At 57.3% G+C, this 57,132-nt stretch carries 56 protein-coding genes, 1 other RNA gene and 1 pseudogene (1 of these 58 only partly in view); 31 read left to right on the top strand and 27 right to left on the bottom strand.

Annotated features, from left to right (window positions below; translation table 11 throughout):
• The 5 genes in view from HBH1_RS22330 to HBH1_RS22310 are tightly spaced (at most 47 nt apart) and all read left to right on the top strand, a layout consistent with a single transcriptional unit that may run on beyond the window.
• Positions 1–1,117: the 3' portion of an O-antigen ligase family protein gene (locus HBH1_RS22330; protein WP_102664422.1), read on the top strand. The gene continues 110 nt to the left of window position 1, outside the view; only the last 1,117 of its 1,227 coding nucleotides appear in the window; the start codon falls outside the window, past its left edge; its stop codon occupies positions 1,115–1,117.
• Between the two features lie 47 nt (positions 1,118–1,164).
• A complete protein-coding gene (msbA, locus tag HBH1_RS22325; protein ID WP_102664421.1) occupies positions 1,165–2,907 on the top strand; it encodes a lipid A export permease/ATP-binding protein MsbA in 1,743 nt (580 codons plus the stop codon).
• Positions 2,908–2,915: 8 nt separating this feature from the next.
• Entirely contained in the window at positions 2,916–4,013 is a 1,098-nt protein-coding gene (locus HBH1_RS22320; protein ID WP_166758308.1) for a glycosyltransferase family 9 protein, read from the top strand.
• Positions 4,013–4,999 (top strand): glycosyltransferase family 8 protein, encoded by a 987-nt coding sequence (locus HBH1_RS22315; RefSeq protein ID WP_102664419.1) that lies wholly within the window; start codon positions 4,013–4,015, stop codon positions 4,997–4,999. The genes HBH1_RS22320 and HBH1_RS22315 overlap by 1 nt, the downstream gene beginning before the upstream one ends.
• A gap of 40 nt (positions 5,000–5,039) precedes the next feature.
• Entirely contained in the window at positions 5,040–6,080 is a 1,041-nt protein-coding gene (locus tag HBH1_RS22310) for a glycosyltransferase family 9 protein (protein WP_102664418.1), read from the top strand.
• A 16-nt stretch (positions 6,081–6,096) separates the two neighbouring features.
• Here HBH1_RS22310 and HBH1_RS22305 read toward each other — a convergent pair whose 3' ends face one another.
• Together HBH1_RS22305 and dnaE are read right to left on the bottom strand one after the other, a co-directional pair.
• A complete protein-coding gene (locus tag HBH1_RS22305) occupies positions 6,097–7,281 on the bottom strand; it encodes an O-antigen ligase family protein (protein WP_158243318.1) in 1,185 nt (394 codons plus the stop codon).
• 107 nt (positions 7,282–7,388) lie between these two features.
• Positions 7,389–10,847, bottom strand: a complete 3,459-nt coding sequence (dnaE, locus tag HBH1_RS22300) for a DNA polymerase III subunit alpha (protein WP_102664416.1) — start codon at positions 10,845–10,847, stop codon at positions 7,389–7,391.
• Positions 10,848–11,086: 239 nt separating this feature from the next.
• Here dnaE and HBH1_RS22295 point away from each other — a divergent pair, with 239 nt between their 5' ends.
• Complete coding sequence (locus HBH1_RS22295) at positions 11,087–11,977, top strand: sulfurtransferase (RefSeq protein ID WP_102664415.1); 891 nt, start codon at positions 11,087–11,089, stop codon at positions 11,975–11,977.
• 95 nt (positions 11,978–12,072) lie between these two features.
• Here the strand turns inward: HBH1_RS22295 and HBH1_RS22290 are convergent, their stop codons facing one another.
• Entirely contained in the window at positions 12,073–12,648 is a 576-nt protein-coding gene (locus HBH1_RS22290; RefSeq protein WP_102664414.1) for a flavodoxin family protein, read from the bottom strand.
• 128 nt (positions 12,649–12,776) lie between these two features.
• Positions 12,777–13,478, bottom strand: a complete 702-nt coding sequence (locus tag HBH1_RS22285; RefSeq protein WP_102664413.1) for a pirin family protein — start codon at positions 13,476–13,478, stop codon at positions 12,777–12,779.
• Positions 13,479–13,627: 149 nt separating this feature from the next.
• Between HBH1_RS22285 and HBH1_RS22280 the strand changes: the two genes are divergently transcribed.
• A complete protein-coding gene (locus HBH1_RS22280; protein ID WP_102664412.1) occupies positions 13,628–14,566 on the top strand; it encodes a LysR family transcriptional regulator in 939 nt (312 codons plus the stop codon).
• A complete protein-coding gene (gluQRS, locus tag HBH1_RS22275; protein WP_102664411.1) occupies positions 14,563–15,453 on the top strand; it encodes a tRNA glutamyl-Q(34) synthetase GluQRS in 891 nt (296 codons plus the stop codon). Before HBH1_RS22280 ends, gluQRS begins: the two co-directional genes overlap by 4 nt.
• 9 nt (positions 15,454–15,462) lie before the next feature.
• Here gluQRS and HBH1_RS22270 read toward each other — a convergent pair whose 3' ends face one another.
• Both HBH1_RS22270 and HBH1_RS22265 read right to left on the bottom strand, forming a co-directional pair.
• A complete protein-coding gene (locus HBH1_RS22270; protein WP_102664410.1) occupies positions 15,463–16,908 on the bottom strand; it encodes a DEAD/DEAH box helicase in 1,446 nt (481 codons plus the stop codon).
• A gap of 324 nt (positions 16,909–17,232) precedes the next feature.
• Positions 17,233–17,916: a fumarylacetoacetate hydrolase family protein gene (locus HBH1_RS22265; protein WP_102664409.1), complete on the bottom strand. Its 684-nt coding sequence runs from the start codon at positions 17,914–17,916 to the stop codon at positions 17,233–17,235.
• 294 nt (positions 17,917–18,210) lie between these two features.
• Here HBH1_RS22265 and HBH1_RS22260 point away from each other — a divergent pair, with 294 nt between their 5' ends.
• Both HBH1_RS22260 and HBH1_RS22255 read left to right on the top strand, forming a co-directional pair.
• Positions 18,211–20,028, top strand: a complete 1,818-nt coding sequence (locus HBH1_RS22260; protein WP_102664408.1) for a tetratricopeptide repeat protein — start codon at positions 18,211–18,213, stop codon at positions 20,026–20,028.
• 162 nt (positions 20,029–20,190) lie between these two features.
• Positions 20,191–21,198: a glucokinase gene (locus tag HBH1_RS22255; RefSeq protein WP_102664407.1), complete on the top strand. Its 1,008-nt coding sequence runs from the start codon at positions 20,191–20,193 to the stop codon at positions 21,196–21,198.
• A gap of 109 nt (positions 21,199–21,307) precedes the next feature.
• Here HBH1_RS22255 and ffs read toward each other — a convergent pair.
• An RNA gene (gene ffs / locus HBH1_RS22250) (signal recognition particle sRNA small type) lies at positions 21,308–21,406 on the bottom strand.
• A 140-nt stretch (positions 21,407–21,546) separates the two neighbouring features.
• Positions 21,547–23,031, bottom strand: coding sequence for a 4-hydroxy-3-polyprenylbenzoate decarboxylase (gene ubiD / locus HBH1_RS22245; protein ID WP_102664406.1), 1,485 nt, complete (start codon positions 23,029–23,031; stop codon positions 21,547–21,549).
• A 463-nt stretch (positions 23,032–23,494) separates the two neighbouring features.
• Here ubiD and HBH1_RS22240 point away from each other — a divergent pair, with 463 nt between their 5' ends.
• Positions 23,495–24,496, top strand: coding sequence for a lytic transglycosylase domain-containing protein (locus HBH1_RS22240; protein ID WP_102664405.1), 1,002 nt, complete (start codon positions 23,495–23,497; stop codon positions 24,494–24,496).
• Positions 24,497–24,592: 96 nt separating this feature from the next.
• Here HBH1_RS22240 and HBH1_RS22235 read toward each other — a convergent pair whose 3' ends face one another.
• From HBH1_RS22235 to dusA, 5 genes are all read right to left on the bottom strand, one after another.
• Positions 24,593–25,780 (bottom strand): pyridoxal phosphate-dependent aminotransferase, encoded by a 1,188-nt coding sequence (locus HBH1_RS22235; protein WP_102664404.1) that lies wholly within the window; start codon positions 25,778–25,780, stop codon positions 24,593–24,595.
• 116 nt (positions 25,781–25,896) lie between these two features.
• Entirely contained in the window at positions 25,897–26,367 is a 471-nt protein-coding gene (gene nusB / locus HBH1_RS22230) for a transcription antitermination factor NusB (RefSeq protein WP_039877107.1), read from the bottom strand.
• 114 nt (positions 26,368–26,481) lie between these two features.
• Entirely contained in the window at positions 26,482–26,967 is a 486-nt protein-coding gene (ribH, locus tag HBH1_RS22225; RefSeq protein ID WP_006465461.1) for a 6,7-dimethyl-8-ribityllumazine synthase, read from the bottom strand.
• 57 nt (positions 26,968–27,024) lie between these two features.
• Positions 27,025–28,146: a bifunctional 3,4-dihydroxy-2-butanone-4-phosphate synthase/GTP cyclohydrolase II gene (gene ribBA / locus HBH1_RS22220; RefSeq protein ID WP_102664403.1), complete on the bottom strand. Its 1,122-nt coding sequence runs from the start codon at positions 28,144–28,146 to the stop codon at positions 27,025–27,027.
• Positions 28,147–28,212: 66 nt separating this feature from the next.
• Positions 28,213–29,217, bottom strand: a complete 1,005-nt coding sequence (gene dusA / locus HBH1_RS22215) for a tRNA dihydrouridine(20/20a) synthase DusA (protein ID WP_369878641.1) — start codon at positions 29,215–29,217, stop codon at positions 28,213–28,215.
• A gap of 107 nt (positions 29,218–29,324) precedes the next feature.
• Between dusA and HBH1_RS22210 the strand changes: the two genes are divergently transcribed.
• The 3 genes from HBH1_RS22210 (at position 29,325) to HBH1_RS22205 (ending at position 31,814) form a co-directional block, all read left to right on the top strand.
• Entirely contained in the window at positions 29,325–30,371 is a 1,047-nt protein-coding gene (locus tag HBH1_RS22210) for a site-specific integrase (RefSeq protein ID WP_233207681.1), read from the top strand.
• A 305-nt stretch (positions 30,372–30,676) separates the two neighbouring features.
• Positions 30,677–31,180: a hypothetical protein gene (locus HBH1_RS25010; protein ID WP_233207680.1), complete on the top strand. Its 504-nt coding sequence runs from the start codon at positions 30,677–30,679 to the stop codon at positions 31,178–31,180.
• 106 nt (positions 31,181–31,286) lie between these two features.
• Positions 31,287–31,814: a hypothetical protein gene (locus HBH1_RS22205; RefSeq protein WP_146012888.1), complete on the top strand. Its 528-nt coding sequence runs from the start codon at positions 31,287–31,289 to the stop codon at positions 31,812–31,814.
• A 326-nt stretch (positions 31,815–32,140) separates the two neighbouring features.
• On the opposite strand, the gene HBH1_RS25005 is transcribed toward HBH1_RS22205, so the two are convergent.
• Together HBH1_RS25005 and HBH1_RS22200 are read right to left on the bottom strand one after the other, a co-directional pair.
• Positions 32,141–32,863 (bottom strand): hypothetical protein, encoded by a 723-nt coding sequence (locus HBH1_RS25005; RefSeq protein ID WP_146012887.1) that lies wholly within the window; start codon positions 32,861–32,863, stop codon positions 32,141–32,143.
• Positions 32,864–32,880: 17 nt separating this feature from the next.
• Entirely contained in the window at positions 32,881–33,423 is a 543-nt protein-coding gene (locus HBH1_RS22200) for a hypothetical protein (protein WP_146012886.1), read from the bottom strand.
• Between the two features lie 752 nt (positions 33,424–34,175).
• Here HBH1_RS22200 and HBH1_RS22195 point away from each other — a divergent pair.
• Positions 34,176–34,466, top strand: a complete 291-nt coding sequence (locus tag HBH1_RS22195) for a hypothetical protein (RefSeq protein WP_102664400.1) — start codon at positions 34,176–34,178, stop codon at positions 34,464–34,466.
• A 366-nt stretch (positions 34,467–34,832) separates the two neighbouring features.
• Here HBH1_RS22195 and HBH1_RS22190 read toward each other — a convergent pair whose 3' ends face one another.
• A complete protein-coding gene (locus HBH1_RS22190; RefSeq protein ID WP_146012885.1) occupies positions 34,833–35,597 on the bottom strand; it encodes a DUF2971 domain-containing protein in 765 nt (254 codons plus the stop codon).
• A 328-nt stretch (positions 35,598–35,925) separates the two neighbouring features.
• Between HBH1_RS22190 and HBH1_RS22185 the strand changes: the two genes are divergently transcribed.
• Entirely contained in the window at positions 35,926–36,114 is a 189-nt protein-coding gene (locus tag HBH1_RS22185) for a hypothetical protein (RefSeq protein ID WP_102664398.1), read from the top strand.
• Between the two features lie 115 nt (positions 36,115–36,229).
• Here the strand turns inward: HBH1_RS22185 and HBH1_RS22180 are convergent, their stop codons facing one another.
• From HBH1_RS22180 to HBH1_RS22170, 3 genes are all read right to left on the bottom strand, one after another.
• Positions 36,230–36,937 carry a lysozyme inhibitor LprI family protein gene (locus HBH1_RS22180; RefSeq protein WP_158243317.1) on the bottom strand — a complete coding sequence of 236 codons (708 nt, stop codon included), beginning with the start codon at positions 36,935–36,937 and terminating at the stop codon, positions 36,230–36,232.
• Between the two features lie 938 nt (positions 36,938–37,875).
• Complete coding sequence (locus HBH1_RS22175) at positions 37,876–38,316, bottom strand: hypothetical protein (RefSeq protein ID WP_102664396.1); 441 nt, start codon at positions 38,314–38,316, stop codon at positions 37,876–37,878.
• 77 nt (positions 38,317–38,393) lie between these two features.
• Entirely contained in the window at positions 38,394–39,116 is a 723-nt protein-coding gene (locus HBH1_RS22170) for a Crp/Fnr family transcriptional regulator (RefSeq protein ID WP_102664395.1), read from the bottom strand.
• An 841-nt stretch (positions 39,117–39,957) separates the two neighbouring features.
• Between HBH1_RS22170 and HBH1_RS25000 the strand changes: the two genes are divergently transcribed.
• A complete protein-coding gene (locus tag HBH1_RS25000; RefSeq protein WP_146012884.1) occupies positions 39,958–40,320 on the top strand; it encodes a hypothetical protein in 363 nt (120 codons plus the stop codon).
• A gap of 714 nt (positions 40,321–41,034) precedes the next feature.
• On the opposite strand, the gene HBH1_RS22165 is transcribed toward HBH1_RS25000, so the two are convergent.
• On the bottom strand, positions 41,035–41,685 hold the full coding sequence (locus HBH1_RS22165; RefSeq protein WP_006465453.1) for a BON domain-containing protein: 651 nt from the start codon (positions 41,683–41,685) through the stop codon (positions 41,035–41,037).
• A gap of 467 nt (positions 41,686–42,152) precedes the next feature.
• A pseudogene (locus tag HBH1_RS25630) lies at positions 42,153–42,444 on the bottom strand (catalase); the annotation flags it as partial.
• A 311-nt stretch (positions 42,445–42,755) separates the two neighbouring features.
• Between HBH1_RS25630 and HBH1_RS22150 the strand changes: the two are divergent.
• Complete coding sequence (locus tag HBH1_RS22150) at positions 42,756–43,364, top strand: Crp/Fnr family transcriptional regulator (RefSeq protein ID WP_006465449.1); 609 nt, start codon at positions 42,756–42,758, stop codon at positions 43,362–43,364.
• Positions 43,365–44,295: 931 nt separating this feature from the next.
• Here the strand turns inward: HBH1_RS22150 and HBH1_RS22140 are convergent.
• A complete protein-coding gene (locus HBH1_RS22140; RefSeq protein ID WP_102664394.1) occupies positions 44,296–45,018 on the bottom strand; it encodes a Crp/Fnr family transcriptional regulator in 723 nt (240 codons plus the stop codon).
• Positions 45,019–45,171: 153 nt separating this feature from the next.
• Positions 45,172–45,696 carry an FxDxF family PEP-CTERM protein gene (locus HBH1_RS22135; protein ID WP_306302680.1) on the bottom strand — a complete coding sequence of 175 codons (525 nt, stop codon included), beginning with the start codon at positions 45,694–45,696 and terminating at the stop codon, positions 45,172–45,174.
• Between the two features lie 683 nt (positions 45,697–46,379).
• Here HBH1_RS22135 and HBH1_RS22130 point away from each other — a divergent pair.
• Positions 46,380–46,574, top strand: a complete 195-nt coding sequence (locus tag HBH1_RS22130; protein ID WP_006465445.1) for a hypothetical protein — start codon at positions 46,380–46,382, stop codon at positions 46,572–46,574.
• 934 nt (positions 46,575–47,508) lie between these two features.
• Here HBH1_RS22130 and HBH1_RS24995 read toward each other — a convergent pair.
• Both HBH1_RS24995 and HBH1_RS22125 read right to left on the bottom strand, forming a co-directional pair.
• The gene (locus tag HBH1_RS24995; protein ID WP_146012883.1) at positions 47,509–48,030 is read right to left on the bottom strand and encodes a hypothetical protein; all 522 of its coding nucleotides are present in this window, start codon (positions 48,028–48,030) and stop codon (positions 47,509–47,511) included.
• A 69-nt stretch (positions 48,031–48,099) separates the two neighbouring features.
• A complete protein-coding gene (locus tag HBH1_RS22125; protein ID WP_233207679.1) occupies positions 48,100–48,576 on the bottom strand; it encodes a helix-turn-helix domain-containing protein in 477 nt (158 codons plus the stop codon).
• Positions 48,577–48,678: 102 nt separating this feature from the next.
• Between HBH1_RS22125 and HBH1_RS22120 the strand changes: the two genes are divergently transcribed.
• The 11 genes from HBH1_RS22120 to HBH1_RS25665 all read left to right on the top strand — a co-directional run bounded on the left by HBH1_RS22120 (position 48,679) and on the right by HBH1_RS25665 (position 53,468).
• Positions 48,679–48,831: a hypothetical protein gene (locus HBH1_RS22120; RefSeq protein WP_233207678.1), complete on the top strand. Its 153-nt coding sequence runs from the start codon at positions 48,679–48,681 to the stop codon at positions 48,829–48,831.
• Positions 48,832–48,846: 15 nt separating this feature from the next.
• The gene (locus HBH1_RS22115; RefSeq protein ID WP_006461600.1) at positions 48,847–49,089 is read left to right on the top strand and encodes a hypothetical protein; all 243 of its coding nucleotides are present in this window, start codon (positions 48,847–48,849) and stop codon (positions 49,087–49,089) included.
• Positions 49,082–49,282 (top strand): hypothetical protein, encoded by a 201-nt coding sequence (locus HBH1_RS22110; protein ID WP_102664392.1) that lies wholly within the window; start codon positions 49,082–49,084, stop codon positions 49,280–49,282. Before HBH1_RS22115 ends, HBH1_RS22110 begins: the two co-directional genes overlap by 8 nt.
• Positions 49,273–49,518, top strand: a complete 246-nt coding sequence (locus HBH1_RS22105) for an ogr/Delta-like zinc finger family protein (RefSeq protein WP_083859657.1) — start codon at positions 49,273–49,275, stop codon at positions 49,516–49,518. The genes HBH1_RS22110 and HBH1_RS22105 overlap by 10 nt, the downstream gene beginning before the upstream one ends.
• Positions 49,519–49,621: 103 nt before the next feature.
• Positions 49,622–49,843 carry a hypothetical protein gene (locus HBH1_RS22100; protein ID WP_102664391.1) on the top strand — a complete coding sequence of 74 codons (222 nt, stop codon included), beginning with the start codon at positions 49,622–49,624 and terminating at the stop codon, positions 49,841–49,843.
• Between the two features lie 85 nt (positions 49,844–49,928).
• The gene (locus HBH1_RS25275) at positions 49,929–50,285 is read left to right on the top strand and encodes a hypothetical protein (RefSeq protein WP_233207677.1); all 357 of its coding nucleotides are present in this window, start codon (positions 49,929–49,931) and stop codon (positions 50,283–50,285) included.
• On the top strand, positions 50,275–52,326 hold the full coding sequence (locus tag HBH1_RS22090) for a replication endonuclease (RefSeq protein WP_102664390.1): 2,052 nt from the start codon (positions 50,275–50,277) through the stop codon (positions 52,324–52,326). Before HBH1_RS25275 ends, HBH1_RS22090 begins: the two co-directional genes overlap by 11 nt.
• A complete protein-coding gene (locus tag HBH1_RS25270) occupies positions 52,323–52,469 on the top strand; it encodes a hypothetical protein (protein ID WP_008331387.1) in 147 nt (48 codons plus the stop codon). Before HBH1_RS22090 ends, HBH1_RS25270 begins: the two co-directional genes overlap by 4 nt.
• Positions 52,466–52,885, top strand: coding sequence for a hypothetical protein (locus HBH1_RS22085; RefSeq protein WP_233207676.1), 420 nt, complete (start codon positions 52,466–52,468; stop codon positions 52,883–52,885). Before HBH1_RS25270 ends, HBH1_RS22085 begins: the two co-directional genes overlap by 4 nt.
• Positions 52,886–53,162: 277 nt before the next feature.
• A complete protein-coding gene (locus HBH1_RS22080; protein ID WP_102664389.1) occupies positions 53,163–53,399 on the top strand; it encodes a hypothetical protein in 237 nt (78 codons plus the stop codon).
• A 6-nt stretch (positions 53,400–53,405) separates the two neighbouring features.
• The gene (locus HBH1_RS25665) at positions 53,406–53,468 is read left to right on the top strand and encodes an integrase core domain-containing protein (protein WP_369878640.1); all 63 of its coding nucleotides are present in this window, start codon (positions 53,406–53,408) and stop codon (positions 53,466–53,468) included.
• Positions 53,469–53,545: 77 nt separating this feature from the next.
• On the opposite strand, the gene HBH1_RS22075 is transcribed toward HBH1_RS25665, so the two are convergent.
• Both HBH1_RS22075 and HBH1_RS22070 read right to left on the bottom strand, forming a co-directional pair.
• Positions 53,546–53,992, bottom strand: coding sequence for a type II 3-dehydroquinate dehydratase (locus HBH1_RS22075; RefSeq protein ID WP_102664388.1), 447 nt, complete (start codon positions 53,990–53,992; stop codon positions 53,546–53,548).
• 28 nt (positions 53,993–54,020) lie between these two features.
• Positions 54,021–55,400 (bottom strand): MFS transporter, encoded by a 1,380-nt coding sequence (locus tag HBH1_RS22070; RefSeq protein WP_102664387.1) that lies wholly within the window; start codon positions 55,398–55,400, stop codon positions 54,021–54,023.
• 255 nt (positions 55,401–55,655) lie between these two features.
• Here HBH1_RS22070 and HBH1_RS22065 point away from each other — a divergent pair, with 255 nt between their 5' ends.
• The gene (locus HBH1_RS22065) at positions 55,656–56,441 is read left to right on the top strand and encodes an IclR family transcriptional regulator (RefSeq protein WP_102664386.1); all 786 of its coding nucleotides are present in this window, start codon (positions 55,656–55,658) and stop codon (positions 56,439–56,441) included.
• Positions 56,442–57,132 lie beyond the last annotated feature (691 nt).

Here is a 57,132-nt window from a genome sequence, read left to right as displayed (position 1 = left end):
GTTGCGGCCCGCATCTCCCCGTCCCCGCCTGGCGGCGCCGGATTACCTGTTCATCGCCGCCCTGGGCTTCTATTTCCTGTTGCATGTGGCCCTGAACCTGATACATCTCGCGCCGGGGCGGGAATACGATGCGCCCTTGCGCTTCCTGCTGGCGATCCCGGCACTGCTGCTGCTGTGCACTTTCCCGCCCCGGCCGGGCGCGCTGTGGTCGGGTGCGGCGGTCGGCGCCATCGGCGCCGGGCTGTTGAGTCTGTGGCAATGGCTGGCCTGGGGCATGGACCGTCCGGGCGGCAGTACCAATCCGATCCAGTACGGCAACATCAGCGCACTGCTGGCGGTACTCTCGACCTACGGGCTGGCGCGTGCGCTGGCGCTGGGCCACGGGCTGCGCTGGAAGCTGCTGCATGCCACCGGCGTTCTGATGGCCCTGGTCGCCACGCTGCTCAGCGGCAGCCGCGGCAGCTGGCTGGCGCTGCCCCTCTGCGCGATCCTGGCGGCATACCTGCTGATACGCGCCGGCCAGGCCCGGCGCCTGCTCAAGCCAGCCGTGCTCGCTCTGGCCGCACTGGCGGTACTGGCGCTGCTACCCCATTCGCCGCTGACCGCACGCTACCGGCAGGCCGTGAGCGAGGCCGGCGGTTACCTGCACGACGCCGATGCCCAGTCCTCGGTGGGCGCGCGTCTGGAGATGCTGCGAGTGGGCCTGTACCTGGCGCCCCGCCACCTGCTGCTGGGCTTCGGCAAGGAAGGCATGATGCAGGCCAAGCAGCACATGGTCGAAGAGGGCCTGGCATCGGACTCGGTGGCAGAGCATACCCATCTCCACAATGAATACCTGGATGCCCTGGTCAAGCATGGCATCCCCGGCCTGCTGGCCGTGTTGGTGCTGTACCTGCTGCCATTGCGCCTGTTTGCCGGGCGGGCCGTCCCTGGCATGAGCATCGAGGCTCGTATGGCCGCCGGCGCCGGCATGATGCTCATGCTGAGTTACCTGGCCTTCGGGCTGACCCAGGCTTTCCTGACGCACAACAATGGCGTGATGATGTTCGCCTTCCTGGGGGTCATCCTGTGGTCATTGGCACGGCAACAGCCTGCTGGACCGGCGAACACGGCATAATCTCACCTTTTCGTTACCCGCATTACCTGCACGCAAGGATTCTCCCGATGCTGTCCTACAACATGAAACGCCTGGCGGCCCTGCACTTGCCCTACAAGAAGCGGCTGGCCGTGGCATTCATTGCCATGATCGTCACCGCCGCCACCGAACCGGTGGTGCCCTACATCTTCCAGGTGCTGCTGGACAAGGGCTTCGTGGGCAAGCCGACTTTCTCGCTCTGGCTGGTGCCGGCGGCGGTGATCGGCATCTTCTTCATCCGCGGCATCGCCACCTTTACCAGTTCTTACATGATGACCTGGGTGTCCACCCGCATCCTCAACGAATTGCGCCGCCAGATGTTCGCCCGCATGCTGGACCTGCCGGTGCAGTTCTATGCCACCAATACGGTGGGCAAGGTGATCAATTCGATGATGTTCGAAGTGCAGCAGATCATCGACATGGTGACCAAGGTCTTCACCTCCATCCTGCGTTCGGCACTGACCGTGCTCGGCCTGCTGGCCTGGCTGCTGTACCTGAACTGGGTGCTGACCATCGTCACCCTGGTCCTGCTGCCGCTGGTGACCATCGTGGTGCGCACCACCGGCAAGCGGCTCAAGAAACTGAACCGTGATTCGCTCAACGTCAACGCCGAGATGACCCAGGTCATCGAGGAAACCACCCGCGCCCAGCAGGTCATCAAGATCTTCGGCGGCCAGGACTACGAGAAGGAGCGCTTCCATCGTCGTGCCGAGAACCTGCGCAGCTACACCATGCGCATGACGGCCGCCTTTGCCTCCACCGTTCCCATCACCCAGCTCATGACCGCGACCGCGGTGGCGATCGTCATCGTGATGGCCCTGATCCAGTCCGGCAACGGCCAGATCACGGTGGGCGGCTTCGTCTCCTTCATCACTGCCATGCTGATGCTGCTGGCACCGCTGAAGCAACTGGCCGAAATCAACGGCCCCCTGCAACGCGGCATGGCCGCCGCCGAAGAAGTCTATAACCTGATCGACAAGACGACCGAACGCACCACCGGCCAGCCCTTGACCGCGCGCGCGACCGGCAAGCTGGACTTCGTCGATGTCAGCTTCGCCTATCCGGGCCACGAACAACTGGCCCTGAAGAACCTCAACCTGCAGGTCGAAGCGGGCGAGACCATCGCCTTCGTGGGCATGTCCGGCGGTGGCAAGTCCACCCTGGTGAGCCTGATCCCCGGCTTCTATTCCAGCACCTCGGGTGAAATCCTGCTCGACGGCCGCCCCATCGAAACCATCTCCCTGCCCAGCCTGCGCCAGCAGATCGCGATGGTGAACCAGAACACGGTGCTCTTCGATGACACCCTGGCCGCCAACATCGCCTATGGCGACCCCAGGCCCGATGCAGCGCGCGTGGCCGCAGCGGTCGAGGCCGCGCACCTCAACGATGTGGTGGCGGGCTTGCCGGAAGGCCTGCAGACGCGCATCGGTGACAACGGCTCGCGCCTGTCCGGCGGTCAACGCCAGCGCGTGGCCATTGCCCGCGCCATCTACAAGGATGCGCCCATCCTGATCCTGGACGAAGCCACCTCGGCACTGGATACCGAATCCGAACGTGCCGTGCAGGCGGCGCTGGATCGCCTGATGCAGGGTCGCACCACCTTCGTCATTGCCCACCGCCTGTCCACCATCGAACGCGCCGACCGCATCGTGGTGCTGTCGCACGGACAGATCGTCGAGGTGGGCAACCACCAGGCACTGCTGCAGAAGGAGGGGGTCTATGCCAACCTGTATCGCCTGCAGTTCTCCCAGCAACAGGAAGCCTCCGTCTGAGCATGCCCATGCAAAACTGCCTGATCCCCGCCGACCTGCTGAAGAAATCCGACAAGATCCTCTTCATCGCCCATCTGGCCCTGGGCGACTTCACCTACCTGCAGAATTTCTTCAAGGCCTTCGCCGCGCAGAACCCGCATCTGAAGGTCCACCTGTGGGTCGATGAAGTGCGCCGCACGGCTGACGCCAGCCAGTGGCCGCACCTGAAGAAGTATTCGCTCTACGACTGGACGGCCGCCTGCCCCTTCTTCGACAAGGTCTACACCCGCACCTACAGTCCGGAGCTGTATCGCGCCTCCATCGCCGAGGCGCGTGGCGAGCACTATCCCATCGTGGTATCTCTGGCGACCCTGCGCCCGCACCTCTACGCCGGTCTGGCGCGCGAGATCAGCCCGGAAGGCTGGGTGGTCGGCATGCGCAAGAAGGTCTCGCTGTTCCAGCCGCATCATCTGCTGGCCTACCGGCAGCTGGATGCCGAGATGCCGAGCTACCGCAGCAGTGATCCTGAGCATCACATCAGCGATGTGTATGCCTTCTGGTTCCGTCAGTTGAGTGGACTGGAGGTCAAGGACGAGGCGCGGTTCCCGTTCGTGGACATCCCCTTGCAATGGCACCAGTATGCGCAGGAGCAACTGGTGCGCTGGGAATTCGCCGCACGCGACGGCAAGCTGGTGTTCATCAATCCCTACGCCAAGACCAGGAAGCGCTGCTGGACGCTGGAACAGGTGGCCGCGCTGATCCAGGCCATGCAGGCGCGCGAGGGCTGGCAGGATGCCTGCTTCATCGTCAACGCGGTACCGCAGGAACTGGCCAATGCGCGCGAGGTGATCGGCCGCTACCAGCTGCAGCGCACGCAACTCTTCAGCGCCGAAGAGAACTTCTTCCAGCTGCCGGCCATGCTGGCTGAATGCGACCTGATCATCTCGGTGGAGACGGCGGTGATGCACCTGGCCAACGCCGTGCGCGTGCCGGTGATCGCCCTGATGCGCCAGAAGAATCCGGAATGGGTACCGGTCGATCGCGCCAACAGCGTCGTCATCACCGCCCCGGGCCGCCGCGACTGGGTCAAGGCGGTCAGCGTCGAACAAGTCATGAAAGCCATCTGATGAACGTCCCAAGCCAAGCAGACATCCAGGCGCAGCCCGGTAACGGCAAGCCCTCCTTCCACATTGCGTTTTGCGTGGACAACAATTATTTCCGCGCCATGGGTGGCACCATTGCTTCCATCGTGGCCAATAATCCGGGGCAGCATTTCACCTTCCACGTGCTGGCCTTCGAAGTATCGGAAGACCATCAGCGGCGCCTCAAGCAGCTTGAGTCGATGTATCAGGTCAAGACCGAACTGCACCTGCTGGACCTGAACGATTTCACCCACTTCTCGCACTTCCTGGGCCATTCGCATTATTCGCTGTCGATCTTCACGCGCCTGGTGATCCCTACCGTGCTGGCCGAGGTGACCGATCGCGTGCTGTATCTGGACGCCGACATCCTGTGCTTCAACCGCGTCGACGAACTGGTGGACATGGATATTTCCAACGACATCGCAGTGGTGGTACCGGACGCGCCGGTGACGCTGCAACGTCGGGTGGCGGCACTGGGACTGGCACACAATGAATATTTCAACGGTGGGGTGATCTTCATCAACATCCGCAAATGGCTGGCGGAAGACATCACGCCCAAGACGCTGGAAGCGCTGCTGGACAGCAAGACCGACATGCGCTTCAACGACCAGGACGCGCTCAACATCGTCCTCAACGGCCGGGCGCGTTATCTGTCGCCGAAATGGAATTACCTGTACGACCTGATCCACGACCTCAACGTCAACAAGTTCGCGCTCAAGCCGGTGGGCAAGGCCATCTTCGTGCACTTCGCCGGTGCCGTGAAACCATGGGCGGCATGGAGCCGGCATGAGGCCTGCGACCTGTTCCGCCGCTACCTGGACATCTCGCCCTGGGCCGACATGGCACTGGACCAGGAGCCCCGCAACACCAAGGAACTGCGCATGCATTCGCGCTTCATGTACCGCCAGGGACGCCCGCTGGAGAGCCTGAAGTGGTATGTGCGCTATCTGCGCAAGCGCCGCGCCCGCTAAGCTCGTCCCCAAGAAGAACAGACTCACTTTCCTTCCTGCCATGCCGATCACCAGCAAGCACATCCTCATCAGTCGTACCGACAACATCGGTGATATCGTCCTGACCCTGCCGATGGCAGCGCGTCTCAAAGAACTCAACCCCGGGGTCAGGATCAGCATGCTGTGCCGTCGCTATGCGGCTGACGTGGTGCGCTATTGCGACGATATCGATGACGTGGTGGAAGAAGAGGATGTGGGTGAGAATCTCTATGGATTCCTGCGTGCCAGCGACATCGACACCGTGATCCTGGCCCAGCCCAACCGCGACCTGGCCAAGGCCGCCTTCTTCGCACGGGTGAAGCACCGGATCGGCAATGCGCGGCAGAAGGTGTACCAGCTGATCTACTGCAATGACAGGGTGCGCTTCAGCAAGGGCTTGTCCGAGAACCACGAGTCACAGATCAACTTCGAGTTCCTGCGCCCCTATGGCGACAGCCATATTCCGACTCGCCAAGAGATTGCCGACAGCTATCATTTTTCGATTCCGGTTGACGCCGGGATTGCGGCAGAGTTTGCGCCCCACGCGTTCAACCTGATCCTGCACACCAAGTCCAACGGCCACGGCCGCGAGTGGCCGGTGGAGCGCTATACGGCGCTGGCACAGACCCTGCAGCAGCAACCCGGGCTGCGTATCTGGCTCACCGGCAGCGCCGACGAAGGAAAGTGGCTGGAGCAGCATGCCGGCGCCCTGCTGGCCCTGCCGCACGTGATCAATACCTGCGGCACGATGAGCCTGGCGCGGTTGACGCAGTTCATCGCCCAGGCCGATGGCCTGATTGCCAGCGGTACCGGTCCGCTGCACCTGTCGGCGGCGATCGGTCAGCGTACCCTTGGCCTGTTCCCGCCGACGCGCCCCATGCACCCCGGTCGCTGGGCGGCACTGGGCAAGCGCGCCAGCAATCTGTGCACCGATCAACCTTCCTGCCAGGGCTGCGAAAAACTGCGCATCATGACCTGCGATTGCATGCTCGCCATCAGCGTGCAGAGCGTGCTGGACGTTGTGCAGGGCTGGATCGCCGACAGACAGGCATCGCCGCAATAGCGGCTGGCCAGCGCGGCTAGGCGTTCGCGGGCAGGCCGGCCGAAGCCCGCTTGCACCGCCCTATCGCGCAGAAGAAGATCGCCAGGTTGATCGTGTAGAAGCCATTGAGGATCACCCAGAAGAACATCACATCGGTGAAGTCGAACACCCAGTAGCCCAGACACAAAGCCACGCCCATGGCGGCGTAGGTCCTTACCTTCACGTCGGCGTGTCCCAGTTCCCGCCAGAACATCACCAGCGGGACCAGGTAGGTCAGCACCCAGGCCACCAGGCCGCCAGTCCCCCACAGCGCCATCTGGAAGAGCATGCCATTGTGCGAGTGCGGAAGTTCGGCCACCGCGTTGGAGATCTCCCCCTTGTCGGCCAGGCGATGCAGTTCCGGCTTGAATCCTTCCCGCCCCACACCGAATCCAGGGTGCTCGCGATAGAGCTGCCAGGAGCCGAGCCAGATCTGCAGGCGCTGGCCCACGGAAGTTTCGCGGTCACTGCGATCGGAATACGCGTGGATGTCATCACCGATGTCGTAGATGCGATGCTTCACCATGTCGCTGGAGAGCATGGCGACGCCCACCAGTACCAGCGGCAGCAGCAGGATCAGCATCTTGCGCATCATGCTCAGTTGCTTCAGATACAGGATGAGGAAGACCGCATAGAACGGCAGCACCAGCCAGGTGCCGCGGGTCTTGACCATGAAGGTCACGCCCAGGGCCAGGACGATGGCCACGATACGCAGGCAGCGCTGCAAGGTCGACATCGGCAGTTGCAGCGACAGTAACAGCCAGGTCCCGATGAGCATGGCCGCATTCGAAAACGCAATCCCTGCCATGAAACCCAGGCTGCCGGAATTGGGCAGGCTGCCGCCATCGGTGATCATCCAGGCCTTGGCAAAACACAGGATGCAGGCCAGCATCCAGGCCCATGGCAGCCAGTCCAGTGCCGTATCGGTCACGCGCCAGACCGCCAGGAACACCATCACGAAGAAGGCCAGCCGCAAGGGGCGGTCATAGTCACGGAAGGTGAAGTGCCCCACACCCACCTGATGGATCAGCACTGCCAGGGCCGGCAGGGCCATGACGACGAAGAGCACTTTCATCGACGGCAGTTGGGCGTGCCACTCTGGCGTCTGGTGGCGATAGACGAACAGGGTCACGATGCCCAGGAGGACCAGCAAAAACAGACTGGCATTGGACAGGTTGGGCAATACCAGGCCTAGCGAAGAAAAGGCCAGAAGGACGGCGAGCGACGGCAGCCGACACGAGGAAATCTGCATGGTAGTGATGTTGTTTTATGTGACTGGGACCCGACAGACTAGTATTCGACCACCACCGCCTCCTTGCCGAACGACGCCACCAGCGTCGATTGCAGGCTGTCACTGGGATTGACGCGCCAGGCGTCACCCAGCACCACTTCGCAGGCCGCGTCGGATTGCTGGTAGCGCATCACGAAGGGCAGGCCCTGCTCCTGGCGGTGTGCCGAGAGCGTGTCGCGCAGCTGGTTGGGATCAACCGCCTTGTTCAGCGACACCACCATGCGCACGCCATACTGGATGCGCGCCGCGCCCAGATCCATGACCTTGTCGGCGGCCACCCGCAGGCCGCCGTTGAAGCGGTCTTCCGAGACCTTGCCCGAGACCACCAGTAACTCATCTTCCTTGATGAGATGCTTGAAGGGTTCGAAGAGTTCGTTGTAGATGGTGGCCTCGATCACCCCGGTGCCATCGTCGAGCGTGCAGATCACCAGCTTGCCGCGCTGGGTCATCTGCACCCGCACGCCGGTGATGATGCCGGCCAGGCTGCGCGGCTCCCAGGAGGGTTCCAGGCTGGAAATCTTGGTGCGTACGAAGCGGCGCACTTCCTTTTCGTAGGCCGAGAACAGGTGGCCGGACAGGTAGAAGCCCAGCGCGCCCTTTTCCTCGGTCAGGCGTTGCTTGTCGCTCCAGGGCGGTACTTGCACGTATTCCAGCGGGGCTTCCAGGTCGCTGTCGTCGCCGCCGAAGAGGCTGACCTGGTTGGCCGATTTCTCGGCCTGCTCGGCGCTTTCCCAGGCCAGGTTGACCGAGGCTTGCAGGATGGCGCGATCGACCTTGAAGCAATCGAAGGCACCGGCACGGATCAGCGAATCGATGGTGCGACGGTTGATCTGTTTCTTGTCCACCCGCTTGGCGAAATCGAACAGGTCCTTGAAGGGGCCGCTCTTGCGTGCTTCCAGGATGGCTTCGATGGCATTCTGCCCGGCGCCCTTGACCGCGCCCAGGCCGTAGCGGATCTGGGTGGCCTTCTTGCCGGGCTCGCCCACCGGCATGAAGCGGTAGTCGGACTTGTTGATGTCCGGCGGCAGGATGGCCAGCTTGCAGATATCGATCGCGTCTTCGATCAGGATCTTGACCTTGTCCGTGTCTTCCATGGCCAGCGACAAGTTGGCGGCCATGAACGCGGCGGGGTGGTGCGCCTTGAGGTAGGCGGTGTAGTAGGACAGCAGCGCATAGGCGGCCGCGTGCGACTTGTTGAAACCGTAGCCGGCGAACTTTTCCATCAAGTCGAAGATCTCGTCGGCCTTGGCCTGGTCCAGCCCGTTCTTGGCCGCGCCTTCGCGGAACAGCTCACGGTGCTTGGCCATTTCCTCGGCCTTCTTCTTGCCCATCGCCCGGCGCAGCAGGTCGGCGCCGCCCAGCGAGTAGCCGCCGATCACCTGTGCCATCTGCATCACCTGCTCCTGATAGACCATGATGCCGTAGGTCTCGGAGAGAATGTCCTTGGTACGCGGATCGGGATAGTCGAAGGCTTCGCCGTGCTTGCGCTTGCAGAAGTCGGGGATCAGGTCCATCGGGCCGGGACGATACAGCGCCACCAGGGCGATGATGTCCTCGAAACGGTCGGGGCGCGCGTCCTTCAACATGCCTTGCATGCCGCGGCTTTCCAGCTGGAACACGGCGACCGTCTTGGCCTTGGTCAGCAGTTCGTAGGAGGGCCGGTCGTCCAGCGGCAGCTTGGCCAGGTCGAACTCGGCCATGGCCGGGTCCAGCATGCGGATGTAGCGCACCGCGCGATCCAGGATGGTCAGCGTGGTCAGGCCCAGGAAGTCGAACTTGACCAGGCCGACGGCTTCGACGTCATCCTTGTCGTACTGCGATACCACGCCGGAGTCGCCACCCTGTGTATAGAGCGGGCAGAAATCGGTGAGCTTGCCGGGGGCAATCAGCACGCCACCGGCGTGCATGCCGATGTTGCGGGCGATGCCTTCGACCTGCTGGGCCAGGCCCATCAGCTGCTTGACCTCTTCTTCGTTCTCCAGCCGCTCCTTCAGCAGCGGCTCTTCCTCGATGGCATCGGCCAGCGTGACCAGCTTGCCCGGCTTGAAGGGAATCAGCTTGGAAATGCCGTCGCAGAAGTTGTAGCCCAGGTCCAGCACGCGACCCACGTCGCGTACCGCGCCCTTGGCCGCCATGGTACCGAAGGTGGCGATCTGCGAGACCGCCTCCTTGCCGTAACGATCCTTCACATATTGAATCACCCGGTCGCGGCCTTCCTGGCAGAAGTCGATGTCGAAGTCGGGCATGGAGACGCGTTCCGGGTTCAGGAAGCGTTCGAACAGCAGGTTGTAGCGCAGCGGGTCGAGGTCGGTGATCAGCAGGCAGTAGGCCACCAGCGAGCCGGCGCCGGAACCCCGGCCGGGGCCGACCGGCACGCCGTTGTTCTTGGCCCACTGGATGAAGTCGGCCACGATCAGGAAGTAGCCCGGGAACTTCATCTTGATGATGGTGTTGTTCTCGAACTCCAGGCGCGCTTCATAGCGGGCACGCTCTTTTTCGCGCTCGGCTTCGTTGGGGAACAGTTCCTTCAGGCGCACTTCCAGCCCGGCCTTGGTCTGGGCCACCAGGAAATCGTCGATGGTCATGCCGTCCGGCGTGGGGAAGTCCGGCAGTTGCGGCTTGCCCAGCTGCAGCACCAGGTTGCAGCGCTTGGCGATTTCCACGGTATTGGCAATCGCCCCCGGCAGATCGGCGAAGAGCTCGGCCATCTCGGCCTGCGACTTGAAATACTGCTGTTCATTGAAGCGCTTCACCCGGCGCGCATTGGCCATGATCTCGCCTTCGGCGATGCAGGTGCGGGCTTCGTGGGCGATGAATTCTTCCGGGTTCTGGAACTGGACCGGATGGGTAGCCACGCAGGGCAGGCCCAGCCTGGCGCCCAGGGCCACGCTCTGGCGCACCTGTACATCCATGTTGGGTTGGCCAGCGCGCTGCAGCTCCAGGTAGAAGGCACCCGGGAAGATATCGGCCCAGCGGCGGGCGCAGGCCTCGGCCTGGGCCAGGTTGCCGTTGTCGATGGCCTGGCCGATGTCGCCCAGACCAGCGCCGGACAGGGCGATCAGGCCATTGCCACCTTCCTGGTGGCGCAGCGCCTCCAGCCACTCCATGCGCACTTCGGCGCGGCCCTTGTACTGGTTGTTCAACCAGGCCTGGGACAGGACTTCACATAGCTGCAGGTAGCCATGACGGTTCTTGATCAGCACCAGCAGCCGGAACGGCTTGTCGCGATCGGCATCGTTGGTGATCCACAGGTCGCAGCCGGCAATGGGCTTGACGCCCTTGCCACGCGCTTCCTTGTAGAAACGCACCATGCAGAACAGGTTGGAGAGATCAGTGACCGCCAGGGCGGCCTGGCCATCCTTGACAGCGGCCTTGACGATGTCGTCAATGCGCACCAGGCCGTCGACGATGGAGTACTCCGAGTGCATTCGGAGATGTACAAATTGCGGGGTAGTCATAGGACGACATTTTACCGGAGCTTGGGATGCACTTCGGCTTTGCGAGGCAAGCTTTTCACAGGAATTCAACTGCCTGTGAACAATTTACACAAACCTGCTCGAAATATTGCTAGAAGTCGCCTTGATCTGCATCAGAGAAGCGACATCCAGCCGGGCAGGCGCCGGCAAATTGCTGCGAACGCCTGGGCCGCGCGTATATAATGCTGACAATTCAAAGACTTAGAGCTGAGTAACGAACCATGCAGTCCCCCGATACACCCTACGTCAACATCGCCGCCTACAAATTCGTCAGCTTCGACGATACCGCTGAAAAGCGTCCCGAATTCCTCGCGTTTTGCCAACAACACAACTTGCGTGGCACGGTGATCCTGAGCCCGGAAGGCATCAACCTGTTCCTGGCCGGCCTGCGGCCGGACATCGACGCCTTCCTTGCCTGGCTGCGCGCCGACCCGCGTTTCGCCGACCTGATCGTCAAGGAAAGCTATTCCGAGAAGCAACCGTTCACGCGCATGCTGGTGAAACTGAAGGCTGAAATCATCACCATGAAGCATCCGCTGATCAAGCCCGAGCTGGGCCGCGCGCCCTTTGTGGAACCCAGGGAGCTCAAGCGCTGGCTGGATCAGGGCCATGATGACGAGGGCCGTCCGGTGGTGATGGTCGATACCCGCAACGGCTTCGAGGTCGATGTCGGCACCTTCGAGAACACGGTCGACTACCGCATCAGCAAGTTCACCGAATTCCCCCAGGTCATCGAGGACCACAGGGCCGACTTCGAAGGCAAGACCGTGGTCACCTTCTGCACCGGCGGTATCCGCTGCGAAAAGGCCGCCATCCACATGCAAAACATCGGCTATGACCATGTCTACCAGCTGGAAGGCGGCATCCTGAAGTACTTCGAGGATGTCGGCGGCGCCCACTACAACGGCGACTGCTTCGTCTTCGACTACCGTACCGCCCTGAGCCCGGAACTGAAGGAAACCCAGACCGCCCAGTGCTTCGCCTGCCGCGCCGTGGTCACACCACGCGAGCAGTTGTCGCCCGATTACGTGCCGGGCAAGTCCTGCCCGCATTGCGCTTCGGCGCAGCGCAAGGGGGAAGAAACGCAGGAAACCGCGTCCGCCCAGGCCTGATCGCCCCCTCCTGCAGCAATGAAAAAGCCGGCCCCAGTGAACTGAGGCCGGCTTTTTTGCGTCCGCCTTGGCGGTTGCTGGATGCTTCCTGCTGCTTACTTCTTGAACTTGGCTGCGGTTTCCACCACGCGTGCACCGAAGAGCTTGGCGGTTTCCAGATCGCCCGGCAGCGGGCCTTCTTCCGGCGAGGAATCCGACGGGCTTTGCGCCATCAGGCCCGAGAAGGAACCGACGAAGTTGATGTCGTTGCGCTGGGCAGCCTTGCTGTTGGAGGGCATCAGACCGGTGCCGACCCAGATCATGCTGTGCTGCATGCCCAGGGTGAACAGGTAGTGCAGGGTCGAGAGCTTGTCGCCGTTCATGGTCGCCGAGTTGGTGAAGGCGGCACCGACCTTGTCCTTCCACTTCTGGCTGAACCAGGGCTTGGAGGATGCGTCGGCAAACTTCTTGAACTGCCAGGACACGGTACCCATGTAGGTCGGCGAGCCGAAGATGATGGCGTCGGCCGCATCCAGGCTGGCCCACTGGGCATCGGTGATGCTGCCTTCGGCGCTGATGGCGATGAGTTCGACATCGGCGCCGGCAACGCCAGCAGCGCCGGCCTGCACGGCTTCAGCCTGCTTCTTGGTGTGGCCGTAGCCGGAATGGTAGACGATGGCAACTTTGGTCATGACGGGTATTCCTTCTCTAGAGAGTGAAGTGACACGGTGGAAAATCCGCCGGTGTGATCGGTACCGGCGGGCAATGCGACTACGGGACTACAGAATCATGGGGCTGCCGCAGCAGACACCCGAATCCATCAGCGCGGCAGGTCGAACAACAGGACTTCGGCCTTGTCGCCGTCGCTGATCTCGATGCGGTCGACCGCACTGAGCTTGACGGCATCGCCGGCTTCCAGGGCCTGGCCGTTGACGCTGACCTTGCCACGGGCCACGTGAATATATCCGAGGCGGCCTTGCGGCAAGGCATAGTCGGCGCGCTGGGCGCCGTCGAACAGGCCAGCATACAGCTGGGCGTCCTGGTTCAGGCTGACCGAACCATCGCGACCGTCGCCGGAAGCCACCAGGCGCAGCTTGCCATCCTTGTCGGCGGCCGAGAAATGCGCCTCCTGGTAGCCAGGGTCGGCACCGGCGCGGTCCGGCATGATCCAGATCTGCAGAAAGTGGGTGGTCCCGTCCTGGGAGTGGTTGTACTCCGAGTGCCGTACCCCGGTGCCTGCGCTCATGCGTTGTACGTCACCCGGACGGATCACGCTGCCGTTACCCATGCTGTCCTTGTGGGCCAGCTCACCTTCGAGCACGTAGGAAATGATCTCCATATCGCGGTGGCCGTGCGTACCAAAGCCCTGGCCAGCGGCCACGCGGTCCTCGTTGATCACGCGCAGCGGGCCGAAACCCATGTGCTTGGGATCATAGTAATCCGCGAAGGAAAAGCTGTGATACGAATCCAGCCAACCGTGGTTGGCGTGGCCACGATCGTTCGCTTTGCGAAGTTCCATCATGTCAACACCTCTTTCTCAAGTGACGTACAGACCGGAAGTGGTTTGTACAAAATGTTTGTCGATGGCGTCACTATAGTGGCTAACTTTTCCCGAGATAAGGTCTAAAATCCGTAGTCTTCATTCAAAAATTTTAAACAAGGGAAAGCGACGTGAACCTGACCCTGGAATCCCTGCTGATCCTGGACATGATCGACCGCAAGGGCAGCTTTGCCGCCGCCGCCGTGGCACTGGACCGCGTGCCCTCGGCGCTGACCTACAGCGTGCGCAAGCTGGAAGACGATCTCGACGTGCTGCTGTTCGACCGCCGTGGCCATCGAGCCCAGTTGACACCGGCCGGGCTGCAATTGTTGCAGGAGGGCCGGCACCTGCTGCTGGCCGCCAGCGACCTGGAACAACGTGTCAAACGCACCGCCACCGGCCGCGAGACCGAGCTGCACATCGTGCTCAACAGTCTGATTCCCTTCGACAAGATGCTGCCCATCATCGAAGCCTTCGACCGCGAACAATCCGGCACCCGCCTGCGCTTCACGCCGGGGGTATTGACCGGCGCCTGGGAAAAGCTGATCGAAGGCCGCGCCAACCTGGTCATCGGGGTGACCCTGGATGGACCGGAGGTCGTGCGCACCAGCGGCCGCTTCCAGATGCAGGAGCTGGGCGCCGTGGACTGGGTATTCGCCGTAGCCCCGCAGCACCCGCTGGCCGCCGCCGACGAGCCCTTGTCGGCCGAGCTGGTACGCAGCCACCGCGCCATCGCCGTGGGTGACAACAGCCAGTCGCTGCCGACCCTGACCATGGGCCTGCTGTCAGGCCAGGAAACCCTGACAGTGGCCACCGTGGCCGACAAGCTGCAGGCGCAGCTGGCGGGCCTGGGCTGCGGCCACCTGCCCCGCATCTGGGCGGCGCCCTACCTGGCCTCGGGGGCGCTGGTCGAAAAACAGACCCTGGCCGCCAAACCCAACGACAATTTCATGGTGGCCTGGCCCAAGGCTGAACAGGGCAAATCGCTCAAATGGTTCATCCAGCACCTGGCCCAACCGCAGGTACGTGCATCGCTGATCGGGCCGGTCGCCGCGCCGGAGCCAATGTGAACGCCTGCGCCTACGTCGGCCGCTTCGCACCCTCCCCGTCCGGACCACTGCATGCGGGGTCGTTGGTGGCTGCACTGGCCAGCTACCTGGATGCACGCGTCCATGACGGACGCTGGCTGCTGCGCATCGAGGATATCGACGAAACCCGCACCGTGCCGGGCGCTGCCGATGACATCGTGGCGACCCTGGCGGCGCTGGACATGCATGCCGACGGCCCGGTACTGGTCCAGAGCCAGCGCAAGGCGCGCTACCAGCTGGCCCGGGAGAAACTGGGCGCGATGGTGTATCCCTGTGGTTGCAGCCGCAAGGAAATCGCCGATTCACGGGTGGGAACAGCCAGCGACGGCGCCGCCATCTATCCCGGCACCTGCCGCCACGGCCTGGCACCGGGCAAGCAGGCCCGCACGCTGCGGCTACGCGTGCCGGATGCTGGGCAGCCTGGAGAACGGGTGCAGTTCGAAGATCGCTGGCTGGGGCCGCAGGCGCAGCACCTGGCCTCGGAGGTGGGGGATTTCGTCTTGCAGCGGGCTGATGGCTTCTGGGCCTATCAGCTGGCGGTGGTGGTGGACGATGCCGAACAGCGCGTGACTGACGTCGTGCGCGGGGCCGACCTGCTGGACTCGACGGCACGGCAGATCTACCTGCAAGGCTTGCTGGGCTATCCGACCCCGCGCTACCTGCATGTACCGCTGCTGATGAATGAGACGGGGGAAAAGTTTTCCAAGCAGAACGGCGCGCAGGCACTGGACCTGGGGCAGCCGCTGCAGCAGTTGCAACAGGCCGCCGCTTTCCTCGGGCTGGCCAGGGAGACGGGCCAGACCCGCGACCGGGAAGGTTTCTGGAATGGCGCGCTCACCGGCTGGCAAGCGCGTTTCGGCTCGCGCTGAAAGACGCGCTCAGCGCTTGGGCATGCCGCCCAGCAGGGCCGCCACCTTGGGCTTGGGACGGTTGTTCTTGGGCAGTTCCGGCTTGGTGGACACGGTCTCGACGGCGCTGGGCTCGTAGGGCTTGAGGAACCAGGGATCGACCTTCTCGCGACGCGGCGCGGCGGAATAGCCATCGCGGCTGCTGCGGCTGCGTTCGCCGCGCTCGCTTCGTTCGCCACGTTCACTCCGGTCGCCACGATCGTTGCGTTCACCACGCTCATGACGCGCGCGGGGAGCAAAACCGGCCAGCTCGGCACGTTCGAATTTCTTCTTGATCAGCTTCTCGATGTCGGTCAGCAGACGGTCATCCTTGTCGCAGAACAGCGAGATGGCGTCGCCCGAGGCGCCGGCACGACCGGTGCGACCGATGCGGTGCACGTAGTCTTCGGCGTTGTAGGGCAGATCGTAGTTGATCACACAGGGCAGCTCAGCGATATCCAGGCCGCGTGCAGCCACGTCGGTGGCCACCAGCACTTCAATCTGGCCCTGCTTGAAGGCTTCCAGCGCGGCCATGCGCTCGCCCTGGGTCTTGTCGCCATGGATGGCGGAGGCCTTGACGCCTTCGGCCAGCAGGGTGCGCGCCAGGCGCGATGCGCCGATCTTGGTATTGGAGAAGACGATCACCTGCTTCAGTTCGCGCTGGCGAATGATGAAGCTCACTGCATCGGCCTTGGCCGATTCATCCACCTTGTAGATGGTCTGGGTGACGTTTTCGGCGGTGGCATTGCTGCGGGCCACTTCGATGGTGACCGGGTTGTTCTGGAAGCTGGCGGCCAGCTTCTTGATTTCCGGCGAGAAGGTGGCCGAGAACAGCAGGTTCTGGCGCTGCTTGGGCAACAGGTTGATGATGCGCTGCAGGTCCGGCAGGAAGCCCATGTCCAGCATGCGGTCAGCCTCGTCCATCACCAGGATCTGGGTCTGCGACAGGTTCACCGTCTTCTGCTGCACGTGGTCCAGCAGGCGGCCCGGAGTGGCGATGACGATTTCCACGCCGGCGCGCAGGATGGCGGTCTGCGGCGACATATCCACGCCACCGAAGACCACGGTGGAACGCAGCGGAGTGAAGCGGCAATAGGCGGCCACATTGTCGGCCACCTGGTCAGCCAGCTCGCGGGTGGGCGTCAGGATCAGGGCGCGCACCGGGTGGCGGGCCGGCGAGGCGCTGTGGCTGGCGTGTTGGAGCAGGCGCTGGATGATGGGCAGCGAGAAGCCGGCGGTCTTGCCGGTACCGGTCTGGGCGGCGCCCATGACGTCCCGGCCTTGCAGCACCACAGGAATGGCCTGGGCCTGGATCGGGGTGGGATGGACATAGCCTTGCTCGGCCAGGGCTTTCAGGATATCGGGCGAGAGGCCGAAATCTTCGAAGCGGACGGCGGGTGCAGCCGGTGCTGCGGACGCGGACGTGGTGTCGGACATGGTTTATTGCGAACGGTGCGACAGCGCCGCGGCAGCCGCCAGGCGGCTCCGGTGCATGGGGTGCATGCGCACGGGTTCTGATTGCTTTCTGTGTTGATGTGTTACGGGCGAACCGGCCAAACCTGAGCGGCCGGGCGCTTCGGATGATGCAAAAGATGCTGACCGGGACGACGACCTGCCACGCCCGGAACTCCCTATTATACGCCGCATCGCCAATCGCTTCATGACAGTTTGGTTTCCGCCCCCGGCCAGCCGGGGCCGGCAGGCCGGAACCCAGGTCAAACAGCCGCCCCCAAGAACCGGCTGGCGCGGCTGTGCGAAGGCTTAGCCGATGGTGATGTTGATATCGGGCAAGCCGTCGACATGCCCCTGCAGGCGATCGCCCTTGACCACCGCCCCCACCCCTTCCGGCGTGCCGGAGAAGATGATGTCTCCCGGGAACAGCTCGACCAGGCCAGACAGGTAGGAAATGGTCTCGGCCACGCTCCAGATCAGGTCCGACAGGTCGCCTTGCTGGCGCACTTCGCCGTTGACCTTGAGCCACACCGCGCCGCGCTCTGGATGGCCGGACTGGGCCACCGGCACGATCGGTGCGCAGGGTGCGGACTGGTCAAATCCCTTGGCCATGTCCCAGGGGCGGCCCAGCTTCTTGGCCTGCGCCTGGATGTCCCGGCGGGTCATGTCCAGGCCGACGGCATAGCCGTAGACCAGATCCAGCGCCTGTTCCACCGGGATATCGCGACCACCCTTGGCCAGCGCCACCACCATCTCGATCTCGTGGTGGTAATCGGCGGTAGCGGCCGGATAGGGCAGCACGGAGTCGGTCGGCACGATCGCATCAGCCGGCTTCATGAAGAAAAAGGGTGGCTCGCGGTCCGGGTCATGGCCCATTTCGCGGGCGTGGGCGGCATAGTTGCGACCGACGCAATAGATGCGACGGACCGGGAACGGGGCCCCACCCACCACGGGGATCGTGGCCTGGGCGGGTGCGGGAATGGCGAAACTCATCGGGAAGACTCCGTAGTGGCGTGATCGTTGTGGCGCAATACCTGCATGAGCACGAATGAAGATAACCGGTCGATGCCGGCTTGCGTCGACCGTCAGTTGTCTGACGTCGTCCTAGTGTAAAAGAAAAGCCACATTGCCGCTTGCGCTGGCCCAAGCAGGCGCAAGGAAGATATAGGCGGCAATTCCACCTGTAATCCGCTGGATAAATCGGAATGAATTTGGGACACTTGCTGCACGCTCAGGCCGGCCACGCCGCCTGCCCCTTTGTCTCCCGAATCCCTGCCGAATCACACCATGCGTCAGCAAGCCAATCCTTCCCTCATCCTGCTGCAAAAAGCCCTCGCGCTGCATCAAAAAGGCGATCTGGCGCCGGCCGAGGAGCTGTACAAGAAAGTCCTGCTCAAGCTGCCCCGGCATTTCGAAGCCAATTACCTGTATGGCATGCTCAAGCTGCATCAGGAAGACTGGGCCGCTGCCGAGGCGCAACTGGCCAAGGCCATCGACCTCAATCCCGGCCACCTGGATACCTACTTCGACCACGCAGGGGCGCTCGAACAACTGGGCCGAGACGAGGAAGCCGTCGCCCGCTACGACCACCTGATCGCCACCAAACCTGATTTTCCCGACGCCCTGCTGCGGCGTGGTACAGCCTTGCGGCGTCTCGGACGTCCCGCCGAAGCCCTGGAAGACTTCGCGCGGACGCTGAAGATGAACCCGGACAATCCCGATGCCTGGTTCCAGCAAGGCAATGCGCAGCACGACCTGTTTGCCTACGCCGACGCACGCCAGTCGTATAGCTCGGCCCTGACCCTGCGCCCGGATTTCATCGAAGCCTGGTTCAACCTCGGCAATACCTGCAAGGACAGCTACCTGCTGGAAGAAGCCCTGGCCGCCTACGACCGCGCACTCACGGTAAAACCTGATTTCTACCAGGCGCTGTCCAACCGGGGCTATGTCCTGGTACAGCTGCAACGCCCGCTGGAAGCGCTGCAAGCCTATGACCAAGCCCTGGCACTGGACGATAGCTCGGCCGACCTGTGGTTCAATCGGGGTTCGACCCTGGAAACCCTGCGTCGCTTCGACGAGGCCACCGCCTCCTATGATCGCGCCCGCCAACTGAATCCAGACGCCTCCTCGGCGCCATGGAACGACGCCCTCATGCAATTGCTGCAAGGGGACTACCAGAATGGCTGGCGCGCCTACGAGGCGCGCTGGTACACCGAACAGATGCAAGGTCAGTTGCGCCACTTCACCGAACCGCTCTGGCTGGGCGATTTTTCGCTGGAGGGCAAGACCATCCTTCTGCACGCCGAACAGGGCTTTGGCGACACCCTGCAATTCGTACGGTACGTGCCGCTGGTGGCAGCCATGGGCGCACGCGTGATCCTGGAAGTGCAGCCCGCCCTGGTCAAGCTGCTGGGCAATGTCCCCGGGGCGGCCGAGGTCATCAGCAGCCAGCGCTTCATGCGCCCGGCCTTCGATGTGCACTGCCCATTGATGAGCTTGCCGCTGGCGTGCCAGTCATTCAGCGAAGCAGACATTCCGCGCGCGCCCTATCTGTTGCCCGAGGCCAGTGCCTGGAGCGACTGGGCGCAACGCCTGCCGCACAACCGCGCCCTGCGCGTGGGACTGGTCTGGGCCGGCAGTTCGGCGCAAACCCATCCGGACGCCGTGCGCATCGACGGCCAACGATCGCTCCCCTTCGATGCGCTGGCACCGGTGGTGGAACTGGCACGCGAGCACGCTCAGCTGGAATTCTATTCGGTGCAGGTCGGCGACACGGCGCTGGCCCAGTTGCACAGCCATCCGCTGGCCAGCCACGTCAAGGATTGCTCTGGAGCACTGCGTGACTTCGCCGACACCTCGGGGCTGCTCGCCCATCTGGACCTGCTGATCAGTGTCGACACCTCGGTATGCCACCTGGCCGGCGCCCTGGGCAAGCCGGTGTGGCTGCTCAACCGCGTCAATACCTGCTGGCGCTGGCAGCTGGACCGTAGCGACACCCCTTGGTATCCCTCCTTCACGATCTTCCGCCAGACCCAGACGGACGACTGGAACGAGGTCATTGCCCAGGTTCGCTCAGCACTCCAACAACGCCTGACCCAACACTGATACCATGCGCGCCGTCGCGGATGGACGACCATCCGTCGGAACCTGGCGCGCCGGTCTGCCTCATACCCTTCAGGCAGGCCTCAATGACCCGATGCATTCCGACCGGCGGCGACGCCCTGCGTGCTGCCGCCCCTACGGAACGAAGACCACAAGGACAACCCTATGCAAACCGGAGCCCCCTCTCCTTCTACTTCCAAGGCGCAGGCCGACGGGCCGCGCCTGCTGGCCGATATCGGTGGCACCAATGCCCGCTTCGCGCTGGAAACGGCACCCGGCCGCATCGAACAGGTGCAGGTGCTGCGCGGTGCCGACTATCCGGAATTCACCGATGCCGTACAGGCCTATCTCCAGCTGGCAGGCCAGCCACCAGTCCGGCACGCCGTGGTGGCCATCGCCAATCCGGTGCAAGGCGACCAGATCAAGATGACCAACCACGACTGGGCCTTTTCCATCGAGGCTGCACGGCAATTGCTGGGGCTGGACCTGCTGCTGGTGGTCAATGACTTCACCGCGCTTTCAATGGCGGTCCCGCAATTGCGCGCCGACGAGCGGCAGCAGATCGGTGGCGGTGCGCCCAAGAGTGGTCAGCCGATCGGCCTGGTCGGCGCTGGCACCGGACTGGGTGTGGGCGGTCTGGTCCGCGGTGACGACCACTGGTTGCCGCTGGCCAGCGAAGGCGGGCATGTGGCCTTCGCCCCGGCCAATCCGCGTGAAGCGGCGGTGCTGGCCTATGCCTGGCAATTCCATGAGCACGTATCGGCGGAGCGCCTGGTGTCCGGCCCGGGTCTGGAGTTCATCCATCGCGCCCTGCTGGCCATCGACGGCCATCCCGCTGCGGAGTTGAAGGCGGCTGACATCGTGGAAGGCGCGCTCCAGGAAGGCGATGCCATCTGCCGCGAAACGGTGGACCTGTTCTGCAGCATGCTGGGTACGGTGGCAGCCGATCTGGCGCTGACGCTGGGTGCGCTCGGCGGCATCTATATCGGTGGCGGCGTGGTCCCACACCTGGGGGATTATTTCGCCCGCTCACCCTTCCGGGCGCGCTTCGAGAACAAGGGGCGTATGTCGGTCCTGACCCAGGCCATTCCGACCTATGTGATCACGGCGGAGTATCCGGCTTTCACGGGCGTGTCGGCCATCCTGGCAGATCGCCTGGACGCCCGCCGATAGCGCGTATCCAACATGCAGGCCGCCGCACATGGAGCGGCGGTGTAGTCTCTTTGGAAGGGGGGACTTGCAGAAAGCCGTCATGACGAACATAACGGCCGAGGTGAAATCAAGAGGCGAGCCTTGTCTGCGGCACTTGTGGGAAATAGCTGTGGCTGCTTCGTTCCCGACCTGACCAGGTTGACCATGCCACAATGCGCAGGGGCCCGCCGGGGTGCATTGTATCCCAATTCACATCACCCCGGCCAGCTAATTCATTGCACCGCATCAGAAAGGGCAAGGCCGCGCAAGTGCGTCAACAATGTGCGCGGCCTCCGGATGCTGATCCACTGCTTCAGTGGCGCCGGCACATCAGATGCCGAGATCCTTCCAGATGGTATCGACGCGTTTCTTCACCTCATCGCTCATCACGATCGGCGTTCCCCATTCGCGATTGGTTTCGCCGGGCCACTTGTTGGTCGCGTCGATGCCCATCTTGCTGCCCAGCCCGCTGATGGGCGAGGCGAAGTCCAGGTAATCGATCGGCGTGTTATCGACAAGGACGGTATCGCGTACCGGGTCCACACGCGTGGTGATGGCCCAGATCACTTCCTTCCAGTCGCGGATGTCCACATCCTCATCCACCACCACGATGAACTTGGTGTACATGAACTGGCGCAGGAAACTCCACACCCCGAACATCACCCGCTTGGCGTGGCCGGCATAGGACTTCTTCATCTGCACCACCGCCATGCGGTAGCTGCAACCTTCGGGTGGCAGGTAGAAATCGGTGATCTCGGCGAACTGCTTCTGCAGCAGCGGCACGAACACTTCATTCAAGGCCACGCCGAGCACGGCTGGCTCGTCCGGCGGCTTGCCGGTATAGGTGGAGTGATAGATGGCATCGCGTCGCATGGTGATACGGTCGATGGTGAAGACCGGGAACCAGTCCTGCTCATTGTAGTAACCGGTGTGATCGCCATACGGTCCTTCCAGCGCGTGCTCGAATCCGGATGCGTGTTTTTCATCCGGATAGATATGCCCTTCCAGCACGATCTCGGCCGAGGCCGGCACGCGCAACTCGCTGCCCATGGCCTTGACCAGCTCGGTGCGACTGCCGCGCAGGAGACCGGCGAACTGGTACTCCGAGAGGTTATCCGGCACCGGTGTGACTGCGCCTAATATAGTAGCCGGGTCGGCCCCCAGGGCAACGGCCACCGGATAGGGTTTTCCGGGGTGCGCGATGCAGTGTTCGCGGAAATCCAGCGCACCACCGCGATGGGCCAGCCAGCGCATGATGACCTTGTTCGGACCCAGCACCTGCTGGCGATAGATGCCCAGATTCTGACGCTTCTTGTGCGGCCCCTTGGTAATGACCAGCCCCCAGGTGATGAGCGGTGCAATATCGCCAGGCCAGCAGTGCTGGATCGGCAGGCGCGACAGGTCCACGTCCTTGCCTTCCCACACCACATCCTGGCACGGTGCCGAGCCGCGCTCCTTGGGCGCCATGTCCCACAACGACTTCACCAGCGTGCCCAGATCCAGCACATCCTTGATGCCCTTGGGTGGCTCCGGCTCCTTCAGACGCGCCAGCAGATGGCCGATGCGGCGCAATTCACTGATGCTTTCGGCCCCCATGCCGAGTGCGACGCGATGAGGAGTACCGAAAAGATTCGCTAAAACGGGGATATTTTTCTGATCAACCTGCTCAAAAAGGAGCGCCGGACCTTCGGCTCGCAGGGTGCGATCGGCGATTTCGGTCATCTCCAGATGCGAGGAAACCGGGTGCGCGACCCGTTTGAGCTCCCCTTTTCGTTGCAACTGGGAAATAAAGTCACGTAAATCAGTGTATTTCATACTTTTTAACAAATTTCTTTTTGCATCACAGCCGGCTCAACTATCCCCGGCAAACGCTTGATTCTATTGATTTTTGAAGGAAGGCCACGTTGAATATGATACACAAAAGTTATAAAGAACTAATTTCATAGTATTGACTCGATATAAAGTGGCTTCTACAATTCGCCCACTCTAAACCGAAGAGGTGAGCCGTGGGCTCGTAGAGGCTTGAAACAAAACAGTCAAGCCAAGCAAGGTATCCAGGGATCCGGGGTCCCAGCAACTCAAGAAGTGTGTCCAGGGCGTCAGCCCTACCCCCCGAAACATGCCATCCGACGGCAGGGCCAGCAGGCCTCGCGGATGGCCTTGCCGTAACGCCTTGCGACGGTAACGTAATAGATTGCAGCGACGACAGTTCAGCCGTTTGGTCTTCACTTCTTGGCCAGGCGCGCCCTGTTTTTGCCGCAATAATGCAGGAGGTTCAATGTCCAACCAAGCTTCCGAGGCGCCTTTATCAGGCGTCCCGCAGGTGCTTCGCCGCGTGAATTTCCGGAATCTCTCCGGCAACTCGCGCATTGCTCAATTTTTCGGCATCGCCCATCGTGTTCTGACGATACTCGGCATTGCCGCGCTGTTCGTGCTGGGCCTGATGTTCTTCAATCCGGACCTGGCCGACAAGCTGATCAGCATGTCCCCCTTCTCCGATGCCACGGAAGAAGTCCAGCAAGCCGACGCCCCGGCCACCCCGGGTCTGGCCGAACTGATGTCGCCCACGGCACCCGTGGCTCCCACCACCGCCCTGGCAGGCGTGATGGCGGCCGATACGGTGCAGCCTGCGCCGATCACCCCGCTGGCAGCGCAGAACCTGTCGGCCGAAGATCGCCAGTTGCTGGGCAACCCGCGTCAGCAGAAGCTGGTCACCAACTGGCTGGCCAAGCGCTATCGCGTGGCCAGTGACGCTGCCGACATGCTGGTGTCGGCCGCCTACCTGACGGCCCGTGACATCAAGCTCGATCCGCTGCTGATCCTGTCGGTGATCGCCATCGAATCGCGCTTCAACCCCTTCGCCGAGAGCCCGATGGGTGCGCAAGGACTGATGCAGGTGATGGCCAAGGTGCACCACGACAAGTTCCAGGAGCTGGGCGGCATCAAGGCCGCCCTCAATCCGGTCGCCAACATTCGCGTCGGTTCGCAGATCCTGAAGGAATATGTCACCCGTGGCGGCTCCGTCGAAGCAGGTCTGAAGAGCTACGTCGGCGCGGCCGACATGTCCAACGACGGTGGTTATGGCATCAAGGTATTGTCCGAGTACCAGAACCTGAAGCAGGTCGCGATGGGCAAGAACATCTCCATCTACACCACGGCAACCGTCAAGCTGCCGCCGGCCTCGGGTGTGGCGGCCAGCGCCGAGCAGCCCAAGCCGGCCAACAACAACGTGGCATCGGCTGCCAAGCCGAAGGCGGAAGAACAACTCGCTGCCCTATAAGGGCCAGTGCGTTGCGATTTGGATATTACCGGTATTCAGAACGCAAAAAAGGAGCCCTCGGGCTCCTTTTTTTATGGCCGCTGCCAGGCTCCCGGCTCAGGCGGCCTTTTCCTTCTGACGCTGCGCGAAGAATACGCGCAGACGCGCTACCGCCTCCTGCAGGTTTTCCATCGACGTGGCATAGGACAGGCGGATATAACGACGCGCCGTGAAGGGACCGAAATCCAGGCCTGGCACCAGCACCACGCCGGCTTCGTTGAGCATCTCCAGGCTCAGCTGGTCGGCATCATCAGACAGCGCGCTGCAGTCGGCATAGACATAGAAGGCGCCGTCCGGCACCACCGGTACGGTGAATCCCAGGCTTTCCAGTGCCGGCACGATGTAGTCGCGACGACGCTTGAATTCGGCCTTGCGCTCTTCATAGATCGCGATGGTTTCCGGCGTGAAGCAGGCCACTGCGGCATGCTGCGCGATCGACGAGGCACAGATCAACAGGTTCTGCGCCAGCTTCTCGATCTGTGGCACCAGCGCCGGCGGCAATACCAGCCAGCCCAGGCGCCAGCCGGTCATGTTGAAATACTTGGAGAAGCTGTTGATGACCACCACGTCATCGCCCAGCGACAGCGCCGAGAACGGCTCGCCCTCATAGGACAGGCCCTGGTAGATTTCATCGACGATGGTAAAGCCCCCACGCTGCCGGACTTCGCCGACGATGGAGCGCAATTCATCGGGAAGAATCGAGGTCCCGGTGGGGTTCGATGGCGACGCCAGCAGCACGCCCCGCGTGGCCTCGCTCCAGTGCTCGCGTACCATCTGTGCCGACAACTGGAAACGGTGTTCCGGGCCGCTGGCAATGAGCCGGGCCTGGCCTTCGAAGGCGGCCACGAAATGGCGATTGCAGGGATAGCTGGGGTCCGGCATCAGCACTTCGCTGCCTCGGTCCACCAGCGCCGCACAGGCCAGCAACAGCGCCGCAGAGGCACCCGCGGTGATGACGATACGCTCCGGCGCGATGTCCAGGCCATAGACCTGGCGATAGTGCTGCGCGATCGCCGTGCGCAAGGCCGGCAGGCCGGTCGCCGAGGTGTACTGCATCTTGCCTTCAGCCATGGCGCGGGTTGCCGCCTCCACGACGGCAGGCGGGGCCGTGAAATCCGGCTCGCCGATGCCCATGTGGATCAGGTGACGTCCCTGCTGCTCCAGGACGGCCGCCTTCTTGGACAATTCCATCACATGGAAGGGGGCGATGTGCTGCAGACGTGCAGCCAGTTGATTCAGGTTCATGCACTAATTCCCGACAACGAACACACAACAGTGACAAAACGGGGGCAAAACAGGAGCAAACGCGGGACGATCAACGCCGGCCCGCAGGCTCACCACAAAGGCGAGCCCCATCCGGCTCAGCGACGGCCGGCGGCTTCCACTTCAGTGGCACGCGTCTGGGCCGCGAAACGGTCCAGCACGCCGTTGACGTACTTGTGACCATCGATGCCACCGAAGGACTTGGTCAGCTCGACCGCTTCGTTGATGACCACCTTGTAGGGAATCTCGATGTGGTTCTGCAGCTCGTAGGCGCCGATCAGCAGGGCTGCATGCTCCACCGGCGACAGTTCCTTGATGGGACGGTCGATCAGCGGCGAGAGGCCGGCGCGCAGCTTCTCGGCATCGCGGATGGCACCGGTAAGGAGCGCATCGAAATGCTCGGCGTCGGCCTTGTCGAAACCGTGGGCTTCGCGGATGTGGGCTTCGATGGCGCCCGCATGCTCGTGGTTGAGCAGCCACTGGTACAAGCCCTGTAACGCGAACTCGCGGGCGCGGTGACGCGGAGTGCGGTTCTTGTTCGAATTGGCGTGTTGAGATTTGTTCGACATGATGAATGCGGCCGGAGCCTCGAATGACTGAAACTGATGAATGCGAGTGCCGCCCCATGACAGGCGGCGGCACTGCCGTGTCGCCTGCGCTGCAAGCGGCACGGCGGGAGGGACTTATTCTTCTTCGGTGGCCTGGCCGAGTTCTTCCAGGACGATGGACAGGTTGGCCATTTCCACCGCCACACGCGCGGCATCGGCGCCCTTCTCGGCCATGCGGACCTCGGCCTGCTCGTCGTTTTCGGTGGTGAGCACCGCATTGGCGATGGGCAGACCGAAGTCCAGGCCGATGCGGGTAATGCCGGCGCCGGATTCATTGGAGACCAGTTCGAAGTGATAGGTCTCGCCGCGGATGACCGCGCCCAGCGCGATCAGGGCGTCGAACTGTTCGGTCTCGGCCATCTTCTGCAGCGCCAGCGGGATTTCCAGCGCACCCGGCACGGTCACGTGCAGGATATCCTCGTCGGCCACGCCCAGGTGCTTCAGCTCGGCCAGGCAAGCGGCCAGCAGGCCATGGCAGACGTCTTCATTGAAGCGCGCCTGCACGATGCCGATGCGCAAGCTTTCGCCATTGAAGTCTGGTTCATAGGTTCCGATGGTCATGGCTGTTCCTTCTCGATTGGTTGACTTGCGTAATTGCGTAATCGTGTAGCCCTGTAATCAGGCCCCGTCGCGGGTCTGGTAGCCGGTGACTTCCAACTGGAAGCCGGCCATCGACGGCATCTTGCGCGGGCTGGCCAGCAGCTTCATCTTGCACACGCCGAGATCCTTGAGGATCTGGGCGCCGATGCCGTAGGTGCGCAGATCCATGCGGTCGGCACGGGTCGGCTTGGCCGCCTCGGGTGTACCGACCTTGTTCAGGGCACCGAACTGGTCGAACATCTGCTGCGCCGATTCTTCGCAGTTGAGCAGCACGATCACGCCGGACGGCGCTTCCTGCACCGCCTTCATGGCCGAGGCCAGGTTCCACGAGTGGGTGGTCGCACCGGCTTCCAGCAGGTCCAGGATGGATACCGGCTGATGCACGCGCACCAGGGTCTCGCGGCCCGGCTGGACGTCGCCATGCACCAGGGCCAGGTGAGCGCCACCAGAGGGCGTGTCACGATAGGCGATGGCCTTGAACGTGCCATGGGCGGTCTGCATCTCGCGCTCGGCCACGCGTTCGATGATGCTCTCGTTACGGCTGCGGTAATGGATCAGGTCGGCGATGGTACCGATCTTCAGTTTGTGCTTCTCGGCAAATTCCAGCAGGTCCGGCAGACGGGCCATGGTGCCGTCTTCCTTCAGAATTTCGCAGATCACCGACGCCGGCGTGAGTCCAGCCATGGCCGTCAGGTCGCAACCGGCTTCGGTATGGCCGGCGCGCATCAGTACGCCACCCTTCTGGGCGCGCAGGGGGAAGATGTGGCCCGGCTGCACCAGATCGGAGGGCTTGGCGCCCTTGGAGGCGGCCACCTGGATGGTGCGCGCGCGGTCGGCGGCGGAGATGCCGGTGGTGACGCCTTCGGCGGCTTCGATGGAAACAGTGAAATTGGTGCCGTAGGCCGTGCCGTTGCGGGTGGCCATGAGCGGCAGGTCGAGCTGATCCACGTGCTCTTCGGTCAGCGTCAGGCAGACCAGGCCACGCGCATGCGTGACCATGAAATTGATGGCTTCGGGCGTCACGAAGTCGGTGGCCAGCACTAGGTCACCTTCGTTTTCGCGGTCTTCTTCATCGACCAGGATCACCATGCGACCGGCACGGAGTTCGGCGACGATTTCTTCGGTTGTAGCAAGTGGCATATTCGAGCTCTTTTCCCAATTGGAACCCGCTATTTTAAAGGATTGCGGGCCTCCTCCGTTGCGCAATTACGCGGCCTGTGCGGCCTGGGTACGCTGCAGGGCTTCCAGCAACAGCGCCGGGTCCCCCAGCGCCAGCCGTTTGGAGTCCGACAGGGTCTGGCGGAAGGCACGCGCCCCAGGCATGCCGGTCAGCAGGCCCAGCATGTGGCGGGTGATACTGTTGAGGCGCAGGCCGCGACCATTGTCGCCGTGCAGTTCCAGCTGACGCTTGATATACGGCAACATCGCTTCGATCACCTCAGCCCGGCTGGGCTGGCGGCCACCCTCCAGATCGCCGTAGTAGCGGGCATCGAAAGCCGCCATCAGGTAGGGATTGTGATACGCCTCGCGGCCCAGCATGACGCCGTCCACATGCTTGAGGTGCTCATCGATCTCGGGCAAGGTCTTGATGCCGCCGTTGATGAGGATTTCCAGCTGCGGGAAATCCTTCTTCAGCTGGTAGGCGTAGTGATACTTAAGTGGCGGGATCTCGCGGTTTTCCTTGGGACTCAGGCCCTTGAGGATGGCGTTGCGGGCATGCACGATAAAGGTCTTGCAACCGGCATCGGCAATCTGACCAACGAAGTCACGCACGAAGTCGTAGGACTCGACCTGGTCGATGCCGATGCGATGCTTGACCGTCACATCAATCGACACCGCATCGCGCATGGCCTTGACGCAATCGGCGACCAGCGCCGGCTCGCCCATCAGGCAGGCGCCGAACGCCCCCTTCTGCACGCGCTCGGAGGGGCAGCCGCAGTTCAGGTTGATCTCGTCATACCCCCATTGCTCGCCCAGTTTCGCACTGTGCGCCAGGTCGGCCGGCTCGCTGCCACCCAGTTGCAGGGCGACAGGATGCTCCTGCTCATCGAAATCGAGATGGCGCGGCACATCCCCGTGCAGCAGCGCACCGGTGGTCACCATCTCGGTGTAGAGCCAGGTGTGGCGCGTGATCTGGCGATGGAAGACGCGGCAGTGGCGGTCGGTCCAGTCCATCATGGGCGCGACCGAAATCGTTCGAGCCGGTAAAATCGGACTATTTCCAGCACTGATGCGGCTTTCCACCGCCTTATTGGGCACTTCAGACTTCACGATATTTCACGAAAATAAATGGTTTATCATTCGCCATTGGACAAAAATTGGACAAAAAACAGATGGCGACATTCCAGAAAATTGGCAAGCGTTGGCGTGCGAGGATTCGGAGGAAGGGATTTCCCGCGCAGAGCGAGATGTTCGACACAAAGGCGCAGGCACAAGATTGGGCTTCGCGGCAGGAAGCCGACATGCGGGCGCTCAAATTTCAGGACGTCCGTATCATAGCAGACAAGACACTCGGCTCCGCTATTGACCGCTATATAGAGGAGCAGACCCAGGTTAAACCGTTGGGCAAAAACAAAAAGGCAGTATTGGCAACCTTGAAACGTTACCTCGGCAAGCTGGCCATGCCGGAGCTGACAGGGGACGCACTGATCGATTACGTAAAGGAACGAAAGGGTGCCGGTGCAGGCGGCGTGACGATTGCCATTGACCTGACATATCTAAGCAGCATCCTCAAGGCAGCAAAGAACATCTGGCGCTGGCCGGTCAATCTGGATGTAATCGCCCAAGCGCGAGCCTATATGGATCACATCGGCCTGTCGACCAGGTCAAGAGAGCGCACCAGGCGGCCAACGAAGATAGAGCTGGGCAACATCAGCACTTGGTTTGCGGTTAAGGTCCGGCAAAAAGTACCCATGTCCGATCTTATTGCATTTGCAGTCGACACCGCCATGCGCTTGAGCGAGATCATCAACCTTAGATGGGCCGACCTGAACGAACAGGATCGGACCATCATAATCAGAAATCGAAAGCACCCTCGCGCTAAGATTGGGAACGATCAAGAGGTGCCACTCCTAGGCGACGCTTTCGCGATCATCAAGCGGCAACCAAAGATGGACAAGGAAGAACGGATTTTCCCCGTCACGGAGGGGACGGTAAGCAGCCTCTTTCCACGTGCTTGCAAATCACTGGGGATCGAAGATTTAAGGTTTCACGACTTGAGGCATGAGGGAGTATCACGCCTCTTTGAGCAGGGTTACAGCATTGAGCAGGTCGCTCTGGTATCTGGGCACAGGGATTGGAAAATGCTCGCGAGATATACGCAGATCCGAGCCAAAGATCTACATCGTAGCCCTCCCTTGGGATAATGACGACGACAGAGCGAATCGTAATTGCCCTCTGCAACGGCGCCCCCTCTTGCTTCGCACGGCGTGTGCTCCAACGGAGCATGAGTCAACAGATAATATTGCTCATATCCAGCAAAGCCTTGCTGAATGCGGAATGCGTTTTGTACATACAGGGCGTTAATTCTTAAAATTGCGCAGGTTTGGTCAAAATATTCCCCAGTAAGTTTTGTTGATATAGTATTTTCCGCGCCCGGAGCGTTGCCAACGATCGGAAAATTGTAGTTATGTAGCTACATATGAGAGGGGGAACTACTATGTGGAAATTTATGGGTGCAGTGCTTCTTTTAGCGTCATCTGCAACAGTTACAGCGGCTGGTTTACCAATAGGCTTTGTCGCGCTGACCCTGGGGATGGACCAGGCGGACGTGCTGAAGAAACTAAAATCTGAATACTCAATTATTTCAGTTCGAGGAAATCAGGACCTTTTCTACGTGACAGATAAGCCAAAGCCGAATGGAACCATTATTGGCTCCGTTAAATTCTCACAAGGTAAACTCGCCACCATTGATCGATGGTGGGGTGCTTTTGGCGAAGAAAGCAGTAATGTCGACTTGATGCGCACGTTTTATGCGGCAATAGAAAGTTCAAAATCCGTCGCGGGACCATACGTTTCTATAGATACATCGACGCAGCGTATTCCAGGCGCGGAGTACAAAACTATAAAATTTATTTTTCTCGGCCGTTCCGTAACTCTTGGTGGAACCGACGGTAAAAATGAGCTAGGGGGAAAGCAAGTCACTGTGGTCGAAAGCGTTTTCTCGGATAACTAAAGCTAAATAGAGAATGACTAGTTCAAAATTCGGCAGCCTTCGTAGAAGGCATTCGAATGCACCCTGGTAGTGCGGGAATATCAGAGAAAATACCTTGGGGGGGAATGTGACCTATCTCGAAGTCCTTGATACTGCTGTGAAAGTTGGACTGGGAGCGTTGATTTCAGGTGTCGCCACTTATTGGATGGCGAAGTTGAAGACGCGTGATGACATGCGGCGCGAACGATTACAGCGGCACCAAGGACTGCTTGAGAATTGTGCCGAACAGATCGAAGGTTTTTCACATGTCTTTCTGCGCTACTGGGCTGCCATTGTCGAAATCGTTCGACTGCGAGAGCAGAAAATTGAAATGTCAGAAAAAAAGGCCGAGGAACTCCATAAAACAAAGTCGGAATTATTTAATTCTTACAGTGACCTGACCAGCGCAGAATCAAAACTTCTACTTTTAGGGCATGTAGAGGCTCAACGACTTATTAGAGAAATGGGAGATCTGACTAAAAGTATTCGCCGTACGGCCTGGGAAGGAAATACCAAACTTACAGAAATAGAGATGGAAGAATCGCGAAAAAAATTTCTAGCGGCGCGGGAAAAGCTATTTGCCGCCCTTAGCTTGATTTATCGAAGCGAAACGTAATACGGCACGGCCAAATTTAATTGCAACCGGTGGCCCCGGGTCAAAAGGCAACGCAAAACACCAGACAGTTCCCTTTTTGCCAATTGTGAACATAGTGACGTGGGGTAGTGATGAACCGACGCGAGAGCATACACTTCAGTTTCTGGAGCGAATTGCTTCGCTTGCAAGCGTTGGCTCAATCTTGATTGTTTCTATTCTGTCATATCTTTCTCGAAACTGATTGTTTCGAAAGAAAAACGCCATGCCTGTGCATGGCGTCAGGTTGATGACGAACCCCGTGTTTTCGAACACGGGGTTTTGTTTTTCAGGCGCAGGTAATTTGCAAATCACATCCACGCCGCGCGCCAGTCGCGATGTGGATGTAGTAAGTAAAGCGTGCTTCCATCGCTCTGTTTTGCAAATGCAACTGTGTCAGTCAACGATTCATAGAAGAAATTGTAGTCGCCGACTCGGCCAAGAAATGCTACCCGCTTCTCTGGGGTCTCTTTGAATTCCAGTTTCGAACGAGCAATATCAACGACATGTACCGGCTGATCGTGTTTAATGATATGCGCATCAGATCTTCCAAACCAAAATGCTGTTGGAGGAATGCAAAGTAATAAATATAGAGCCGTATGGCGAATACGAGGAACTGGTAGCACCGCTATTACAAAGTCTACATGCGATAACGGGATAGATAATAGTCCAATAAGTAAAGCGACGAAGAGCCACTTGTACGGTTCTGAACCGAGTATTGCTACTAGTGGTATCGCCAGGACTTGCAGCGCCACTATTATTCTCCAGTGCTTGCGCCCTAAGCGTCCTACTGTCGTGGAGGCTCCGGCTCCCGGACTAAGGCGAGGGTTATGTAGGATCTCCGGTATCGCGGTGCCGAACAGTATAGACAGGAGGCCCGCTATCAGGGGAAAGCTGGCCAACTTTGCTAAATCGGTTACGCCGGCAAACTCCATCACATTGATATGAAACGCCCCCCAAAATCCGAATAGATAGCAAGCGGATGTGATTATTCCGAAGCCAGAGGCTACTGCCAGCTTTTCTTTTAGATCCATAAACCCCTCCTTGCCCGCTATTTTTGCTTCGAAGTTGCCCTAGATCCCTGTTCTGTGCTGAAGAACACCGCATGATTTCCCGTTGGTTCTAATGGGAAGTCAGCTCCATATAGCTTGTTCACATTGAAAGCGACTTTCATTAGTTCATCGTTCTTGGCGGAAACGGGAGTGATATCGTAAGCCGGGATTTGAACTTTGGGGCGTTGCTGGTAAACGAGCCAAAAACCGAGAGGAAGGAATTTGAGAAGATGGCCATAGGTGATTCCGTCATCCACATTCTGAAAGCCCATATCGGCGATAGCGAAATGCCGCAAAATCACCTGCTCTCTGTAAAAGTTGGGCCAGCAGAATAGTTTCCAGTCTGGTGGAAAATTACCCTCTGCTGCAAGAAAATACTGGCGCAGGGAGCTATTCGCGCCGATGTCGTCTTTAAATTCCGCGGTTTCTTTAACTGAATGTGCAGCCAATATGTGGCCGACTATGGCTTTCGCTATATGGTGCGCGGAGAAACTCGCTTCAAAAATTCGAGGAATGTAAGCGGTGACGGGAGCAACGATCATCTGGTGCCGGATCTGATCCACAAAGTCCTTTAAGTGCGGGTCGTGTAGCGCGCCCAATCGGGTATTGTTGCAAGTGGAACAAATGGTTCGGAATTTAATGCCACCTTGGATTAGATGACCACGACTGCCATCCTGTGGAGGAACCATTGATTTGAGAACTGTATCGGTTATTTGTATGCATCCTTTGGGTGGTACATGGTCAGCGCTTAGCGGGCCCACCGTTCCACAAATCACACAATGCCCGGTCCTCTGCCCACCCAGAATATCTATTCGGCTTCTCAGCTTTTTGGAATAGGTCCCCACTTTGGTCTTCCATTAGTTTTTTCTCTCACTATTTTAGTCTTTCGAATGGTCAAAAAGACATCAAAATAGAGTTGAATAACACAAAGGCCTCCAAGCGCGAGCCTGGAAGCCTTATAAATAGTGCTGATGGGCGGAATCGAACCGTCGACCTACTGATTACGAAATCGCTGTGCTATCGGCGAAAAATATATAAAAATCAGCAGGGTAGTGGCAGGGTATTGGGTTATTGAACGCATCGATATAGATCGATAACTGCTTGATTTCATTAGAGCGGGCTTCGTTCAATAACCCACAAATAGCCAGGTGCCGCAGGCGATGATAAAGTGCTACACACCAAGGCCGCCAGATGAATTTCACCATTAATTTCTTTGGGCAAAGGGAGAGCAAGTTGAATAGTCGATCCCAATTTAATGCAGTGACTGGATACGATAACCAAGAAAGGAAGATGTATGGCTTTAACTTTTTCTATGGAATATAAAAATACGCCCGAAGATTTTCAGCAACGTGTGCTGGCTCAGTTGCAAGCCCAATCGATCGCGATTTCTGCTGCACTAGCACTTGCGGCTCAGGCACAAGGTCGCCATGCGAACGCAATTGACCACCAGTTAGTTCGGATCAAAGAGGCTCAAATTCCTCTTCCAGTGAGCGATAGAGATCGAGCTTTTGCCGAGCAACATTTGAACGAAATATTTGGCGAAGCAAAGAAAATTTTAGCCGTTCAGTTTCCTTTTGATAAGTAAAGCCTAACGAGGGATATTTTAGGCGCCGTAGTGGAGCAGATATCAACAGTCCAAGCAAAACGCCCGCGGATCGCGGGCGTTTTGATGTCTAGCGCGCCTTATTACAGGTCCGGCGTGGAATTCAATAAAGTCAGATATTTACCCTTTTTTTGCTTCGGAATTTGGAAAAATAATGCCTCGCTGGCCTTTATTTGGCCTGGGTCGCTTGAAACAAGGTGAGGCAGAATTTTCATCGCCGGATGCGAATGTTTCGAGGCGGCCACGAGCAGCGCCAAGTCTCTCGACCTCTTCATCGAACTGACGCTGAATGAACGCACCGTCGTCAAACGGGAATCTGAAATATCACTGTCGTCCTCGATTGATTTACTACGACTCTCTCGACAATAAACGGATGGTCGATGTTTGGAAACTACCCTTTTTCTTTAAAAATTGTTCCTCCACCGATAGTACTGGGTGCAACTCAATCTCGGAGTCCCTTACGGGGATCGGCATTGTTGCTAAGTTCAATAATTCTTGAACTGTTGTCTTTAGATTCGCTGAAGCTAAAGGCGATATCGTTACCGAATCTACTAATTCGGCGACGTTGACCGTAACTGGCTTTCCACGGCAGGGGGAAGTAGGCCCGTACGGATCCTCTCTGAAGATTGCACGGAACTCCTTTTCGTATTCAAACGAGATGCGCTTTGAATAAAATACCGAGGCCTCGGGGTTGTATTGCTTGATCCAAAAATTGGGCAGATATTTAACGGACTTTAGTTCGAGGTTCGGCAGATTTTGCAATCTGAGCTGAGCATCGAGCTTCTTCATAGTCGTGCATATGGCAATACCTGACGTCGGATCTTGGCAGTAGAGCTTCCACATGGCTTCCGATTCGTGGTTGCTGTGATGCCAGCAATTTATATAAGTTTTTTCGGCGATCTCTCGCAATGTCTTGAGATTCATGGCGATGAATGAATCGAGAGGCATTCCACCACCGTGCCTCAGGTTCAGTTTCTTTTGTGTCTCCATAAATTGTTCATGGCCCTTTTTTCCCCATGCATACTCTCCCTCAAATGGGTCTGCAAAATGACGGGCTCCGCAAAAATATAGAGCACGCTGCTCAATGAAACGTTTGAACTTTTGAAAATCCATATATCGCCACAGAAGCATCTGTTATCTCTCCCATCAGCTAAAGCGAACCTCATCAACTCTATGTTGATTCAAATGGTCATGAGGGTTTATCCCCTAATACAAATTAAGTTGGCGCTCGCAATTTGAACCCTCTAACAACGAGAATAAGCTATCGCCTAAATTTTGACCGTTCTCAAAACCAGAGAGGCGGTTTATTCTCTAATATCGATCTCATAAGTTCCAATTAGGCTTGACTAGCTAAATTTTATCGGCCGGCACGAATAGGCGAAGCTTTCTGTTACGATTTCCGGGGGCTCACGAATAGAACCGACTTTCAAGGGGAGAAAAGATGTTCGATCTATTGGCAAAAATTATATCGAAGGCAACGTCGTCGTCAAAAACTGACTCGTCTGGCAACTTCGGGCTAATCAACTACGGTGCGCAAAAGAAGGACGGTAGCCACGACCACCGGTACAACCGCGGCGGCGACAGAACGACGCTGCAAAAACAAGCTGACGAAGCGAAGAAAAAGACTTAATCGCGCATTTGTGGTAAAGCCCTGCTGCATTGCTCAGGGCTTTTTTACGGCCAGTTTGAGCGCGCGACGGGTGTGTAGAACGGACTCGCGATAATGGGAAATTACGGTGCAAGGCCTATTCGCATCCTGGGACTACCCTATGACTGCATTGCATCATCTTTTCTAGCTGCTTGCGACGCACACTGGTTTGCTCGGTCATGCATTGTGAAATTAACGACGCCTGCATAGAGCCACCTTCGGTGGCGGAAGCTTCAAAGCCACAAGATAAGTCTCTAAATTTTATCCAGGCAAGCTGGACCTCCTTAATCTTCTGCTTTTCAAACGAATTCAATCGATCGCGATATTGGTTGTATACCGCATTGATCCTCGCCTCTTCCGCTTTATATTCATTTTGCGAACATAAATTGATGTCGGTTTGACTTTTCGGCTCACGACAAATAGCGACTTCATCTTTTGCCACGCTCGACTCTTTCAAATTATTTTTTTTCGAATTTTGATCCTTAGGCGACATCTCATTCGGCCAAGGAAAGCCTGCGAATATTTGCCTCACTTTTGTGCAGTCATCTGGACTGTTTCCATTTTTCTGCTGCTGTGCGTGATACTTCACACCTTCCATGAAGACGGGAAGATAGATTTTCTGATCGTCAGAGCCCGGTGAAAAATGAATATCAACCCATTTCCCGACCTTTTCCATGGCGTCTTTTATATCGAGGCCACAAGCAACTCCACGTCCTAGAACGACCGAATAGGTTGTCATCTTATCTATGTCGCTGTCAGTTGCAGCGTAAGCGCTCAGATTAAGAAAGATCGCTGAGACGAACATGAGAACTGAATTTATCTTCATATGACGATTACTTTTATCGGAAAAGGGCTGAAGGCCGGCATCACACTAGCGAGCTCGTCACATTCTTTGCTATAGATCTCGGCCACTATTGCATAAAAATTAACAACATTATTACATGATGAGCTGCATTGCTTAACAAGCTCATGAGCGCGTCAAAATGCGTCAGATTTGACGCCCTTCAGTCGGGCGCCGGCCCAGGCTCGGCGGGCCTAGGCGTTTGACGCAAATTTGAGTCAAATCCGACCTATGTAGCGGGTAGGCGCGGGGTGGGGGCAACCGCGCGCGCCGGGCTAAAAAAGACAAAATAATTGCATTTATTGCAATTACCCCAAGCTTCCTCCTGCCATCCACGCGCAGCCTCTGAAGGCATAGGAACCATCAGGGCGGCGTTCCCGCGCATTAGGAAAAATTCTGTTTCCGCCCGTCAGAGCCCGGGGTAGCAGTGCGCCATGTGCAAGCTAGCGAGGAAATGATGAGCCGCTCGTTCATCACCATTGAAGACAAGCCTTACCATTATTGGCCAGAGGGCTAATGCAGCGTTAGGCAACTGATCTATGCCGCCTCTTGAGGGCACGCGATGGTTGGGAAGTGCTTGCGCGGATCACCAATTGTCATATGCGGGAATTTCTGTACGGGCATGTGTCGCGCGGTGGCAAGTCGAAGGAGGTAGAGTCGGCGTTGAAGCAAGCGCCGAGTGCGAGTTATCGCCAGGAATTTGAACCATTCAATTTCCCCGATCAGTCGGGAGGTAACCCGTAATGGTTGATCCTCTTGTTATTGGGCATCTGCCGCCGGTCAGCAGCTTGGCCTCGAGCGCATCGAACTAAACCTTGTGATCTGTTAGAACGTCGCCATCTGGCTTGGCTCTTCGCCAATAAATGGAAAGAGGGAGTTTGCGAGAAAATCAAAAAGCTGCTTTATCTGAGCGAGGGAATTGACCGAACCCACTCTCCAATTACCTTGTTCAAAATTAAGGACTTGGCATGGCCGCTATTTTCTGGATTCAACTTCAGAAGATTAGGTAGTTCCACAAAATCCAATACCCTTCCTATGGAATCAAACTTGAAGCTTGTCAGTGTTCTTTGAGCCCCGTCCGGTTCAACAAACAAAAACCGATATTGTCCTGCATAACGAATACACCCCCCTATTCTTGTACGGCCGAAGGAAAATCTAACATTAATCATGCCGAAGTATCCTTTCATTATCAGGTCATATTTTTCGGTGCCAGGTAAAAACACAATTTCGCGAAACGATAAGTCCGAGAACGGGGCACTTAAAACTTGATGGATCTTTAAGGCGACGGCCTCCACCTCTGATTGAGTGATCCTGGCTTTAACAATTTCTATATCGGCTAGCATTCCTTCCCATTCATAGAATTAAAGATGAAACATTGACGTCGATGGTAAGACGCAACGAAGATCCTATAAAACTAGGATTATTTGTCAAAGCACGTATACGGGAAAAGACGATTTGTCTCGTCTCTAACAACTGCATAGCACTCGCAGCAAAGCTCTTCCAATCTCTGTCGTTTAAGTACGGTCAAATGTCCTCTGCTGTATTCGATCACACCATCTTTTTGTAGTTTTCCAGCCGCTTCGGTTACGCCTTCCCGTCGTACCCCCAACATATTGGCAATAAGCTCTTGCGTCATGATCAGTTGATTTCCCGAGAGACGGTCCAGTGAAAGCAGTAACCATCGACACAACTGCTGATCAATGGAGTGGTGTCGATTGCAAACGGCAGTCTGGGCCATCTGGGTCAAAAGTGCCTGACTGTAACGCAACATGAGATGAAGAAATTGAATGTTCTGGTGAAATTCTTCCTTGAATCTCCTAGCGGACAGGCGATAGGCTCCGCCGCCGCTTTGTACGACCGCTCTGCTAGGGGTACTTTCTCCTCCCATCAATATGGCGATACCCACGAAGCCGTCATTGCCCACCACAGAAATCTCCGCAGAGGCACCATTTTCCATGACATAAAGCAAGGACACTATCGAGTCAGTGGGAAAGTAGACATGGTGGAGCTTATCCCCCGACTCATACAGAACTGTGGCTAAGGGAAGGGATACCCACTCCAGTTGGGGCTGGATGCGTTGGAATACATCTGGAGTTAGAGCTGCCAGCAAACGGTTCTTTTGAGGGAATTCCGAGGGGGGCATAGGAAATTCAGTCAGTTTAGGGATCATTGGAGCTCTTATACCCTAGAGCAGTACGAACAGAAGAATTTCTATATGTTCTATATCGAACATTGTGGGGCGTTTAGCAAAACAGGTTGCAAGACGATAGCTGCAAACGCCGTCGCGTTTGATTGTATGTAGCTAACTCACACGTTGCGAACCGTAATTGCCCTGACAAAAGATTCACATCTATTAATCCCATATGCAATGGCAAGAGCTTCTGTTCTGGAATAATTCTCTTCGAGAACCTGCGAGTAAAGCGTCTCATAATCTTTGATTATCTGCATCCGATTTAATGACCATCCCCTCGTATTTTTTGAGTATCGAAGTTGAAAGAGAAAATTCGAATCACTTCGGGACGTTTCATAAAATGGCATCAGTATCTCCATCTGGCAAGCAGAAGGGAAAAATAGCCCTCTGAGCAGAGATGCGTGTGGGGGTGGGTTCAGAGGGCTTAAGTCCAGTTTTCACTGGAGGGGGGCATCGCAGCTAGTGCGACATTTGAAATGTAGCTGACAAAAATTACTCTTACTGTTCGTTACCGAACATATAGAATTTCTTAATAATTTAGATTTTATTTTTCTCTGTCTGATACCGCACAGACTGGGCAGATAGGCTGCGGCATATTGGATAAAAATGCATATCGCTGCTCGATCGTGGAGCTGTGTCGTGACATTTAAAGCTCTTTGAGGCGTAATTCAAGAACGAATGAAATGCTAATCAATCGTAAATATTTTAGTTTCGATCATCCGGGCTAAACTCTAAGTATTCCTTAAAGACGTTGTTCGCCTTCACATCCAGTCGGAGGAAATCATGTGGAATTATGTTAATCAAAGCTAAACCGGATCCGAAATCATCTGACGTCGACTTACGTTTTTACTTTGATTATCCGCCGCATCATGAAGCTGGCTTCGTGTTGCTTAAAACGGGCTCTCATATGTGCCTAGAAGTGACGAGCGGCCTCGGCAGCGCACGTTTGATAGGTGAATTTCGTATTTGCTTCGTGCCGTCAGAGGAGAATCTTAGGATTCGAATTTGCCGCCAGGCCATCGCACAATTTGTACGTGACATTGCGTCAAGTCATGGTCAGCTAGCGGCGAACTTCGATGAAAAATCCGCAGTGTGGAATGGGGACCTATACCCTGTTTCAAAAAAAATGCAGCGACTCTCTGCCGGCGAAAAATAGCCTGTGACCTTGGCTTGGTCAATCTTCAGTCCACCATATCCCTCACGCCAACGAAAGTATGATTTCTCCGTAACGCCGCTTGATTTTTACCAGCGGCTGCTTCGATAAGTTGGGGCCTGGATTAACTAGGGGGCTGCTGACGCCAATTTGGCGGGTTGAAATTTATTCTAGGGCACCAACGGACCTCATAATTCCGATCTCCGCTGCACAAGCATATCGGTTACTGGAATAGTTGATATGACCAGCTTTGTACGCCGTACTCAGAATGAATAGAATCCACCGCATTTTTTAGGCGCTCATAGGAAAGCTCGGCTTCGGTTGCTGATGCGTTCTTTGGGGCAGGATACTCAAATATAACTTCTGGCCTTAGAGATGTGGTTAATTCCGCAATCACTTGTTCAGCATCAATAACCTCACTGGTGAACTCCAAAATTGATACATAGGATTCATGGTATAGCTTGTATTTAACAATGCATCGCATCTATTCCTTGTTTTTCTGATTAGCGATCATCCTAATATGTCGCCTGTAATTGAAAATACCCTTCGCTCAGGACTCGGGGCTAGTGAAAATTGATAACAACTAGATGGCCTGTTGACTAGGTAGTTGTAAGTGCGGAGTAAAAGATTTTCACAAGAGAACTCTCTCGCGTGCAACTAATCCAAAAAATTCTTCTTGATCTCGATTCTTGGGGATCGATATCTGACCAAAGATTTTTAAGTTACAGAAAGCCGATCGATAACATTGCATACTCCAGGCGTTCCCCAAACTGCATTAGTGACCAGGTCTCGTTCCGCCAAATTATGTACAGATCCTGTTAACACTACCTCCGATCCACTAACATCGACAGAAATAGCTTTTGCTTCATCATGAGCACGTCGTTTTAGAGTGGCTTCTATTTCATGCTTGAGGGATGCTACCGATACCGCTTCCCTGATTCGAATGTGACTAATGACGCCTACAACTCCCATAAGATCCCGTACTGCAGAAACTGCTCCGCGCCGTTCAAAATCCCACCTAACCTCTCCAGTTAAAGTAATCCAACCGTGCTCAACCAATACCTGAAGGTTGTCATAGGGCACATAAGTAGACCACGAAAGCACATTAGACGCCGTACGTGCAATATCGGCATCTTCACGGTGACTGGAAAGAGGTAGCTTTACCGCTATTGCAATGGCGACACCCTTAACACCTATAACCCGCTGTGCAGCGCGCTCTGCTGCTACCTTTTCAGAGTGGCTCCCAACATGACCGAAAAGAGTCACGATGCCAGTTGAAACCTCGACTCCTATATCGGTTGCGATAACAGAGGGATCCCACTTCAGTTCTTCGTATACGGCCTCCTGAATTTGCGCATCGGATTTCATAAGATCTCCTTTTGAAATATGAACATTGATTCTGGTCTCTGGCCTTAAGGATTTCTGTTCGTTATCGAACAGACTCTAGATGCGTAGGAATTTAAATTGGAACGGTGTCGATTTGTTCGTAGATTTGCCACAAACCGTCGTCACTTATTTCTCAGAGATAGGGGGGAAACGGATTCCTGCTTTAGACGAATGGGCTTGTGTACCGGCAATGAGCAGGCAGCACAAAGAGCCGGTCACCTAAACAGGCAGGCGCGGCGAACATCTCCATTAGCAGCATCGATGTCAGAGCTGCAGTTGATACCGTCCACAATCAATACCGGCGATGCCGCTCAAGGAAATTCAGCATCAGTCGGCTCGCGTCCGGTCCTCGTGCGTTAAAAGACATCGCATCATCGCCCCCGCTCCACGCGTGGCCAAGACCCTCGATCATTACCGAATGGCAATCGGCGAACCGCTCCGGGTTAGCATGGGCAGCCGCCGCCCAGCAGCTTAGCTCATAGGTCGAGCGGCCCCGGTTGACAGCCTGGCGGTGCATACCATTGCGTTGATTGTTGTGTGTCTTGCGTAGAGACGAGTAATCGGGATCACTTAGAAGTTGGCCTCGTCCAGGCGACTGGTCTGCCTATCCAGATAGGAGTGGATGCGCCCTTGCAGCAGGGAATCGTTGGTGAAGCCGAGACCAGGGATAAGATGCGCAGTACAACAGGCCGCTTTTTCGGTCTCGGCGAAGAAGTTATCAGGATTTCGGTTTAGTACGATGGCGCTCTGGCGTCCTAATGTCAATCTCCGATTGATGGTCCTCTCAAGTTGTTCTTTCCGTCAGTTCGTAGCGGCTTCCTAGCCCTTCCGCCCCGTTGATTTACTGGCCATTAAGGGCCTCGTATGTTCGTTAACGGACGGTGACAAATATACAAAAGGGTCATACTCCATTCATTGAAACGGCATCACGGCATTCGCCGTGCCTACTTTTTTGGCCCTATTACCTGAGAGATGAATTGGAAAATGACCAGAACCATATTATCGCGTCACTATCCCAAACCGACCGGTCACACCTGTTAAAGCAATGCACTTTGATCGACCTGCAGGCTGGTCGAATCCTGTCGACGCCCCGTGCCAGTTTGATTTATTTTCCAATCAATGGCTTGATCTCCATTCTTTCGCTGGGCGATGCAACCCCGAACTTCGAAGTCAGCATGGTCGGTCGGGAAGGCATGTACGGGATTCCCTTCGCGCTGGGCTTGAAGTCCACCGAGTTCCACGCCTCGGTACTCTATCCGGGCCGAGCATGGAGTATTTCCACCGCAGCTTTCCGCACTGAATTGAACCAAAATAAGGGACTACAACTGGTGTTGAATCGATACATCAACATCGTCATCGAGCAACTCTATAGCACATGCCGCTGCATCAAATTCCATACCCTCTCCGAGCGCCTCGCAAAGTGGCTACTAATGAGCCAGGATCGCTCCAATGCCCAAGAATTTTCAATCACCCAGGAAACACTGGCATCGTTGTTGGGAGTGCGACGTGTTGGTATCACTGCCGCGGCCACCCAATTGCGGAGCAACGGTATTATCGAATACAGCCGCGGCCACGTGACCATTCTCAACCGAAAGCACCTTGAAAAGCAGGCGTGTTCTTGCTACATCGACGAAACTAAGCTCTATACAAAGACGCTATAGCAAGCTTACGCTGCGTCCGCCGTGCACTGCCGTGCTAACCGACGGTGACAAGACTATCTGGAACTTTCCGCCCAGGCATAAACGCGTGTCAGCGCTAAAGCGGTGACAGGATTTGAGCAAGATGGCCAGATCCGACTGCGAATCCGCTCCGATGAATCCATAAAGATCACCGTGCTGGTCGCCGATTGCAACCGCCAGATCGTTCTCCTACATGGCTGAAATCTTGACGTTACGTAGTTCAAGTTACTCCATCAAGTTGCCGTCGAAATTGCTGCTGATACCGCCACCGATTAGTGCGCTTGTATTCATACTGCCTCCCGATCCAGAGCCGGCCGGCTTCAAGGAAGTACTATCCATTACCCCCTATTCTATTGCCTTAACGGTCGGTTCTCTGTTCGTTACCCAACTTAGCGGAACCTAGATCGACGATACTTCTCGACTTTGGGGAGGTCATCTGACGTCTAAGTGCCTGTAAGCTCGCCGTGCACTCCGCGCTTCTCTATTTCGGAGTGTGCGCGTACGAACGCGTACTGAAAGGCCATTGCGGAGGAGCGTGCCCGCAGGTCAACCCATTGCGCAAAAATGACATCGCCCCCAGTCGCTGAAATCCTGGCAAATCGCCGTATATTGGTAAATACGCAACAATCCTCTGCGTAACGAGTTACCGTGACCTCGATCTGAAATCCCTTGAAGAACTTGATGCGGCTGGTGTGCATGCCTGAACTCCTGCAATCGCCTCCGTGCTCAAGATAAGCGCCATCTACCGGCCATGGGCGCGCCGACAAATTTGATATTCCTCTTAAATCCGATCGTACCCATGACCTCGCGTACGGTCGGTGCGCTACGTAACCAAAGCTGCTTGACCAAGCTGCCGAGTTCCAGCCATTCGACAAGCTACGCGCGCAGGCGCTAGATCGAAGTGTTAGCCTCATCAACTTTCGAAGCGAGTAGGCGGTAACAAGCGTTGGGTTTCCTTTCTGACTACCGCGTAGCATTCGCAGCACAGCTCTTCCAGTCTGGGTCTGTTCAGCACTGTCAGCCGCCCCCTGCTGTACTCGATTACACCCTGCCGTTGCAGCTTGCCAGCAGCCTCGGTGACGCCCTCGCGCCGCACTCCAAGCATGTTGGCGATAAGCTCTTGCGTCATGGTCACCTGGTTGCCCGACAGTCGGTCCAAAGATAACAATAACCACCGGCACAACTGCTGGTCGATGGAATGGTGGCGATTGCAGACGGCGGTCTGCGCCATCTGCGTCAGCAGCGCCTGGCTGTAACGCAACATCAGATGAAGCGTACCAGTATCGCGATGGAATTCTTCCTTGAAGCGGCTGGCAGAAAGACGATAAGCGGTACCGCCACTCTGCACGATCGCTCTGCTGGGAGTACTTTCTCCTCCCATCAAAATGGCGATGCCAATAAAACCGTCGTTGCCAACTACGGAAATTTCTGCCGACGCACCGTCTTCCATGACATACAGCAGGGACACGATGGAGTCGGTCGGAAAATAGACATGCTGCAACGTATCGCCCGATTCGTAGAGCACCATCCCCAAGGGAAGAGAAATCCATTCCAGCTGGGGAAGCAGGCGATGCTGCACGTCCGGTGCCAACGCGGCCAGAAGATGATTCTTTAATGGAAGATTTGAATTAGACATGCTGCAATCCAATTGGGGCAAGGGAGATTGAGTGCCGATCGGAAAATAACGATAGACTTGGGATTCACATATGTTCGATACCGGACACATGGAAGCGTTCAGCATAAAAAAACTGCCCGCATGGGCAGTTTCAAAGTTGTTCCGCTTTGCCTTTTATACCGGCACGAGGCCGGTCGAATTTGCCCCATGCATCTTCGATTTGCGACGATGGCGCAAGGCAGCGAAGCCGACCATGCCAAGCCCAGCCAGCATCATTGCCACAGTGGAATTCTCCGGAACCGCGGCCACGCTGATGTTGCCTCCGAAGCTTCCGCCACTAGTACCCGTGACCTTGCCGATTGCTGATAGGGTGTACAGCCCGGAGGTAAGATTGGAGGCATGCAAGGTCCACGTCTGCAAGCCTGTGCTGGAAGTCAGATGCCCAGTCGCGGTCACGCCGTTTCCGCTCAGAGTGAAGCTGCTGATGTTGAGCCCCGACATGGAGTCCAGTGCGATCGAGATCACCGCGGACGAAACGTTGAAGACGGTACCCTGTGCGAAAGTGAAATTCTCGGTGAAAGTCTTGCCGCTGGTGCCGTCTCCATATGAGGCACCAATCGACGAGCTGGGCCCGTTGAACGTGATCGTGGAAGTGTTGTTGATGTCGGTCGATGCATGGACAGCGGCGCTGGACAGCATCAAGGAAGCGGATAGGAATACCCCTGAAATGACATTTTTCATTGAGTGACCTCTAGGTTGAATGTGGCAAAAATAGTGGAAAGCGAACTGCTACGATTTGATTCTTCTTGGAGCCTTGGGAATATCCAGGAACGACGCGCTTATTTGAATGAACAGTGCTGACGCCGTTGCAAGCCATACGCCATTCACGCTTACTGCAAGACGAAGCATCGCCTGCTCGGACATTCTTAATCTGTTCGCCACCGAACATTAAGAAAGAATTTTTATATTTTTTCCACGAGCATCTTTTTCATTCTTTGAGCTCATATATGCGAGCTAACGTACGGGCTACCACGCTTTATCGATAGACGACAAAAGTGCCGCGGTGACCAGGGGGCATAAAGACAGCGAACTCCTATGAAGAGCGACGAGCGTTTCTGCGGTCGTTATCCCGCCGCGATTTAACATTCACGATAATCCATAAAAAGCTTTTGGTATGTGCGCTGACAACCATAGAGGATGCAGTTCCATATCCCTTACGAACCAATGGCGTCAATGAATTTGCGCATAGCCAGTATGACTACAGCGACATAAGCCTTGCACCTACATCCGCTGAATTTTAATAGGAACAGCATGTCTCATCGTCGGCGTAGCGATATTGGAAGCGCAGACGAATTGCCAACCGACACTCAAGGAGAAATGACATGTCTAGCAAAAATCAACGCAGCAAAGACACTAGCACTTACCAAAAATTGGCGGTCGCGGGAGAGAGTAGCGGCAAGACCGTCAAGTCCAGCCGCGATAACGACGGCGACCCGGTCGCAGGCGGCCAATATTCGACCATGACGAAGAAGCAAGGGCACTCGACATCTCACAAAACGGATGGCAAGAAATCGTAGATGAGGTTAAAGGGGCGACGACAGAGGGCCCCTTCTTTTGAACGTGGCATTCTATGGATAGCCCAATGGCCCGCCTATTCTACCGATAGCCATGCCGCAAGCGAGCACATAGGTGTCCAAAGAAAAGCTCTACTCAACGCTGCAAGAAATGCGGAGCTGGATGATGCCTTTGGACGCAACTTTTCGTTTTCGAAAGGAGAAAATCGAATTGATTCTTGGGTGATTCTCATCTGGCAACCGGCCGGAATAATTCGTAAAAACATGGGGAAAAGAAACCTGGATGGCAAGGAATGAGCGGCCCAATCAAGGTAACTGCCCGTGAGAATTCCTGTATTCGCTCCAACTCAAAGCTCCAAGCGTGAAACTGCTAACAATGGCCTCGCAACTATTGATTCCGTAGGCAATGGCTAGCGCCTCTGTACGATAAACAGTCTTTGGCCCGCGCTTCAACAGTATCGATTCACCGCCTCGTTTCACCAGCATGGACTCGAGAAACCAGCCAGCATCACACTGCGAGTACTCCAATCGGTAGCAGAAGCTACCATCGCTACCAGCAGTTTCGTAAGTGAGCATATGAACTCCTTGTCGAACAGATGAAGACAGACGGGACTGGATTCGAGACTTCCGGACAAGCTCTTGCCGACTTTGACTAGAAGGGAATTGATTGAACAGATGTTCAGTAGATTAAGGTAACGATTTGGCTTGTACCGAACTGTTCGGTACCTAACATAGAAAAAACATCGCTATGAGTTTGTTCTGCATAGTTGTATGAGCAGATTGACGTATGGCTTTTCGGCGGTCTCTTAAGTCAAAACTATCCGATGTGTTGGTTTCCTCGCAGAACTGGCCCTCTCCTGGATTACCCGCCCCCTAGGCTGGACCAGGATGATTGAGGAATTCATTTACTTCAAATAGGAGTCAACTTGGACGCAACTCAAGAAACAGGCATCTTATAGAGCAGCCATCCGCATAATAGCGAGAGCAAAAATGCCAAGGCCGCCAGTGCAAATATAGCCCTTAGAGCACGGGCGAAAGATGCGTCCTTTTCAATGCAAGCCGGACATCCAAGTTGATGTTGCACTCTTTCACTGTGTGCTTTCACCACCTCTGGTACCGCAACCGGACCTGCTTTGGCAGCACGAGCCGAAATCCATTCCTCTAGCGTTTCTTTCACGGTCGAATAATGCTCAATCGGGAGCTCGCGGAAATATCGAATTCCAAAGTCTTTCATAAAGACCTTATAAATTTCGACTTCCTTTTCACCGGAAATGGCAGACAATTCTTTCACCAATACCTTGATTCTTTTCCGCTGGAATTCAGTGATCCTTTGGGAGCCTTCACCGTCTAATACTTCACTCGAATTCCGAGTACCAATGGTCGTTGGGCCGCTGATACTGTGCACATTCCCATTGATGAGCTGAGAAACGCTTCCCCGAATATTAATTTTCCCTACCATTACCACCCTACTTCGTAAAAATAACCCTCAACGCAGCCATCTATCACATCGAAGAGGCACTGCTCCATTTCATGACTTTTTCTTAGATGGGGCTTTGACCATCTGCGGGCCCACGACCTTTTTAAAGGTCTCCCCGTGAATTTGTTGTCCGACGCCACCGTGAATGGTTATGTTTGATCGATTTTTTGGACTGGACGGAGGTGTATCGGCATCGCTCGCTCCCTCGACTACACCAAGAACACGGGCCTTCGCACGAAGATCCAACTTTCGATAGCCAGCCAACAACTCGTTTTCATCGTCTGACATCGTGCTGACCGATGGTTCACCAGTCATCAAATACACCAGATCCACTCCCGCCAATGCGATAGAGAAAAGATAGTCGGTATCTGGTGCGCGGCTCCCGTTTTCATAATTAAATTGCGCGCCCTTTTTAACCCCACCAAGCGCGGCAAATTCCTCTTGGTTGAGCCCTAGGCGTTTTCGCTCTTCTTTTAGACGGTCAGAAAAGTCACTCATTTGAATTAAAAATGTTTGCGAATCACTCATTTGAGTGATAAAGTGCCGTCATTGCTAAGTGACGTGTACAACCAATTATCCCATATGCCTACTCTCTCCAAGCACGTATCCCGCCCCCATACCGATACTTCGGTGGCCGTTACCTTCCGCCTTGAAGCTGATGAAGAGCAAAGACTGGCTGAGCTGGCACGCCAGGATCTGCGCACGCGCTCGTCCTTTGTACGCCTGCTGATCTTGCGCGGCATGGCCGCCTACGACAAAGACGTCAAGGCCGGACGGGCTTGAGCATCGGAGACCGCCATGTACGACGATCCCCGTAAAATCCGTCACCGCCGCATCGTTGTGCGCGTCAACGACGACAACTACGACATCATGAAAGCCCTGGCGCAGTACCAAGGCGAAAACCTGGCCACCTTGGCCCATGATCTGCTGATGCATCAGGCCATCGCCCTGGCGCAATCCTATTCGATGCCGATCTTATCCGAGCAGAACGTGCAAGCCAAGGCGCTCACGAGCCACTTTTCAGTGCCTCGCAATGCCTGATATCGAATTGTCGTTCACCCATCCTGCGTTAGTCGAAGCCCTGGAAGTGATCAGGATGCGAGAAGGCTTCGACACGATTGAACAGGCCGCTGAGTTCGCTTTAGCCCAATCTGTTCGAGAAGGTATCAAACGTGTTACTGGCAAGGGGCGTGCACTCTATGCCATCAAGGGAAAGAAAACAACATGCGTGTAATCAGCCTGCCGTGCCCTCATTGCCAAAGCCCTGTACGTGCAGCCAAAAGCCGGACCATGTCTACGCTGATGAAGGAAATCACTTATCGATGCCAGAACGTCGATTGTGGCCATACCTTCGTTGCCACGCTAGAGATTTCTCGTACCGTTTCCCTGTCGGCCATGCCTAATCCCGAGGTGAGCCTTCCCATCTCGCCCCGTGCGTACCTTGCCCCCCAAGGAACAAGTACAGCCTGACTTGCTGGTGACCGCTTAGCCGGTCGCTGAACCCCAAATTGACTAAGACCTGTCGTGCGCCGTTTGGCGCACGCGGGATTCGCTCACCCTAAAGAAACCTGACATGGCTCTCGATCAGCAACAGACAACGCTTGCCCTCGCCTCGCTGCGGCTTCGTATGGGTGACGACATCAAAGAATTTCAGTGCGCCCAGCGCATGCTCCTGCGCAAGTCGGTACTGCAAGACGAACTGCAGTGGAATGTGATCTGGCAAGGCAAGAACGTTATTTCCGCCCGCCTCGTCCAGCGCTTGCAGCGTCTTGGCGGCCTGATGGGGGCATGGTGATGCGTACTGTGATCGCTCATGGCATCGCTGTTCTGTTGCTGCTTGCGCCGTCTCTTCTGACGGCGCTCGGGCTGGTGCGAGGGTAATGATGCGCGGTGCACGAATCAAGGACCATGCGTCATTCCGTCCGGCATCGGACCTGCTGCGCGAGCGCGCGGCATGGGTGCCCACGCCTCCGGGCAATGAAGCCGCTAAGGCTGAGCTAGAGAAATCCATCTCACTCTTGCGCAATCGCAGGCGCCCCAATCTCCAAACCGGGATTGCTTATTCCTGGGCGGCGATGCCCAAGCCCGTGCGCCGGCACATCCTGGCCCTGGCAGGACTCTCGGCGGATCGCTGGGAATGCCCTATCCACTCCTTCTCAGAAGCTGAACGCCTGGCGATGCGCCATGCGGTGCTGCGTGCCATTACGACGTATGAAAGAGCCCTCAATGCAGTCTAGAACTGTCGATGCGAAGACCCGGCGTCGGCATCGGGCTTTCGTCGAGTCGCAGCAGTTTGCCGGAGAGCTGGCACGTATTCCGCTGAAATGGCGCGGGCGTGTCGTGAGCCAGGCCTTGGAACTGATGTCGGTATGGCACTGGAACAAGATCTTTGAACCGGTCGCCGTTCAGTTCGTCCGTGAGTTCGCTGAGCAGTACGTGCCGGCCGGCGTGGATCTGTCGCAGGATGATGCCGATATCTGCGCCACGGCCGAGAAAGCCGCCGAGAACGTCAAGAAGGTCTTGTGGAAAGCGATTTCTGACACCCACGCCCGCGACCTCATCGAACAAGAGTGCAGCGACTACGGCATTGATATGCCTGAAGTGGATGATGACGACCTGCCCGCCATCATTGCGCGTGTGGTTGACCCGCGCTGGTGGCGCAGGCAATTGCGCAAGGTAGTCGGTCGGGCCTTTGAGGGCGGCAATATTCGCTTGGGCTATGTGCACTATCACGGCGAGCCCTATGCCAGCAATGACGCCGTACTCTCTCGCCTGGCACAGAACCGGAGAAATGCCGCCGCTCTGGAGGCGACGATTGTGCGCAATGAGGCTGGACAGGAATTCAGCATTGCTGAGCTGGCCGAGAAGACGACTGCCAATAAGACCATTCGTCGCGGCGAACTCATGCTGCGCATCAACGGTTTCGAGACCATCGCGAAGGAGTGCAATGACCAAGGGCTTTTCCTCACTTGGTCATGCCCATCGCGCTTCCATGCCACGCTGCATACGGGCAAGCCGAATCCGAAGTATGACGGTTCGGACCCGCGCACAGCCAATAAGTATCTCGGCAAGATGACTGCGCTCGCACGCTCGGCGCTGGCCCGTCGCGGTATCGGTTTGTACGGCTTCCGGATTGCTGAACCGCATCACGACGGCTGCCCTCACTGGCACATGCTGGTGTTCGTGCGCGCGCTGCCGGACTACACCACGCCCCACGTCAAGGACGTGGCCAGCCGCGCTATCCGCGTCATGAAGCGATACGCCTGGCGCGTGGATCGCGGCGAACCGGGGGCGTTCAAGCGCCGCTTGGACGTGAAACGCATTGATTGGGCAAAAGGCAGTGCTGCCGGCTATATCGCTAAGTACGTGGCCAAGAACATCGATGGCGTCGCCGACCACAAGACCAAAGAGGGTTATCTCATCACCACCGATATGGCCGGGGATCGGGAGCTAACCCCCTCGGCCCGCGTGGAAGCCTGGGCCGCTCGCTGGGGTATTCGACAGTTCCAGCAATGGGGCGGCGCGCCTGTGAGCGTCTGGCGGGAGCTGCGCCGCGTGCCGGCAGACATGCTCAAACAGGCCCCGCCGGCCATGGCCGCTGCCTGGGATGCCGTGCAAAAGGTCGAGGGCGAGAAGCGTGCATGCTGGGCGAGCTACCTGCGTGCGCAAGGTGGCGCGCTGGTGAAGCGCGACGATCTGATGGTCACCCTCGCCAAAGAAACCAAGACTGTCACCGGCCGCTATGAAGAGTGCGAGCGTGTCATGCCCTATGGCGTGCAATGCCGTCAGATGGTCGGAGTGGTCTTTAAATCCGTTCGTCACACATGGACGCCAGTTCAAGGGCACGACGCCCGCGCTACGGCGGGTTCGTGGTTCCCTTGGACTCGTGTAAATAACTGTACGCGGCCCGCTGGGCCTGACTTTGCGGCGGATGTGTCCTTCGAGCCGAAGACATCACCAGCGCCGGTCATGTTCAAGCCAGACCAGGCCGCGCAGATCGAGCATGCCTGGCTGGCTCTAGGCGCATGTCCCTGGCCCCGGCCGGTGGTGGATGACATGCCGACATGGCCAGCGCCGGCCATAACCGCAGATGAGCAGCGCCGCGCAATGGATGCCTGGGATGCCATTAAGGCATGCCCCTGGCCGCGCATGGTGCCGCTACCCGACAAGTCACCGCGTCACGGCACGCCACGCCAGGTGGCCGACTGGCGTGCCGGCCGGCTCGATGTGACCGAACTTCCGATTGATCCCAACCCAACGAAAGGGAACGCCCCATGACCGCGTTTCGCGTCGTCGTGCGCACTGCAAGCGCACGCCATTCCTACACCGCCATCGCAGCCCATAGCTGCGACGTGATCGCCGCCGCCGTCGATCGCTTTGGTGTGTGTTCTGTAACGGCCATTCAGGAGAACCAGAAGTGAACGCAACCACAACCACCAATCCCGCCGTGTCTTACCGTGCCGAAGGCTACGCCGCCAAGTATTTCGCCAAACAGCCGAAACAGCGTGATTTCGTCATGCTGCCACCGCGGGGTCTGGACCACATTACGTTCAATACACCGGATGACGGCGTGCTGGCAGGCTATGTGTCGGTTATCCGTCAGCACTTGGGGAACGGCCAGAAATTCGCGTGGGTGGAGCTGGATAAGGAGCTGGCGGGGCAATTCCGAGGAGTGCCGCTGGCGGACATTCTTACTTGCGATGATGCAGGAAGCCTGCGCCGCAATATGCCGAACCAACAAGCCAGACGTCTGTGCCTGAGCGACTACAGCGAAAAGTTGAAATCAGAGCCTCTGTCGGTAGCTTCTACAGATACTGGCCAACCAGTTACACCCTGAGCTCCGAAGCAAAACCATGCCCTAGACAAAAATGCAGAAACCAAAAAACACAATCTACATCCGGCATTATGAAGGCGACGATCTATACAAGCTCTAAACAACAATCTTATTTTGTTGGACAGTTTCTTTGCGACATCGATCACGCTAGTGACGAAATGCATCGTGAATACAATGCTCTAAACGATTGCCTCTGCTGGAGAACCTATCGAATCTCCATTTCACGTCTCAAAAGATTGTTTCAAAAGCTGAGGGGCAGTCTGCGCAACGAAGGTGTGACATGAAGGCACAAATGTTCTTAGTAATGAAATACGAGCGTATGACGATGACACTGGCCGAAGTCTGCGAGGAAATCAGCTTGGAGGTCGGCACTGCTCACAATAAAATCTCAGCAGGAACATTTCCTATCCCAACGCGTAAGGAGGGCAGGAACCGCGTGGCTGATGTACGTGACGTTGGCGACTACCTAGACAGGCAGCGCCAGGAAGCCAAGGAAGCGTATGAAATGCGCCATTGATGCCTTATCCGGCTCAAACTGAAAGGCCTGAGCCCGGTGCAATACCGAACTCAGGCCTTCGCTGGCTAGCTTTTACGCCGTCCAAATTTACGGGTCAGTTCAAAATTCCGCGTAGCCCGTTCAACCCAGGTCGGGATCCCGGCCTGCTAAACCTCAGATTTCATTGCCGCCGCGATCGCCCTTACCGCGATCGGATATCCCCCCGCGCCCAGGCCGCAAATCACGGCATTCGCTGCCAACGAAATCAGCGAATGCCGGTGCGCTTCGTCGCGCTGATGGATATTACTGATGTGCAGCTCGATCACGGGCATGGCAATCAGCTTGACCGCGTCGAGTACAGGAATGGAAGCGAACGAAAAGCCGGCCGGATTGATGATCACGCCGGCGTTCCTCTCGAACGCCTCCTGCAGCCACTCCACCATCACGCCTTCATGATTGGTCTGCCGGAATTCGCACTCCAGACCCAGAGCGCCGGCTTCGGCCAGCGTGCGGGCGCGGATCTCTTCCAGCGTGGTCGTCCCGTAGATATCCGGCTCTCTTTTACCGAGCATATTCAGATTGGGACCATTCAAAACATAGATCAGCTTGAACATGAGATTTGCGATTGGTTGATGATGATTCTTACAGGGTCGAACGGGAATGGGCTCCCGCATGTGCCTGGCTTCTGCCGGTGGAAACTTCGCCCAACTCTGTGTCGGCCCGATTCATGTCGATACCGGCGGTCTCTGGTGCGGTCAGGATCATGGTCAGCGACAGCAAGTTCAGCGCCACGCACACGCCGACCACCGCCCATGGCGAACCGTGGAACGCGCTCAGCAACCACACCGCCACCACCGGCATCGGTCCACCGGTCAGCAGGTTGGCGCCGGTATAGGCCAAGGCCGATCCCGAATAGCGCACATTGGTAGGGAATGCCTCGGCGAACGCCACCGGCTGGATCCCGCTCTGGAATTGCGTGAACCCGAGGAACAGCCCCATGATCACCAGCATCGGGAAGAAGCTCTTTGTTTCCAGGATCGGGAAATAGACAAACAGGATCGCCAGCGTTGCGATGGATCCCACTGCCAGTGCCTTCTTGCGGCCGATGCGATCGCTCAGCAAACCTCCGGCCAGCGCGCCAACAATGGCGCAGACGTTGGCTCCCATCAGCAGCAGGAAGCCGGTTTGCTTAGGCACTTCCAGCGTCTTGGTGATGTAGCTCAGCGAGAACACGACGATCAGATAGAACAGTGCCGCCGGTCCGCAGAAGAAGAACATCCAACGGAGCACCGTCTTGCCGTGCAAGCGGACCGCATCGCTCAGCGGATTGCCGGCGCGCGCCACGGCCGTCTTCTTGAGTTCTAGGAAGGCCGGCGTCTCATCCACCTTCAAGCGGATGTACAAGCCCACGACCACCAGGATGAAGCTGAGTACGAAAGGAATGCGCCAACCGTAACTCTCGAAGTCGTCTGAAGAGAGCAGCGATGAAATCAATAGCAACACCCCGTTGGCCATGATCTGACTGAGTGGAGAACAAAGCCCCAGCAGCCCGGAATATTTGCCGCGGCGATCCGGCGCGGCGTGTTCCAGCGCCATCAGCTGCGCGCCGGTGGATTCGCCGCCAAGCGCGAAGCCCTGGATGATGCGCAACAGCACCAGCAGGATCGGCGCCCAGACACCAATCTGCCCATAGGTCGGCAGCAGGCCCATCAGCACCGAAGCCAGGCCCATTATGGTCACCGTACCCAGCATCAGATTGCGGCGACCGATCTTGTCGCCCAGGTGGCCGCAAATGATCGCGCCCAGCGGCCGCGCCGCCAAGCCCACGCCGAAGGTACCGAGCGACGCCAGCAAGGCGTTGGTCGGGTCCATCGACGGGAAAAACAATTTGGGCAGCACGGTCGCCGAGACTGCGCCATACAGTGTGAAATCGAACCACTCCAATGCGGTGCCGATCGTGGCGGCCGTCACTGCGCGTGTTCCCATCCCCTCCTGGGATCCCCGATAACTGCTCTCACTCATTCTTGCCTCCTATTGTTGAAATTCACCATACGTTCGTTTATCGAACACTTTCTTATTAATAGAACACTTATTTTTTCAAGCCGCGCAGCCGGCATGTATCGCCACTTCTTCCTGTATGCCTTTACCAGACTGGATTTCTAGCATCTAGATGCAGATTTACTTTGGTGTTCTGTGGCGATAATATCAGCGCAGTTTGGAACCTTATTCCGGACTGGAATTTGATTTCACAAAGCAAAATATCGGTAGGAGACAGTCATGAATGGGGTACTGGAGCGCACACTCGGGATCCTGGAATACTTGGCCGCGCAGGCCGAGGCAACGCCTCTCTCCCTGCTTGCGGATGAATTGGAAATCCCGCGCAGCGCCTGTCACCGCCTGCTCAACGACCTGGTCCGCTGCGGCTACGTCCGCCAGGTAAGAGAGCACGGCGACTACGTGCTGACGACCAAGTTGGTGGGATTGGGATTAAGCTACCTGGCGACTTCCGGCATCGTCGACATCGCACAGGCGACGCTGGACCGGCTGGCGGAATTATCGGGAGAGCTGGTACGGCTGGCGATTGTGGATGGCGATCGCCTCACCTGGGTCGCCAAGTCGCAAGGCGCCCGCAAAGGCTTGCGTTATGACCCGGACATGGGCATGGACACAGTATTGTCCTGCACGGCCACCGGTCATGCCTGGATGCTGACCATGAGCGATGAACGCGCGCTCGAACTGGTATCGCGGCAAGGTTTCGGGAAACCGAAGGACTACGGCCCGAACGCACCCACCACGGTGCAGGCCTTGTTGGAATTCCTGCATGCCGGCAGGCGCAGGGGATACGCCATGATCAATGAAGTCTTCGCGCCCGGCATGACCGCGATGGCAGCGCCTATCGTGCGCCCCGGCTACCCGGCCGTAGGCGTGATTAGCATCGCCGGCCCGCTGATGCGCCTGGATATGCGCCGCATGGAATCCCTCGGGCCCGATATTCTTTCCGCAGCCAGGGAACTTGCCAACAATAGCCCTTCGTCGCCTATTTTCAATCGTGCCATCGAATAACCTATATGTCCGCAACCGGCCAAAAGAAGCCTTACTCGCAAAAGAAGGATCAATTGAAAAATGAAGAGCTTATTATTCTTCGCCGTATTTTCTCTATCTTCATTGGCCCAGGCTGCGATTGTCGTTATACCGCAATCCAGCTAGCCAAGATTTTCTTTAGTCCGTCAGCCGCCGCAATCACCCCGATCTTGATGAGCTTGCGTCAAGCTTGGGGCACCCGGTCATTTCAATGCAACGGCTATTGCATGAAGTGCCATATCATGTTTCTGTACAATATTGTAAATTTCGTAAATATTGTAACTAGGCATTGACAGGCGCCATGACATCGAAACGCATCAAGGTCGTCAACAACCAACAAATCCACGTGTCTCAGCGATTGCACCGCCATCCCATGGCGGTCGCCAGCATGATCGCAGTTTGCGGTGCGACTTTCAGCGCTGCCCCCTCAGTGGCCTGGTCGGAAAGTCAGGGCCGAGGTGGCGATGGCGGGAATGGTGTTGGCGCGGTCTACTCCCCGGGAGCCTCCTACGGTTTATCCGCATCGCCCGCCCATACCGGCTCAGATCCGACAATCGGTGGTGGTGGCGGCGGCGGCGGTGCCGGAGGCGGTTATGGAGGGGATGGCGGTATCGCCATTTATCCTATCGGTGGCGGTGCAGGTGGCTTGCTTGCTGGCGAGAACGGCCAGGAC

The organism is Herbaspirillum sp. BH-1 (assembly GCF_002870055.1).
In the GTDB taxonomy this organism is placed as follows: Bacteria; Pseudomonadota; Gammaproteobacteria; order Burkholderiales; family Burkholderiaceae_D; genus Herbaspirillum; species Herbaspirillum frisingense.
Note: the sequence above shows the minus strand (reverse complement) of the source record. Positions and strands in the feature narration are given on the sequence as shown.

Bases quoted from the DNA above. Each gene is read 5' to 3' on its own strand.
- HBH1_RS22310 (WP_102664418.1), top strand. From the start codon at position 5,040: ATGCCGATCACCAGCAAGCACATCCTCATCAGTCGTACCGACAACATC.
- HBH1_RS22265 (WP_102664409.1), bottom strand. From the start codon at position 17,916: ATGAGTTTCGCCATTCCCGCACCCGCCCAGGCCACGATCCCCGTGGTG.
- HBH1_RS22130 (WP_006465445.1), top strand. From the start codon at position 46,380: ATGTCTAGCAAAAATCAACGCAGCAAAGACACTAGCACTTACCAAAAA.
- HBH1_RS25005 (WP_146012887.1), bottom strand. From the start codon at position 32,863: ATGGATCTAAAAGAAAAGCTGGCAGTAGCCTCTGGCTTCGGAATAATC.
- HBH1_RS22170 (WP_102664395.1), bottom strand. From the start codon at position 39,116: ATGCCCCCCTCGGAATTCCCTCAAAAGAACCGTTTGCTGGCAGCTCTA.
- HBH1_RS22075 (WP_102664388.1), bottom strand. From the start codon at position 53,992: ATGTTCAAGCTGATCTATGTTTTGAATGGTCCCAATCTGAATATGCTC.
- HBH1_RS22290 (WP_102664414.1), bottom strand. From the start codon at position 12,648: ATGACCAAAGTTGCCATCGTCTACCATTCCGGCTACGGCCACACCAAG.
- HBH1_RS22165 (WP_006465453.1), bottom strand. From the start codon at position 41,685: ATGAAATCCGATGCGCAAATTCAGGAGGCCGTATACGAAGAACTGAAG.
- nusB (WP_039877107.1), bottom strand. From the start codon at position 26,367: ATGTCGAACAAATCTCAACACGCCAATTCGAACAAGAACCGCACTCCG.
- HBH1_RS22180 (WP_158243317.1), bottom strand. From the start codon at position 36,937: ATGTTCGTCTCAGCGATCTTTCTTAATCTGAGCGCTTACGCTGCAACT.
- HBH1_RS22270 (WP_102664410.1), bottom strand. From the start codon at position 16,908: ATGTCCGACACCACGTCCGCGTCCGCAGCACCGGCTGCACCCGCCGTC.
- HBH1_RS22240 (WP_102664405.1), top strand. From the start codon at position 23,495: ATGTCCAACCAAGCTTCCGAGGCGCCTTTATCAGGCGTCCCGCAGGTG.
- HBH1_RS22320 (WP_166758308.1), top strand. From the start codon at position 2,916: ATGCAAAACTGCCTGATCCCCGCCGACCTGCTGAAGAAATCCGACAAG.
- HBH1_RS25270 (WP_008331387.1), top strand. From the start codon at position 52,323: ATGACCGCGTTTCGCGTCGTCGTGCGCACTGCAAGCGCACGCCATTCC.
- HBH1_RS22110 (WP_102664392.1), top strand. From the start codon at position 49,082: ATGCCTGATATCGAATTGTCGTTCACCCATCCTGCGTTAGTCGAAGCC.
- dnaE (WP_102664416.1), bottom strand. From the start codon at position 10,847: ATGACTACCCCGCAATTTGTACATCTCCGAATGCACTCGGAGTACTCC.
- HBH1_RS22140 (WP_102664394.1), bottom strand. From the start codon at position 45,018: ATGTCTAATTCAAATCTTCCATTAAAGAATCATCTTCTGGCCGCGTTG.
- HBH1_RS22100 (WP_102664391.1), top strand. From the start codon at position 49,622: ATGGCTCTCGATCAGCAACAGACAACGCTTGCCCTCGCCTCGCTGCGG.
- HBH1_RS22260 (WP_102664408.1), top strand. From the start codon at position 18,211: ATGCGTCAGCAAGCCAATCCTTCCCTCATCCTGCTGCAAAAAGCCCTC.
- HBH1_RS22175 (WP_102664396.1), bottom strand. From the start codon at position 38,316: ATGCTAGCCGATATAGAAATTGTTAAAGCCAGGATCACTCAATCAGAG.
- HBH1_RS22295 (WP_102664415.1), top strand. From the start codon at position 11,087: ATGCAGTCCCCCGATACACCCTACGTCAACATCGCCGCCTACAAATTC.
- ribBA (WP_102664403.1), bottom strand. From the start codon at position 28,146: ATGCCACTTGCTACAACCGAAGAAATCGTCGCCGAACTCCGTGCCGGT.
- HBH1_RS25000 (WP_146012884.1), top strand. From the start codon at position 39,958: ATGTTAATCAAAGCTAAACCGGATCCGAAATCATCTGACGTCGACTTA.
- HBH1_RS25275 (WP_233207677.1), top strand. From the start codon at position 49,929: ATGATGCGCGGTGCACGAATCAAGGACCATGCGTCATTCCGTCCGGCA.
- HBH1_RS24995 (WP_146012883.1), bottom strand. From the start codon at position 48,030: ATGGTAGGGAAAATTAATATTCGGGGAAGCGTTTCTCAGCTCATCAAT.
- HBH1_RS22185 (WP_102664398.1), top strand. From the start codon at position 35,926: ATGTTCGATCTATTGGCAAAAATTATATCGAAGGCAACGTCGTCGTCA.
- HBH1_RS22200 (WP_146012886.1), bottom strand. From the start codon at position 33,423: ATGATCGTTGCTCCCGTCACCGCTTACATTCCTCGAATTTTTGAAGCG.
- HBH1_RS22135 (WP_306302680.1), bottom strand. From the start codon at position 45,696: ATGCTGTCCAGCGCCGCTGTCCATGCATCGACCGACATCAACAACACT.
- HBH1_RS22090 (WP_102664390.1), top strand. From the start codon at position 50,275: ATGCAGTCTAGAACTGTCGATGCGAAGACCCGGCGTCGGCATCGGGCT.
- HBH1_RS25010 (WP_233207680.1), top strand. From the start codon at position 30,677: ATGGGTGCAGTGCTTCTTTTAGCGTCATCTGCAACAGTTACAGCGGCT.
- HBH1_RS22115 (WP_006461600.1), top strand. From the start codon at position 48,847: ATGTACGACGATCCCCGTAAAATCCGTCACCGCCGCATCGTTGTGCGC.
- HBH1_RS22195 (WP_102664400.1), top strand. From the start codon at position 34,176: ATGGCTTTAACTTTTTCTATGGAATATAAAAATACGCCCGAAGATTTT.
- HBH1_RS22285 (WP_102664413.1), bottom strand. From the start codon at position 13,478: ATGATGGAACTTCGCAAAGCGAACGATCGTGGCCACGCCAACCACGGT.
- HBH1_RS22190 (WP_146012885.1), bottom strand. From the start codon at position 35,597: ATGGATTTTCAAAAGTTCAAACGTTTCATTGAGCAGCGTGCTCTATAT.
- HBH1_RS22235 (WP_102664404.1), bottom strand. From the start codon at position 25,780: ATGAACCTGAATCAACTGGCTGCACGTCTGCAGCACATCGCCCCCTTC.
- HBH1_RS22065 (WP_102664386.1), top strand. From the start codon at position 55,656: ATGAATGGGGTACTGGAGCGCACACTCGGGATCCTGGAATACTTGGCC.
- HBH1_RS22315 (WP_102664419.1), top strand. From the start codon at position 4,013: ATGAACGTCCCAAGCCAAGCAGACATCCAGGCGCAGCCCGGTAACGGC.
- HBH1_RS22255 (WP_102664407.1), top strand. From the start codon at position 20,191: ATGCAAACCGGAGCCCCCTCTCCTTCTACTTCCAAGGCGCAGGCCGAC.
- ubiD (WP_102664406.1), bottom strand. From the start codon at position 23,031: ATGAAATACACTGATTTACGTGACTTTATTTCCCAGTTGCAACGAAAA.
- HBH1_RS22080 (WP_102664389.1), top strand. From the start codon at position 53,163: ATGAAGGCACAAATGTTCTTAGTAATGAAATACGAGCGTATGACGATG.
- ribH (WP_006465461.1), bottom strand. From the start codon at position 26,967: ATGACCATCGGAACCTATGAACCAGACTTCAATGGCGAAAGCTTGCGC.
- HBH1_RS22105 (WP_083859657.1), top strand. From the start codon at position 49,273: ATGCGTGTAATCAGCCTGCCGTGCCCTCATTGCCAAAGCCCTGTACGT.
- HBH1_RS22070 (WP_102664387.1), bottom strand. From the start codon at position 55,400: ATGAGTGAGAGCAGTTATCGGGGATCCCAGGAGGGGATGGGAACACGC.
- HBH1_RS22125 (WP_233207679.1), bottom strand. From the start codon at position 48,576: ATGAGTGATTCGCAAACATTTTTAATTCAAATGAGTGACTTTTCTGAC.
- msbA (WP_102664421.1), top strand. From the start codon at position 1,165: ATGCTGTCCTACAACATGAAACGCCTGGCGGCCCTGCACTTGCCCTAC.